51 protein-coding genes, 2 pseudogenes and 1 CRISPR repeat array (1 of these 54 running past the window's edge) are annotated in these 57,671 nt (G+C 48.2%); of the genes and pseudogenes, 26 read left to right on the top strand and 27 right to left on the bottom strand.

Going from position 1 to position 57,671, the window contains the following annotated elements:
• Both C7B65_RS29325 and C7B65_RS17540 read right to left on the bottom strand, forming a co-directional pair.
• Positions 1-354, bottom strand: partial view of a DUF4347 domain-containing protein gene (locus tag C7B65_RS29325; protein ID WP_106254081.1) — the start only. Its footprint begins 3,768 nt before the window's first position; the window shows 354 of its 4,122 coding nt (coding positions 1-354); it begins with the start codon at positions 352-354; its stop codon lies off the left edge, out of view.
• A 573-nt stretch (positions 355-927) separates the two neighbouring features.
• Positions 928-1,629, bottom strand: coding sequence for a response regulator transcription factor (locus tag C7B65_RS17540; protein WP_073073887.1), 702 nt, complete (start codon positions 1,627-1,629; stop codon positions 928-930).
• Between the two features lie 224 nt (positions 1,630-1,853).
• Here C7B65_RS17540 and C7B65_RS17535 point away from each other — a divergent pair, with 224 nt between their 5' ends.
• On the top strand, positions 1,854-2,471 hold the full coding sequence (locus tag C7B65_RS17535) for a CPP1-like family protein (RefSeq protein WP_073073869.1): 618 nt from the start codon (positions 1,854-1,856) through the stop codon (positions 2,469-2,471).
• Between the two features lie 90 nt (positions 2,472-2,561).
• Positions 2,562-3,170 (top strand): DUF4129 domain-containing protein, encoded by a 609-nt coding sequence (locus C7B65_RS17530; protein WP_073073867.1) that lies wholly within the window; start codon positions 2,562-2,564, stop codon positions 3,168-3,170.
• Between the two features lie 22 nt (positions 3,171-3,192).
• Here the strand turns inward: C7B65_RS17530 and C7B65_RS17525 are convergent, their stop codons facing one another.
• The gene (locus C7B65_RS17525; RefSeq protein WP_073073866.1) at positions 3,193-3,921 is read right to left on the bottom strand and encodes a F0F1 ATP synthase subunit B; all 729 of its coding nucleotides are present in this window, start codon (positions 3,919-3,921) and stop codon (positions 3,193-3,195) included.
• The gene (coaD, locus tag C7B65_RS17520; protein ID WP_073073886.1) at positions 3,822-4,382 is read right to left on the bottom strand and encodes a pantetheine-phosphate adenylyltransferase; all 561 of its coding nucleotides are present in this window, start codon (positions 4,380-4,382) and stop codon (positions 3,822-3,824) included. Before coaD ends, C7B65_RS17525 begins: the two co-directional genes overlap by 100 nt.
• Before the next feature lie 653 nt (positions 4,383-5,035).
• Here coaD and C7B65_RS17515 point away from each other — a divergent pair.
• Entirely contained in the window at positions 5,036-8,176 is a 3,141-nt protein-coding gene (locus C7B65_RS17515) for an ATP-binding protein (RefSeq protein ID WP_223257433.1), read from the top strand.
• A gap of 200 nt (positions 8,177-8,376) precedes the next feature.
• Here the strand turns inward: C7B65_RS17515 and C7B65_RS17510 are convergent, their stop codons facing one another.
• The 6 genes from C7B65_RS17510 to C7B65_RS17485 all read right to left on the bottom strand — a co-directional run bounded on the left by C7B65_RS17510 (position 8,377) and on the right by C7B65_RS17485 (position 11,667).
• Entirely contained in the window at positions 8,377-9,000 is a 624-nt protein-coding gene (locus tag C7B65_RS17510) for a glutathione S-transferase family protein (RefSeq protein WP_073073864.1), read from the bottom strand.
• A gap of 20 nt (positions 9,001-9,020) precedes the next feature.
• Positions 9,021-9,368, bottom strand: coding sequence for an urease subunit beta (locus C7B65_RS17505; protein WP_073073863.1), 348 nt, complete (start codon positions 9,366-9,368; stop codon positions 9,021-9,023).
• Positions 9,369-9,376: 8 nt separating this feature from the next.
• A complete protein-coding gene (ureA, locus tag C7B65_RS17500) occupies positions 9,377-9,679 on the bottom strand; it encodes an urease subunit gamma (protein WP_073073861.1) in 303 nt (100 codons plus the stop codon).
• Between the two features lie 60 nt (positions 9,680-9,739).
• Positions 9,740-10,048, bottom strand: coding sequence for a nucleotidyltransferase family protein (locus C7B65_RS17495; RefSeq protein WP_073073859.1), 309 nt, complete (start codon positions 10,046-10,048; stop codon positions 9,740-9,742).
• An 8-nt stretch (positions 10,049-10,056) separates the two neighbouring features.
• Positions 10,057-10,911: an urease accessory protein UreD gene (locus C7B65_RS17490; RefSeq protein ID WP_223257432.1), complete on the bottom strand. Its 855-nt coding sequence runs from the start codon at positions 10,909-10,911 to the stop codon at positions 10,057-10,059.
• 144 nt (positions 10,912-11,055) lie between these two features.
• Positions 11,056-11,667, bottom strand: coding sequence for a TetR/AcrR family transcriptional regulator (locus C7B65_RS17485; protein WP_073073858.1), 612 nt, complete (start codon positions 11,665-11,667; stop codon positions 11,056-11,058).
• Between the two features lie 292 nt (positions 11,668-11,959).
• On the opposite strand from C7B65_RS17485, the gene C7B65_RS17480 reads away from it, so the two are divergent.
• Both C7B65_RS17480 and cax read left to right on the top strand, forming a co-directional pair.
• Complete coding sequence (locus C7B65_RS17480; protein ID WP_073073856.1) at positions 11,960-12,592, top strand: carbonic anhydrase; 633 nt, start codon at positions 11,960-11,962, stop codon at positions 12,590-12,592.
• A gap of 87 nt (positions 12,593-12,679) precedes the next feature.
• A complete protein-coding gene (gene cax, locus C7B65_RS17475; RefSeq protein ID WP_244913227.1) occupies positions 12,680-13,780 on the top strand; it encodes a calcium/proton exchanger in 1,101 nt (366 codons plus the stop codon).
• A 37-nt stretch (positions 13,781-13,817) separates the two neighbouring features.
• A CRISPR array of direct repeats spans positions 13,818-17,050; the repeat unit is 37 nt; unit sequence GTTTCAATTCAAGCAGCAGCCCGAAAGCCGCCGCTAC.
• Between the two features lie 466 nt (positions 17,051-17,516).
• On the opposite strand, the gene C7B65_RS17465 is transcribed toward cax, so the two are convergent.
• The 7 genes from C7B65_RS17465 to C7B65_RS17435 form a co-directional block, all read right to left on the bottom strand.
• Positions 17,517-19,535 carry a CRISPR-associated helicase/endonuclease Cas3 gene (locus C7B65_RS17465; protein WP_073073851.1) on the bottom strand — a complete coding sequence of 673 codons (2,019 nt, stop codon included), beginning with the start codon at positions 19,533-19,535 and terminating at the stop codon, positions 17,517-17,519.
• Positions 19,532-20,356 (bottom strand): type I CRISPR-associated protein Cas7, encoded by an 825-nt coding sequence (locus C7B65_RS17460; RefSeq protein ID WP_073073849.1) that lies wholly within the window; start codon positions 20,354-20,356, stop codon positions 19,532-19,534. The genes C7B65_RS17465 and C7B65_RS17460 overlap by 4 nt, the downstream gene beginning before the upstream one ends.
• A gap of 64 nt (positions 20,357-20,420) precedes the next feature.
• On the bottom strand, positions 20,421-22,085 hold the full coding sequence (locus C7B65_RS17455; RefSeq protein WP_073073848.1) for a type I-C CRISPR-associated protein Cas8c/Csd1: 1,665 nt from the start codon (positions 22,083-22,085) through the stop codon (positions 20,421-20,423).
• 2 nt (positions 22,086-22,087) lie between these two features.
• Positions 22,088-22,738: a CRISPR-associated protein Cas5 gene (gene cas5 / locus C7B65_RS17450; protein WP_073073846.1), complete on the bottom strand. Its 651-nt coding sequence runs from the start codon at positions 22,736-22,738 to the stop codon at positions 22,088-22,090.
• 111 nt (positions 22,739-22,849) lie between these two features.
• Positions 22,850-24,025: a CheR family methyltransferase gene (locus tag C7B65_RS17445; RefSeq protein ID WP_073073844.1), complete on the bottom strand. Its 1,176-nt coding sequence runs from the start codon at positions 24,023-24,025 to the stop codon at positions 22,850-22,852.
• Entirely contained in the window at positions 24,006-24,512 is a 507-nt protein-coding gene (locus C7B65_RS17440; RefSeq protein ID WP_219898629.1) for a chemotaxis protein CheW, read from the bottom strand. The genes C7B65_RS17445 and C7B65_RS17440 overlap by 20 nt, the downstream gene beginning before the upstream one ends.
• A 235-nt stretch (positions 24,513-24,747) precedes the next feature.
• The gene (locus C7B65_RS17435) at positions 24,748-26,211 is read right to left on the bottom strand and encodes a mechanosensitive ion channel domain-containing protein (protein ID WP_073073841.1); all 1,464 of its coding nucleotides are present in this window, start codon (positions 26,209-26,211) and stop codon (positions 24,748-24,750) included.
• 177 nt (positions 26,212-26,388) lie between these two features.
• Between C7B65_RS17435 and C7B65_RS17430 the strand changes: the two genes are divergently transcribed.
• The 7 genes and pseudogenes from C7B65_RS17430 to rfbB all read left to right on the top strand — a co-directional run bounded on the left by C7B65_RS17430 (position 26,389) and on the right by rfbB (position 32,781).
• Entirely contained in the window at positions 26,389-28,602 is a 2,214-nt protein-coding gene (locus tag C7B65_RS17430) for a SulP family inorganic anion transporter (RefSeq protein ID WP_143162073.1), read from the top strand.
• A 660-nt stretch (positions 28,603-29,262) separates the two neighbouring features.
• Positions 29,263-29,493 carry a dTDP-4-dehydrorhamnose 3,5-epimerase family protein gene (locus C7B65_RS17425; protein WP_106254080.1) on the top strand — a complete coding sequence of 77 codons (231 nt, stop codon included), beginning with the start codon at positions 29,263-29,265 and terminating at the stop codon, positions 29,491-29,493.
• On the top strand, positions 29,490-29,804 hold the full coding sequence (locus C7B65_RS17420) for a sugar nucleotide-binding protein (protein ID WP_073073837.1): 315 nt from the start codon (positions 29,490-29,492) through the stop codon (positions 29,802-29,804). Before C7B65_RS17425 ends, C7B65_RS17420 begins: the two co-directional genes overlap by 4 nt.
• A gap of 152 nt (positions 29,805-29,956) precedes the next feature.
• Complete coding sequence (gene rfbD / locus C7B65_RS17415) at positions 29,957-30,601, top strand: dTDP-4-dehydrorhamnose reductase (RefSeq protein ID WP_083583066.1); 645 nt, start codon at positions 29,957-29,959, stop codon at positions 30,599-30,601.
• Complete coding sequence (locus C7B65_RS29320; RefSeq protein WP_262983551.1) at positions 30,598-31,155, top strand: sugar phosphate nucleotidyltransferase; 558 nt, start codon at positions 30,598-30,600, stop codon at positions 31,153-31,155. Before rfbD ends, C7B65_RS29320 begins: the two co-directional genes overlap by 4 nt.
• A pseudogene (locus tag C7B65_RS29315) lies at positions 31,103-31,675 on the top strand (sugar phosphate nucleotidyltransferase); the annotation flags it as partial. The gene C7B65_RS29320 and the pseudogene C7B65_RS29315, both read left to right, overlap by 53 nt.
• 5 nt (positions 31,676-31,680) lie before the next feature.
• Positions 31,681-32,781, top strand: a complete 1,101-nt coding sequence (gene rfbB, locus C7B65_RS17405) for a dTDP-glucose 4,6-dehydratase (protein WP_073073883.1) — start codon at positions 31,681-31,683, stop codon at positions 32,779-32,781.
• Positions 32,782-32,947: 166 nt separating this feature from the next.
• On the opposite strand, the gene C7B65_RS17400 is transcribed toward rfbB, so the two are convergent.
• Positions 32,948-33,319 carry a hypothetical protein gene (locus C7B65_RS17400; protein ID WP_073073834.1) on the bottom strand — a complete coding sequence of 124 codons (372 nt, stop codon included), beginning with the start codon at positions 33,317-33,319 and terminating at the stop codon, positions 32,948-32,950.
• 879 nt (positions 33,320-34,198) lie between these two features.
• Between C7B65_RS17400 and C7B65_RS17395 the strand changes: the two genes are divergently transcribed.
• From C7B65_RS17395 to C7B65_RS17355, 9 genes are all read left to right on the top strand, one after another.
• On the top strand, positions 34,199-34,426 hold the full coding sequence (locus tag C7B65_RS17395) for a hypothetical protein (RefSeq protein WP_219898628.1): 228 nt from the start codon (positions 34,199-34,201) through the stop codon (positions 34,424-34,426).
• A gap of 11 nt (positions 34,427-34,437) precedes the next feature.
• The gene (locus tag C7B65_RS17390) at positions 34,438-34,872 is read left to right on the top strand and encodes an Imm30 family immunity protein (RefSeq protein ID WP_073073832.1); all 435 of its coding nucleotides are present in this window, start codon (positions 34,438-34,440) and stop codon (positions 34,870-34,872) included.
• A gap of 30 nt (positions 34,873-34,902) precedes the next feature.
• Entirely contained in the window at positions 34,903-36,885 is a 1,983-nt protein-coding gene (locus C7B65_RS17385; protein WP_073073831.1) for a pentapeptide repeat-containing protein, read from the top strand.
• 330 nt (positions 36,886-37,215) lie between these two features.
• Entirely contained in the window at positions 37,216-37,413 is a 198-nt protein-coding gene (locus tag C7B65_RS17380; protein ID WP_219898627.1) for a hypothetical protein, read from the top strand.
• A 123-nt stretch (positions 37,414-37,536) separates the two neighbouring features.
• Entirely contained in the window at positions 37,537-38,028 is a 492-nt protein-coding gene (locus C7B65_RS17375; RefSeq protein WP_073073829.1) for a hypothetical protein, read from the top strand.
• Positions 38,029-38,109: 81 nt separating this feature from the next.
• A complete protein-coding gene (locus tag C7B65_RS17370) occupies positions 38,110-38,580 on the top strand; it encodes a DUF3574 domain-containing protein (RefSeq protein WP_073073828.1) in 471 nt (156 codons plus the stop codon).
• A gap of 437 nt (positions 38,581-39,017) precedes the next feature.
• On the top strand, positions 39,018-39,308 hold the full coding sequence (locus tag C7B65_RS17365; RefSeq protein WP_073073826.1) for a helix-turn-helix domain-containing protein: 291 nt from the start codon (positions 39,018-39,020) through the stop codon (positions 39,306-39,308).
• 76 nt (positions 39,309-39,384) lie between these two features.
• The gene (locus tag C7B65_RS17360; RefSeq protein WP_073073825.1) at positions 39,385-39,573 is read left to right on the top strand and encodes a response regulator; all 189 of its coding nucleotides are present in this window, start codon (positions 39,385-39,387) and stop codon (positions 39,571-39,573) included.
• Positions 39,566-43,510: an ATP-binding protein gene (locus C7B65_RS17355; protein ID WP_106254079.1), complete on the top strand. Its 3,945-nt coding sequence runs from the start codon at positions 39,566-39,568 to the stop codon at positions 43,508-43,510. The genes C7B65_RS17360 and C7B65_RS17355 overlap by 8 nt, the downstream gene beginning before the upstream one ends.
• Positions 43,511-43,679: 169 nt before the next feature.
• Here the strand turns inward: C7B65_RS17355 and psb29 are convergent, their stop codons facing one another.
• The 5 genes from psb29 to C7B65_RS17330 all read right to left on the bottom strand — a co-directional run bounded on the left by psb29 (position 43,680) and on the right by C7B65_RS17330 (position 47,560).
• Positions 43,680-44,414, bottom strand: coding sequence for a photosystem II biogenesis protein Psp29 (gene psb29 / locus C7B65_RS17350; protein WP_073073824.1), 735 nt, complete (start codon positions 44,412-44,414; stop codon positions 43,680-43,682).
• Positions 44,415-44,748: 334 nt separating this feature from the next.
• The gene (gene grxC, locus C7B65_RS17345; protein ID WP_073073823.1) at positions 44,749-45,060 is read right to left on the bottom strand and encodes a glutaredoxin 3; all 312 of its coding nucleotides are present in this window, start codon (positions 45,058-45,060) and stop codon (positions 44,749-44,751) included.
• Positions 45,061-45,076: 16 nt separating this feature from the next.
• Positions 45,077-45,547, bottom strand: coding sequence for a tetratricopeptide repeat protein (locus C7B65_RS17340; RefSeq protein WP_073073822.1), 471 nt, complete (start codon positions 45,545-45,547; stop codon positions 45,077-45,079).
• Positions 45,548-45,701: 154 nt separating this feature from the next.
• Complete coding sequence (locus C7B65_RS17335) at positions 45,702-46,544, bottom strand: ABC transporter permease (RefSeq protein ID WP_073073821.1); 843 nt, start codon at positions 46,542-46,544, stop codon at positions 45,702-45,704.
• 5 nt (positions 46,545-46,549) lie between these two features.
• Complete coding sequence (locus tag C7B65_RS17330; RefSeq protein ID WP_073073820.1) at positions 46,550-47,560, bottom strand: ABC transporter permease; 1,011 nt, start codon at positions 47,558-47,560, stop codon at positions 46,550-46,552.
• Positions 47,561-47,981: 421 nt separating this feature from the next.
• Between C7B65_RS17330 and C7B65_RS17325 the strand changes: the two genes are divergently transcribed.
• Positions 47,982-49,061 (top strand): ABC transporter ATP-binding protein, encoded by a 1,080-nt coding sequence (locus tag C7B65_RS17325; protein WP_073073819.1) that lies wholly within the window; start codon positions 47,982-47,984, stop codon positions 49,059-49,061.
• A 74-nt stretch (positions 49,062-49,135) separates the two neighbouring features.
• Here C7B65_RS17325 and ppsA read toward each other — a convergent pair whose 3' ends face one another.
• Positions 49,136-51,655, bottom strand: a complete 2,520-nt coding sequence (gene ppsA / locus C7B65_RS17320) for a phosphoenolpyruvate synthase (protein WP_073073818.1) — start codon at positions 51,653-51,655, stop codon at positions 49,136-49,138.
• A gap of 293 nt (positions 51,656-51,948) precedes the next feature.
• Here ppsA and C7B65_RS17315 point away from each other — a divergent pair, with 293 nt between their 5' ends.
• Positions 51,949-53,085, top strand: a complete 1,137-nt coding sequence (locus C7B65_RS17315; protein ID WP_223257431.1) for an HAD-IA family hydrolase — start codon at positions 51,949-51,951, stop codon at positions 53,083-53,085.
• A 155-nt stretch (positions 53,086-53,240) separates the two neighbouring features.
• On the opposite strand, the gene C7B65_RS17310 is transcribed toward C7B65_RS17315, so the two are convergent.
• Positions 53,241-54,359 carry a DNA cytosine methyltransferase gene (locus C7B65_RS17310; protein WP_073073817.1) on the bottom strand — a complete coding sequence of 373 codons (1,119 nt, stop codon included), beginning with the start codon at positions 54,357-54,359 and terminating at the stop codon, positions 53,241-53,243.
• Between the two features lie 46 nt (positions 54,360-54,405).
• On the opposite strand from C7B65_RS17310, the gene C7B65_RS17305 reads away from it, so the two are divergent.
• The 3 genes from C7B65_RS17305 to C7B65_RS17295 all read left to right on the top strand — a co-directional run bounded on the left by C7B65_RS17305 (position 54,406) and on the right by C7B65_RS17295 (position 56,905).
• Positions 54,406-54,666: a helix-turn-helix domain-containing protein gene (locus C7B65_RS17305; RefSeq protein ID WP_083583062.1), complete on the top strand. Its 261-nt coding sequence runs from the start codon at positions 54,406-54,408 to the stop codon at positions 54,664-54,666.
• A gap of 2 nt (positions 54,667-54,668) precedes the next feature.
• A complete protein-coding gene (locus tag C7B65_RS17300) occupies positions 54,669-55,811 on the top strand; it encodes a restriction endonuclease, SacI family (RefSeq protein WP_073073816.1) in 1,143 nt (380 codons plus the stop codon).
• 314 nt (positions 55,812-56,125) lie between these two features.
• On the top strand, positions 56,126-56,905 hold the full coding sequence (locus C7B65_RS17295; RefSeq protein ID WP_073073815.1) for a photosystem II electron transport protein, Sll1252 family: 780 nt from the start codon (positions 56,126-56,128) through the stop codon (positions 56,903-56,905).
• 150 nt (positions 56,906-57,055) lie between these two features.
• On the opposite strand, the gene C7B65_RS17285 is transcribed toward C7B65_RS17295, so the two are convergent.
• Both C7B65_RS17285 and C7B65_RS28815 read right to left on the bottom strand, forming a co-directional pair.
• On the bottom strand, positions 57,056-57,385 hold the full coding sequence (locus C7B65_RS17285; protein WP_317615829.1) for an efflux RND transporter permease subunit: 330 nt from the start codon (positions 57,383-57,385) through the stop codon (positions 57,056-57,058).
• A 32-nt stretch (positions 57,386-57,417) separates the two neighbouring features.
• Positions 57,418-57,671: pseudogene (locus C7B65_RS28815) on the bottom strand (hypothetical protein); the annotation flags it as partial.

Below are 57,671 nucleotides of genomic sequence, written 5' to 3'. Positions count from 1 at the left end.
CTGCGGCAGATCGGTCAGGTTCAGGGCGCTACTGCCAAAGTCCAGTCCACCGTCTTCCCCGTGGGAAACAATGTGCAAACTGCTGATGTTGTGCCGCCCCAGCAGCGTGTTGGTAATTTGGGTGACAGCATCCTGGCTGGAGTCGAGGATGTGGACTTCGGTGCCCGGTGCCACCCCAGACACCAACTGCTGATAGTCAGCCACCGATCGATCGACAAACAAAAGGGATTGATTAGCTCGTCCCAACCCCGTTAAAGAAGTAGTCAAACTGGCTTTGTCTAAGACAGGCGTAAGGTTAGCGGTAGACAGCACATCAGCAGAAGACGTAGCCGATCGAGGAAGCTCAAAAGACATTGGGTTTCTTTCCAGGGATAAAAAATGAAGCCAACATTCAGAGACGGATGTAGCTTTGTGGGCTGCGATCGCCAACCGTGCTTTACTACGGAGAGTTTCCGATACATCTAAATGTTTTATTCTTATTGAGAGTACCCCTATTTCAAGCAAACTATCGATGAAGCTTAAATCCCCTAAACTAGTCTCTGGTGAATCTTTCGCCCTGTTACTTATTCTCGGTAATTTCCCATAAGCAATTTGAAACCGAAACAGTTTTCTAAGTAATTTAACTGAATGTGAGTGCGATAGAAGTGGTTCACTCTGAACAGCTTTGCTGATCCGAAGGCACTATGAATTCAGGAGAACCCCCTAAATCCCCCAAAATTGGGGGACTTTGAACCAGAAATCTTGGCTTGAAGTCCCCCAAATGGGGGGATTTAGGGGGCTGAAGCCGCTGAGAACGAAGCGAAAAAACTCGTCGAACTCACGTTGGATTAAGGATCGTGGATAAATAATTTCGTTACTTGCAACGCTATTGGGCACGGCTGTGCCATGCCCGTACGCAGATTCCTGTAGTTATGTAGTTCACGATCCTTAGCCAGCAGCAGGCGGCGACTCAAACTTATAGCCAACTCCACGGACGGTTTGAATCAACGCGGGTTGACTCGTGTCAATCTCAATCTTTTTGCGAATCTGACCGATGTGGACATCCACCACACGCTGATCGCCTACGTATTCGTAGTCCCAGACTTCTTGAATCAATTCGGCTCGTCGCCACACCCGACCCGGATGACTCGCCAAGAAGTGAAGTAAGTCAAATTCCAGCGCGGTCAAGGGCACAAAGTCTTCGTTGAGCTTGACCTCACGGCGCACAGGGTCGATCGCCAGCTTGTCAAATATGAGACATTGCTGCTCGGCGGTGGTCACAATTCTCTGACGTTTTAGAATTGCGCCGACTCGAACGCCTAATTCACCCAGGCTAAACGGTTTAGTGATGTAGTCATCGGCACCTTGGCTAAACCCGCGAATCTTGTCTGCTTCATCAGTGCGGCTGGTTAACATCAGCACAAACACCCCCGTGCGGCTCTGCATCTCTTGACAGAGATTATAGCCATTGGCATCGGGAAGATTTACATCTAGAATGACGAGATCAGGGTTGAACTGCTCAAACATCGCCAAGGCAGTCTTACCGTCTTCAGCAGACTCCATTTGGTAGCTTTGCTGGGTGAGATAGCGATGGATCAACTTCCGAATTGCGGGATCATCGTCTACTACGAGAATCTTGGCTGGAGCCATGACCATAACCTTGCGTTGAGAGAGGGTAGTGGTGGAAACTAAGGGTAACTTGCAGAACTAGATAGAATGATATCTATATCTGTATTACACAGGATAAATTTGCCATCAGCACTAGTATGCCTCAGGTTTTGACTAGAATAGCTTGATAAGCTACGGTTTCCTCAAAAAAGCTTGTGACCCGTGTCGCGCTAAGTTACCTTGGAGAGAAGGTGGAGTAATAGCAGATGAGCGATCGAAATCCCTACGAAAAGCTTGGAGTCCCTGAAGGGGCAACCTTTGAGGAGATCCAAAGTGCCCGCAGTCGGCTGTTAGAAGCGTCTGCGGGTGATGAAAAGCAGCGACTGGAGATAGAAGCTGCCTATGATTCGGTGTTAATGGAACGCCTCAAAATGCGTCAGGAAGGGAAGATTCCCGTTCCCGATCGGATTCGTTTCCCTGAAAAATTGGCTCAGGCATCTCCTTCGGCAATGCCTGCACTGCCCAAGAGTTCTCCTGAGTGGTTGACAAACTTGGTCGATACCCCGGGCAAAGTCGATATTGCCTTGCCTGCCGGGGTGCAGTTTCTTTTAGGTGGGTTGGTAGTGCTTTCTCCGACCGATGCTGTGCTGCAACTGGCAATGGCGGTTAGTGTGGGGTCTACTTTGTATTTCCTTTATCGCAAAGAGCGAAAGTTGGGGAAGGCAGTTCTGCTGGGTTTGGGTGGGTTGCTGTTAGGGTTTGCGATCGGTGCAGTGCTAGAAAGCTTCCTAAAAGTCTATCTCCCAGTTCAGCTAGGGGCAGAGATCTTTGTCAGCCTGGTGACGTTTGTGGTTTTATGGCTAGTCAGCAGCTTCTTAAAGTAGACAGAATATAATAAAGTCTTCTCAGTGTGTGTGTCACTCAAGTGACGCACTTATTCTGGCGGAGACTTTTTCAACGTTAAGGAGCACCGAATGGCTGCGGATAGCTTTGACAAAAATAGTTTGGGCTGGCAGCTTCAGCAGTTGGCGCAGCGCGTTGGAGAATGGATTGAGGCGCGATTTCCTCAAAACTCCCCAAATCTGCCTCAGATTCCAAACTGGTCATTTCCAACCTGGCTTTTGGAGGCGATGTTTTGGGCGATCGTGCTTTCGGCAACGCTCTGGTTAAGTTGGCAACTCGTTCGGCTGCTTGCGCCTTATTGGGCGGGATCGTCCGCCCAAGATGCGAAATGGCAACTCCACAAGTCAGCCTCAAAAGAAGAGGAACGATCGGTTGCAGGCTGGATTCGTCAGATGCAAGAGTTTCAGCGTCAGGGCAACTATCGGGAGGCTTGTCGTGCGCTCTATATGGCGATGCTGCAACGATTGAATGATACGAAACTGGTGCCTCATCAATTCAGCCGGACGGATGGCGAATACTTGCAAGTCGTGCAACCGCTTCCTCAATCTCAGGCTTATCAAACGTTGATTCGCACCCACGAGCAACTGTGCTTTGGCGATGGGGTGATTTCAGCCGATGTGTTTAATCGCTGCCAACGTGCCTACCAAGAAATTGAGCGACTGAAGAGCGAAGAAGTCTGAATCTGCCAGTTCTAGTTTTTACTCAATTTTTTCGCTCTCCACCCTTTCCTGCTTGGTTGGCTCGTCCTACACTTTCTTTGGCGCGAGATGCTTGCACATCAGGCTGATTGATTTGTAGCTGTTGCCGACCATTGCGGACGATTCGCAGCATTTCTGCCATTTGCGCTTCCATATCACGAAGCACCCGATCGGCATAGCCATCGGCCCCGTTTTGGATGTCTTCACATTCTTCGATCGCCAATCGCCGCATTTCTTCAAGATCTTGCTGGGCCTGACGGCGAGTGCGTTCAATCTCAGCGATCGTTTGTTCTTGAACCGCTTCACACTCTTGCTGCAACTGAGCGCGAATCTGCTGCGCCTCTAGCTCGGCTTGATGAATGATCCCCGTTTCATTCATGATTTGAGCGGCGCGGCGTTCAGCCTCCTCGATCAACTCATGGGCATATTGCTCTGCCTGCATCAAGAGTTCGTCTTTTTGACGCACGATTTCTTCTGCTTCGTGAAAAGCTTCTGGCAGACTCAATCGCACCAAATCAAGCTGATCGAGAAATTGCTCCTCATCGATCAGGGTGCGCCGACTCCAAAGCACACGCGGGCTGTCGAGAATCATCTCCTCGATCCGATTGAGTTCTTGCTGAATGTCGGGTGTGCCTACTCGCGAATCTTCTCGGTAGGTGGGTCGATTTTGGGCGCTTCCATGACTGGGATGGAGTCCGTCGGGGTTGGTGCTAGTGGATTCTTGGCGTAGCATTTGTAGATATCCAAGGCGACGTGTTGTGGGACGAGGTGATCGATCGCACCGCCAAATTTGGCGACTTCTTTAACCACACTGCTGCTGAGAAAACTATATTCATTGGAGGTGGTGAGAAAAACCGTCTCGATCTGATCGAACAAGGTTTTGTTGATGTGTGCCATCTGCAACTCCATCTCAAAGTCAGAAATGGCGCGTAACCCCCGCAGCAGAGCGCTGGCACCCCGAAGTTTGGCATAAGTCACCGTTAGCCCCTCAAAGCTATCAACTTCTACATTAGCAAGCGGTTGAGTTGCCCGACGAATCTGCTGCATGCGGTCTTGAATGGTAAAAAGAGGGGTCTTGTTAGGGTTGCGAAGCACTGCCACGATCACCCGATCGAAGAGGTGACTGCCTCGCTTGATAATGTCGAGGTGCCCAAACGTAATCGGGTCGAAGCTTCCGGGGTAGATGGCAATCACACAAATGTAAATCGGTACGTTATGGATTTTAAAGGCAGAATCGAGGAGAAACTTACCTCTTTAGGAGGTTAGTGATCGGAGCGCGATCGCCCTACAAGCTTGCAAAGAAATTGCGGAGCTTGGTTGGGCACCACTTATCCCATCGGCAACCTTCTTGAATTTTACCCAAGAACCCGTTTTGATGCTTAAAAAGAATATTAAGTCATCCGAGGATTTTCTTACTTTACCAAGAATACTTCCGTCACGGATGATATATACGTAATTTATATCGACAAGGGGTAGCCGACTTAACGAACAGAGAAAAGAATTACCAGAAGTCGAAACTGCAAAAGAGTCTGCCTCTCTATGGATATCTTGTATGGGTCGCCACCCCGATCTCGCGCTTGGTTAAATTGTACCAGCTTCTGTTGACCGGAAATTGGTTACCTCCGTTCCTTCAGCAAGCGCTCAACCCTGTGGAGGGTTTCCCTCCGTTTGATAGAGTGGTCGATTCTACTAAGGGTCGATGGATTCTTTAATCAGGTATGTAAAGCTATAGAAAACAAATATTTACAGATGTCAAATTTTTGAAAGAAAAGAGAGTTGATAAACGATTCAAATCTACCTAAACAATCAAATATTTAGACAAATATTTAGACGTTGTGTGAAATGCTGTGATAGAAGACTCCCTCAAGATTCTTTTAGTTGACGATGATGCCGTAGCTCGAACGGCGCTGGGTCGATCGTTGCTGATTGCGGGTGTCAAAATTCGAGAGACGGTGGAGGTAGAAAACTGTGCATCGGCGATCGCCATCTTAGAGCAAGCCGTCTTTGATTGCGCCTTGATCAACTATCAGTTGCCAGATGGTGATGCGCTAAGTCTAGTGAGACAGATTCGTCATTGTGAATTTGCGATCGCGCTGATTGTGCTGACTGGGCAGGGCGACGAGCAGCTTGCCGTAGAACTCATGAAGGCAGGTGCAAATGATTATCTGTCTAACAAGCTGCTGCCAGAAAACTTATCTCGCAGCTTATGGAGCGCGGTGCGGGTGAATCGAGCCGAGCAAAGAACTGCCGCAGCAACCCAAAAACTCCGCGCGAGTGAAGAGCGATATCGACTGGTGTTAGAAGGCTCAAATGATGGCATTTGGGACTGGTCTATCTGTGACGACGAGGTGTTTTGTAACGATCGCATGTTAGAGATTGTGGGGCGATCGCGAGAAACCCTCGGAACGGCTCAAAGTGCTTTCTTTCAACTCATTCACCCAGACGATCAAAATCGGGTTTTACAAGCCATAAGGGCGCATTTACATCAGTCCGCCCCGTTTGATGTTGAGTTTAGGATGCAACACGGGTCTGGCAACTATATTGACTGCACCTCGCGAGGCAAAGCCCAATGTAATCAGGAAGGTCAGCTTTTTCGGATGTCGGGCATTGTGAGTGACATTACGCAACGCAAACAGGCACAAGAAAAGATCGTTCAACTAAATCGCGATCTAGAACATCGAGTTACAGAACTGCAAACGTTGTTGGATGTAATTCCAATCGGAATTGCCATCGCAGAAGATGCCGCTTGTCAATACATCAGAGTTAACGCTAGCATGAGCGCTCAGTTAGGAATCGCACTTGGAGAGAATGCCTCTAAAAGCCGTTCTGATGCCGAGCAACTTCCCTTCAAAATTTATCAAAACGGCAGAGAACTTGATGCAGCAGAGTTACCGATGCAGCGATCGGCGGAATTAGGCATTTCAATCTCCGGCGTTGAACTTGAGGTGATGCAGCAGAATGGCAGAAGCGTCACACTCTTGTCAGAGGTTGCCCCTCTATTTGATGAATCATTTAACTCACGGGGCTGTGTCGGTGCCTTTTTAGATATCACCGATCGTAAACGCGCCGAGGATTCTCAGCGCTTTCTAGCCAATGCCAGCACGTTACTGACCTCTTCTCTAGATGCTTCAACTATTTTAGAAAATCTCGCTCAACTCTCAGTGCCTTATCTAGCAGACTGGTGCATGATTCACACGCTGCAAGACGAGCAGACCCAGTTAGTTGCCCTGTTCCATTCAGATCCGCAGAAAGTCGCTGCCTTTGAAGATTATCGACAACGTTACCCGCTCGATCTCAATTCTTCTGACAGCATTGCAGTCGTGTTGAAAACTGGACAGTCACAGTTCTATCCCCAAGTCTCTGATCACCTGTTGGTCAACCAGACTCAAAATGCTGAACAATATGAACAATTAAAAGCCTTTAAATTTCGGTCTGCCATGATAGTGCCGCTACTGGCCAGAGAGCGAATTTTGGGGGTGATTACCTTTGCTTTAGTCGAGTCAAACCGACACTACACTTTAACAGATCTATCACTGGCAGAAGATCTTGCCCGTCGAGCCGCGCTTGCCGTTGACAATGCTCGTCTCTATCAAGCGACTCAAAGAGCCGAACAAAACCTCCGCAAAGCGATCGTCATTCTCGGCGAACAACAGCAACAGTTAAGAATATTGCAACGCCTAACCGACTTACTCAATCAGCGCTTGACCGATCTACCCGGATTGCTGCAAGCCATGATCGATGCGATTTGTGATGCGATTCCTAACGCTGAGTTTGGGTTGATTGTGCTTCAAAATCCCCAAACTCAACAGCTAGAGTTAACCGCAACAACTGGACTCGATTTGGACGAATTCCCGATCAATGAAGCGTTTTCGCCAGGAGAAGGACTGTTAGGACGCGTGTTTGTGACAGGGAAGACCCATTTAATTCAACCCAGTTCGCATCCGATCGCGCCCGATCATGACTCACTTCTGACCCCTCACGCTTCTCTTGATCACCTGCCTTCGTCTCTCTGTGCAGTGGCGATCGAGTCGGCTCAAGCAGGTCGTTTAGGCGTACTTGCGATCGGAAACTGGGAAGGCAACACCGCATTTGATGAAGATGACTCGCGAATGCTGGTCGCGTTTGGAGAGCAAGCAGCGATCGCGCTGAACAATGCTCAACTAATCAATGCTCTAGAAGAACGGGAAGAACGGCTAGAGATGCAAAATGCAATTCTGGCGCAGCAAAATCAGGCGTTAGAAAATCAGCGTCAGCAGATCCAATCACAAAACCTCAGACTTATCGAAGCGGCACAACTCAAGTCACAATTTTTAGCCACCATGTCTCACGAGTTGCGAACTCCGATGAACGCCATTATGGGGTTTTCTCAACTCTTGCTGCGGCAAAGTCAACTCCGCCCAGTCCACTTAGAAATGGTCGATCGCATTCTCAACAATGCCAAAAATTTGTTAGCTCTGATTAACGATATTCTTGACCTCTCAAAAATTGAAGCCGGACGGTTAGAACTAAAACTGGAACGATTTAATCTCTCTGATTTTTTGACCGCAACCACTTCAGAGTTACGATCGCTGGCAGATCAAAAGCAGTTGCTCTTAAGCGTGAACTCTCATCTTAAAGACCCTTGGGTAGTTAACGATAGTGCGCGTTTGCGCCAAGTATTGGTCAACTTGTTGTCAAACGCAATCAAGTTCACAGATGTTGGGACGATCGAGGTCGAAGTCTGGGGGTTGGCAAACGGTCGGCTGGTGATTTCAGTTCGTGATACTGGAATCGGCATCGCGCCTGATGACCTGGTTCGCATTTTTGAGGAGTTTCGTCAGCTTGACCAATCGAGCACTCGCCGTCACGGGGGCACTGGGCTAGGGCTGGCAATCACCAAATGGCTGGTGCAAATGATGGGCGGCACGATTGGCGTTGAAAGCCAGTTAGCAGCAGGGTCAACGTTTCGAGTAGAGTTGCCGAGGTGGGTAGAGAGACGGATGGATTAGAGCGATCCTAGCTATCGTGTATTCCTTTCCAGTTTGAGCGGTTAACTTTAACGTCAGTTCGATGAGGTTGTTCGCTTCGTTGTAGAGTGCTTGTGCCCCCTAAATCCCCCATGCTGGGGGACTTCAGACCCAGATTTTCAGTTCAAAGTCCCTCACTTGTGGGGGATTTAGGGGGCGTTCCAGAGGGTGTTTCTTAGAAGTTAACCTAACAAGGAGCGAGAATTTTGATCAATTCGGATGTGATTGGGCTGAGACTGAACCCGATCGCACCACTCTTGAATATTAGGAAACTTGCTCAAGTCATATCCGCCTTCATGGGCAACATGAGTATAGGAGTAAAGGGCAATGTCAGCGATCGTGTAGCGTTCTCCGACAAAAAACGAGTGTGTGGTTAAATGTTGTTCCATCACGCCTAGTCCAGCGTTGCCCAAGCGTTGGTGATAAGCAATCAGAGGCGCAAACTGCTCGGCTTGTTTAACAACTGTGATCCAAAACCGAGGACGAGATAAATTTGCGCCTAAACTAAACTGCTCAAAAAATAGCCATTTTAGAATTTGATTTCGCTCTAAGCGATCGCGGGAAAAGAAATCAGTTTCTTCAGCAAGATAGATCAAAATCGAATTCGATTCGGTCAGAAATACATCGGGTTCTATTTCGAGAACTGGCACCTTCCCATTCGGATTTTTTTGCAAAAACTCTGGTAGATAAGTTTCTTGATTGAGCAGATTGACCGAGACAAGTTCAAATGGAATTTGAAGCTGCGTTAAAAACAATCGCAACTTATAACAGTTACCTGAAGGAGGAAAGCTATAAAGTCGATACATAAAATTTGGTTCGCCTGAAACTATGAGTGTTTGGATTTTTTCTTCGCTTTTTTGGATTTTCCGTCTAGTGCGCCTTCAATTTTGGCATTGAATCCATACACTTCGCGGGTGCCAGCCAGCGGAACTAGCGTAATCTCTCGATCGTCTCCCGGTTCAAACCTGACTGCCGTTCCAGCCGGAATGTCTAACCGCATTCCTCGCGCTCGTTCTCGATCGAACTCCAATGCCGAATTCACCTCATAAAAGTGAAAGTGAGAGCCAATTTGAATCGGGCGATCGCCTTGATTAGCCACGTTGAGTTTAACGGTTTCGCGTCCTGCATTCAGTTCGATCTCGCCGTCATCAATAAACATTTCTCCAGGAATCATAAATCACCTCAACGAATGGGATTGTGAACCGTGACCAGCTTTGTTCCATCGGGAAACGTGGCTTCAACTTGCACATCGTGAATCATTTCAGAAATGCCATCCATCACATCATTTTGAGTTAGCAATGTGGTGCCATAACTCATCAGATCTGAAACCGTTCGACCCTCTCGTGCGCCTTCTAAAATTGCCGCAGAAATGTAAGCGATCGCTTCTGGATAGTTGAGCTTTAAGCCCCGATCTTTTCGTCGTTCTGCCAACAGCGCCGCCGTAAAAATCAACAGTTTGTCTTTTTCTTGGGGAGTTAATTGCATTTCTATTTTTGGGTATCGTTACTAACAATAGTCTCAAGTTCAGCTAACAAAACTGAATCGTCAATGAACATACTGTACCAAAGCTAGGTCAAGAACTTTTTGGCGAAAACGATGGCTCAAATCTTCAGGGGTTCTCAAATCGACTTTGCGGACTAAGATTTCTGTTAACGCTATTTCCATGCCCGCTAATCGAATTAATCCAGGAACATGATTCGGTTCAAACTCGACTAGAACATCTATATCACTATCAGGGTTGAAATCTTCTCGTAAGATAGAACCAAATAGAGATAACTTCAGAATGTGATATTGATCGCAAAAACTAGCAACTTTATCTGAAGGAATTTCAATCGGAAGTTTGCGGTTCATCATGTCCTCCGTTATTGTTGCCAAACTCTTGGAACGCAGATAGCACGATCGCAATACAACTCTCGCACCAGTCGCCAAACTTCAATAAACCACTGTCGCGCCTCCATTGTAGAATGACCTCGATAGCGACACAGTAGCCCAGACATCAAGCGAGTCACGCCGATTTCTCCGTTACCCGCCCAGACAGAACGCGCTTTTTCGATGATTTCTGGATCGATCGATCGCCCAATCCAGGCGAAACTGCCCACCACAGGACAGGTTGCCAACCCGTGAAGACTGGTGACTAACGCCTCGCTGCCCGGAAGCCACTGACGATCGACCCAAATCGGGCGATCGTGCTGCCAAACTTCAGTGTGCGATCGCCACTCGCCTTCGATAAACCGTTCGCCCCTAGCACTGCGACCAAATCGGGTAATTTCCCAACCAAGCCAAGTGGCATCAGGCGCGAGATTCACCCGCATTTCCTGCCGATAGACCGCTTGGTTGAAGACGATCGTTTCCTGCGGAAACCACTCCAAGCAGGCTCCGCTGGCTACGTCTACCTGAACGACTTGCCTGGCTTCTCTACCGTTGGTTTTGTAAATCTTGCTGGCGGCGGCCGTAGTGATCAGCGCGTGAGCTTTAGATTTGAGGCGAAAATCGAGGGACAGCCGATCGCCCCCCACGATTCCGCCTGCCGTGTGCATAATCACGCTATGACAAACCTCAGATCCCTCTGGATAAAAGGGGCGTTGTATCTTTAGAGGTGCTTTTGTCTGACTGTGAATGAGTTGAGTCGAACCTTGACGGTTTGCAAACTCCAGGCATAAGCTGCCATGCCAATCGGTAGGGGTTGTCTCAGTCAGAGCGGGGAGAGGTTGATTCACAGAACAAAGTGAGCTAACGGTCAACTGCAATTAGTTTGGTTTGACATACTCCCCAAGGAGAAGAGGAACCGCGACTCATGCTCCCTCTCCTTGGGGAGAGGGTTGGGGTGAGGGCAAATCCGGGTCTTATTTAATTCACGATCGCTAAGGTGCCAAGACCCCGTTTAAGAAAATATCGGCTAACCCTTCTGCCATTTCCTTCATTTCACCAGGGGAGCTATTGGGTTGCATGATAGTGTCTTGACTGAAGCCTGCGATCGCAAACATGCCCAAAAACACTCGCGCCACCAGTTTAGGATTCATCTGACGATAAACGCCTCGATCCATCGCAGTTTGAAAAAAAGCTTCTGCCACATCAGTCATTTTGTTAATCACTTCTGACTGAATATGTTCACGCAAATCGGGATGAAACTGCGCTTCCATAAAGCAAACTTTGAGCATGTCTGCGTTTTGGTGCAGGTGCAGCATCCGTCGCCGCATCACTTGCGCCACTGCCTGATAGCTGCCCATCTCGCTCAACTCGGTCAAGAGGTCAGTGAGAATCTCGATCCATCCCTGGGTGGCAATCTCGACCAAAATTGCTTTCTTATTGGCAAAATGACGAAACAGCGTGCCTTCGGCGACTCCAGCGTGTTCGGCTAAATCGCGGGTCGTGGTGCCATCATAACCATTACGGGCAAAGAGCTTTAGCGCAGATTTAAGAATGCGAGTTCGGGTTTCGGTTTCGGCTTGGGGGGGGCGATTGGTAATTGCCATAGATTCTTAATCAGGCGCATATTGCGGGGCAAGCTTCTTTCAGAATTGCACAAAAAAGCCGATCGGTCTATTTTGGAAGGTAACAAAAAACTGGGATATCTTTTGCGACGAAGCTCTTAGCAGTCTTTTTCTACAAAATAAGACGACTGAGAATAGTCAACCAAAGGCATCGGGTTCGTCTGGAGTCAGATACTATAGTAAAGACTCTATGCTGTGTCTCTAAAGCCGTGATCGGCTTGTAGTTCATGGTTTCGTTCAAAGTCTTCTTTACATTTATGACTGTCGACAAACGATGAATCATCGCCGCATTGAGGAGATCTTGCAGAATAACCGATCGTGGGCGGCTCAACAGCAGCAAATTGATCCCAACTACTTCAAGACTCTATCGGTCGGACAAACCCCGCGCTATCTCTATATTGGGTGTTCAGATAGCCGTTTACCCCTGACCCAGTTTATGCAAACCGAACCGGGTGAAGTTTTTGTCCACCGCAATATTGCCAATCAGGTTTGCCTAACCGATATTAATCTTTTGTCAATCTTGGAGTATGCGATCGACTACCTGCATGTTGAGCACATTCTGGTCTGTGGTCATTATTATTGCGGCGGGATTCAGGCTGCTTTTGAAGGAGTCACGGCAGTGCTTGTCGATAGCTGGGTCAACCCGATTCGAGAACTGTATCTGCAAAATCGAGAGGAAATTGACGAACTGTCTAGCCGCGAAAGCAAACTAAATCGCCTCGCTGAGTTGAATGTCAAAGCTCAAGTCAAGAATCTCTACCAAACCTCAATTATGCGGAATGCCTTGCGGGAAGATCGTGCGCCTCAAGTTCATGGTTGGGTGCTCGAATTGCAAACAGGTCTGATCAAAGATCTAGATATTTCAACCGAAGGCTGGCACCTCTACCCCAGTTGCCCCACGCCTTAGCCTTGGTGGCTACCAGAATTTTCAGAAGCTGAAGATCGCGCTCATTTCAGGTTCTTGATGAAGAGAAGTCTGCTATCGTTTACAACGATGCTAACTAAAGAATCCATTTTTACGGCCCTGTTGGTCTTTGTGCCAATCTCGATCGCTGCCCACTTTTTAGGGTGGGGAGAACTTGCTGTCTTCATCACTTCAGGTTTGGCGATCGTGCCCCTCGCTGGCTGGATGGGAACGGCGACTGAAGAACTTTCTGTCGTTTTGGGGGCGACGATCGGCGGTCTCTTGAATGCAACGTTTGGCAATGCTACTGAACTGATTATCGCCCTGATTGCACTTAAAGCCGGGTTAGTTGATGTCGTTCAAGCCACCATTACTGGCTCGATCATCGGCAATTTGTTGCTCGTGCTAGGTTTTTCGATGCTGCTTGGGGGGCTTCGCTACCCAGAACAAGTGTTTCATCAAACGGCGGCACGGGTTAATGCTTCTTCGCTGAATCTTGCGGTGATCGCCATTTTGCTCCCGACTGCGGCAAACCTGCTCGCAGGTGGCATTCCTGAACCTACGATGCAGCGTCTTTCTAGCGCAGTCGCGATCGTATTAATTTTAGTGTATGGGCTGATGCTGCTGTTTTCGATGCGGACGCATACTCATCTATATAACCTGGAGTTAGCTGCGATCGAGTCTTGCGAGAGCACAGAGGCGACACCCACATCGGCTTCTCACGATCAGCGCCATCTGTGGTTTTGGGTCGGGGTGCTGCTGGGAATTACAGTGCTGGTTGCGATCGAATCGGAACTGCTCGTGGGTGCCTTGGAAGCAGCTACCGCCCAGTTAGGTTTGACCCCTCTGTTTACCGGAGTGATTTTGCTGCCAATCATTGGTAACGCGGCAGAACACGCCACTGCCGTAACCGTCGCCATGAAAAACAAGATGGAGCTTTCAATGGCAGTTGCGGTTGGGTCGAGTTTACAAATTGCGCTGTTTGTGGCTCCGGTTTTAGTGTTAGCAGGTTTCGTTTTGGGTCAACCGATGGATTTGAGCTTCAACCCGTTTGAGTTGGTCGCGGTTGGTGTTGCTGTGTTACTCAGTAACTCAACGATCTCAGACGGAAAATCAAACTGGCTTGAAGGAGCCTTGCTCTTGGCAACCTATCTTGTTTTGGCAATTACTTTTTACTTCTATCCAGCTTAAGTTCCAATTCATTTCAATTCATTTCAATTCAAGCAGCGTTTCAATTCAAGCAGCAGCCCGAAAGCCGCCGCTACGTGGATTCTAAATAAGCCAAAGATTGCATGGCTTGTTTCAATTCAAGCAGCAGCCCGAAAGCCGCCGCTACCTGGGAGAATCGAGATTGTAACCCCCGCCGACCAATCACTGTTTCAATTCAAGCAGCAGCCCGAAAGCCGCCGCTACCCAATCAACCTCAATTCTCGATCTTTGTGTTGGAAGTTTCAATTCAAGCAGCAGCCCGAAAGCCGCCGCTACTCCCGATGCCTTACCCACTCTTCGACCGCTCCTTATATTGGTTTCAATTCAAGCAGCAGCCCGAAAGCCGCCGCTACTCACGCCGCTCGACTGCAAGCCGCCCACGATTTCGTTTCAATTCAAGCAGCAGCCCGAAAGCCGCCGCTACGCCATCGCCCAAGTTGCCCGCGTTCAAGATGTTAGTGTTTCAATTCAAGCAGCAGCCCGAAAGCCGCCGCTACTTGATTGCAGCCAGCCGCCGATTCACGGTCGCCTCTGCCAGTTTCAATTCAAGCAGCAGCCCGAAAGCCGCCGCTACGAGTTGGGCAATCGCAAAGGGAGCATAGAGAAAGTTTCAATTCAAGCAGCAGCCCGAAAGCCGCCGCTACTCGCTGGATTCCTCCTCTAACCGTGCATCTGCACGTTTCAATTCAAGCAGCAGCCCGAAAGCCGCCGCTACCAAGAGTCACCTCTTCTACCTCTAGAGTTAAGCTGTTTCAATTCAAGCAGCAGCCCGAAAGCCGCCGCTACGCATTAAAAGCAGTCTTCGCTTTGGCATTTCACTTGTTTCAATTCAAGCAGCAGCCCGAAAGCCGCCGCTACGCTACAAGAAAGTTCCGAAAATACTCTCACTCTTCCGTTTCAATTCAAGCAGCAGCCCGAAAGCCGCCGCTACCTGAAAGGAAACAGGATCTTTTAGTCAAACAAGAGGTTTCAATTCAAGCAGCAGCCCGAAAGCCGCCGCTACCTCAGAGACTTTCGCAGCGATCGAGTCTTGAGAAAGTTTCAATTCAAGCAGCAGCCCGAAAGCCGCCGCTACCGCTCGATCGACTCGTAAACGCCCTTGAGGTCGTGTTTCAATTCAAGCAGCAGCCCGAAAGCCGCCGCTACACGCTGAACAAGCCACCGCTTGTCTGTAAATTCCTAAGTTTCAATTCAAGCAGCAGCCCGAAAGCCGCCGCTACGAGTGCTGCAAACCTGAGTGGTGCAAAAGGTTTGCCGGTTTCAATTCAAGCAGCAGCCCGAAAGCCGCCGCTACGATGGTGGCAAAGACGGCAAAGACAAAGATGCTTTGTTTCAATTCAAGCAGCAGCCCGAAAGCCGCCGCTACTCCGTCTGCGCGGCTTTGAGGCTGAAATGGTCTCGTTTCAATTCAAGCAGCAGCCCGAAAGCCGCCGCTACTTGACTTCGGCAACATTCTGCAAATTTTTAGACAGTTTCAATTCAAGCAGCAGCCCGAAAGCCGCCGCTACGGTCTACAATCAGTTGCGTAAGTTTGTGTTGCGCGTTTCAATTCAAGCAGCAGCCCGAAAGCCGCCGCTACAGGGAATGCGGCGCGCGATCGGTTGCAAAAAGAACTGTTTCAATTCAAGCAGCAGCCCGAAAGCCGCCGCTACTTCCAAATTAACTGTACTTATGAAGGATTTGTATGTTTCAATTCAAGCAGCAGCCCGAAAGCCGCCGCTACGTTTATAAGCCTCGATGTATTTAGCCAGTGAGTCAAGTTTCAATTCAAGCAGCAGCCCGAAAGCCGCCGCTACGTGCTGGGGGGTGAAAGTGTTTCGCTCTGCGTTGCTGTTTCAATTCAAGCAGCAGCCCGAAAGCCGCCGCTACGGCGGGGATGAATGAGGTACACATTCCGCAAGTGGGGTTTCAATTCAAGCAGCAGCCCGAAAGCCGCCGCTACCGGGCGCACCTTCAAAAACGTTCGTCAAGAGTTGGGGCTGTTTCAATTCAAGCAGCAGCCCGAAAGCCGCCGCTACGAGATAACAACAGCTTTACGATCGCGCCTACTCTTGTTTCAATTCAAGCAGCAGCCCGAAAGCCGCCGCTACGCACACCGAAGCCACCGATCGCCTGATCGAGCTTCATGTTTCAATTCAAGCAGCAGCCCGAAAGCCGCCGCTACCCGCACAGATTCTCGATCGCTCTCTTCCCTCCATTCGTTTCAATTCAAGCAGCAGCCCGAAAGCCGCCGCTACGTCGGATTAACCGACGTGAATCCATCCTGTCCCTGTTTCAATTCAAGCAGCAGCCCGAAAGCCGCCGCTACGTTAAAACCGCTTGCTGTTTGTTCCTCCCAGGTCTGAAGTTTCAATTCAAGCAGCAGCCCGAAAGCCGCCGCTACGTCTATGCGGTGGGGTAGTTTATCTTGTCTAGTTTCGCGAGTTTCAATTCAAGCAGCAGCCCGAAAGCCGCCGCTACTTCTTGCCAGGGTCAATCCCGATGACAATATCCTGGTTTCAATTCAAGCAGCAGCCCGAAAGCCGCCGCTACCTGCGTCCTCGTCTACCACGTCGGATTAACCGTTTCAATTCAAGCAGCAGCCCGAAAGCCGCCGCTACGCTTTGAAGTGCGAACCCCTATCGATGATATTAGAGTTTCAATTCAAGCAGCAGCCCGAAAGCCGCCGCTACCTAATCGTGGGGCGAGTGTTGCGCTGAATGCGAGGAGTTTCAATTCAAGCAGCAGCCCGAAAGCCGCCGCTACCACTTAAAGCCAGAGCGATCGCCGAAACATTTCCAGTTTCAATTCAAGCAGCAGCCCGAAAGCCGCCGCTACGACTTGATTCTCTGTTCCCTGGCTTTGTTGGTTCAGTTTCAATTCAAGCAGCAGCCCGAAAGCCGCCGCTACCTTAAAATTCCCCTCTCGAATTTCCGTGAAGCTTTGCTTGTTTCAATTCAAGCAGCAGCCCGAAAGCCGCCGCTACCTTCAGGAGGATGTGCTTCCCAGTCAGTATGTGGTGTTTCAATTCAAGCAGCAGCCCGAAAGCCGCCGCTACTTCCGGGGAAAGATCGACGCACCGAAACAGGTTGTTTCAATTCAAGCAGCAGCCCGAAAGCCGCCGCTACCTGACTTCTGCTTCTCATTGAGAGCAGGTAATCCGTTTCAATTCAAGCAGCAGCCCGAAAGCCGCCGCTACGGGATCGACACAGAAATAAACCCACGAGGGAAGACAGGTTTCAATTCAAGCAGCAGCCCGAAAGCCGCCGCTACAGTGGGAGCTAGAAATCCCGTCCTACTAATAGTTTCAGAGGTCGATCGTGCGAACCCCGAAACAAGTTGTCATCCTCAAACAAGATTACATAATTAAACTCCATTACTTTCCAGTTAATTAATCGGAGCGCGGAACACCTATCGTCAAAATAGGCTCAAACCATTGCCTAGTAACGCATTCAGCTAACTAAATTAAAACCTCATCACAAACACCTACCCATCCGCGCTCTCGTCGATAAATTCGTCCCAATATTTTAAGATCAACCGCCTTACTCTGCTCCCCCGCCCTTTTAACTTCTTTGCGATCGCAGCTTTATCGATCGGCAATGTGCATGAAAAAGTAACTGGAACCGTAACCTTTTTCCCCACAAATTGAGTACGCTTCGACCCCTCACTACGACCAGTTCCGATGCCCTTAGCCTCGCGTTTAGCCATCGCCACCTGTTAAATAGTTGGATGGCACACCTCAAAGCGCCATATCAGCACCCCAATCATAACCACCGCACCACACATAGAAACCCTCTACATCTTTGATGTTGGCAATATTTTTATCAAATCGTGACTTAGAAACCCCGATCGTGAAACCTTGCAAAGCTCTAAAATCACGACTTGTTAGAGCGCTATCAAATTTAATCTCATGATGGGGCACCCGAACCAACACGCTGATCTGCTCATCTATCAGCTTAAAAGCTTTTGCAACACTCTCAATCTCAACTCGATCGAGCTTTGAAATGATTTCCAATTCATCAGTGTCAGAATCCGAATAAAGCCTTTTTGAATAAGCCTTGATACAGTTTGGCGATTGTAAGTCGTCGCCCACATCTAAACGTTGCTTGGTGATCCGAATGCGCTGCTGATATTCAGGCATAGTTGGATAATCAATCTCTGAATAAAAGATTCGCAACACGCCTTCCGGGTTCTTACCTTCTCGATTAACGCGACCTGCTGCCTGAATAATTGAATCAAGCCCCGCCATCATGCGGTATCCGATCGGAAAATCGAGATCTACTCCAGCTTCTACTAGCTGAGTCGCACATAGGACGATCGGATCATCATCTTCAAGCTTTTGCCGGACATCAGCAATAATTTCGCGTCTGTGAATCGGGGGGCAAAGAGCAGTGAGTAAGACAGATCCTTTATGCGCTCGATAGGCATCACGGGCAGCCGCGATCGTGTTGCACACAATCAACGCTTGATGATGATGATGAGCGGCAATTTCGAGCCAACTCACTTTTCCCATTACCTCATACCGCACCCGTTTGAACTCCTTGAAGTAGTAATCGGGGTTAGCAATCACTGGGGTAATGTTGGCGCAAAATGGTGAATAATCGGGCTGTGATGCACTCGATAAAATAACCACACAACCCCAGTGCGCTGCCAAAATCTTTAATGACTCCATCACTGGTTTCAGAACATTAGTCGGAATCGTATGAGTTTCATCGAGAAAGATCACCGAGTTAACAATACTGGGCAGCTTCCGGCAACGTCGAGCAGAGTTCTCAAACAAACTTTCAAGAAACTGAACAGCCGTAGTCGCTACGATCGGGTGTAACCATCGCTCTCCCGCTATTTTGTGTTCATAGGCTTCAGACTTGGGATCGAAATTAGAGTGATGTTCTAAGACATTTTCACGTCCTAATACCTTCGCTAAAACTGAAGCATTTTGTTCCAAAATAGAGATGAACGGAGCGACGTAAATCACCCGATCTTTATGCAGCCGACTCGCAATATCAAGGGCAAGTTGAGCGCCTGAAAGCGTTTTTCCGCAGCCGCAAGGTGCAGTTAAGTCAAAAATGCCCCCACCATTATGCAGTGATACTTTCTGTGCAAATTGACGACACTCATCATAGAAACGCTTTCGAGCTAAGTTCACGGGTGAAGTCCCAGAGAATTCAGCAACGTGAGTCGCTAAGTTGTCCTGTAGAGTTGCGATTTTTGCAAACTGCGTAGCGGGTAAAGTGCCCTCAAGTTGAGCCACATCTGTACGATCGCCATCGATCAACGCTCCGAACAAAATGCGAACCAGCATCGAGAGTTGAGGGCCACTTTCGCCATAAGCGGTCTCCAATTGCTCTCTAGTGATATCCAGTGCTGAAGGGAGAAACTCAGAGGGAGTTTGAGCGATCGCCGCCTCGATCTGACTGTCATAGGCTTTTAGAACCCCGTCGAGTTGATCAAGGTCATACAACCCACGATGATGTCCTGCAACACACAGCGCAACTATGTTCCCCAACACCCCTAGCTGCTTAGTTGCCCAAGATGCACCTGCCTGAGCATGACTCGGATGGTTAGTCGGAGAGGCTCCAACGGCGATCGCATTAATCCACGCCTGCCATTGAGGATTGTATTTGCCAATGTCATGCAATAACCCAGCAACTTGTCCAAGCTCAGATAGAGTGATGGGAAGCCTCGCGATCGTCTTCTCGCTCACGCCGTGCAAGTGAGAAGACAACAGTTGTCCTGGACGCGCGATGGGTTGAGTCATACTAAAACATCTCGCAGCCGAGTCATCGTCACCCCTTTGGGAGTTTCAGCGATCGTGATGGTATAGTCCTCGATCGAACGAGGAGACTCAACATCCGTCTTGATACTCAATGCAGCTTGTAAATCTTCTGTACGAGCACTGCCAAACTTGCTTTCGTGGGTATATACAAGGACATCTCGCAAAATCATTCGTCCTCGCATCGTGGAAGGCGTGAGTTCAAGGTGAAGCGCCAGCGCTTTCCAAAACTTCTCCAAATCTTCAGCACTGATAGGGTTCCCCTGGGCTTTAGCGAGAGCAGCACTGTAAGTACCCATTGTGGTGTAAAGCCCATAGGGTACGCGGAACTGAGCGCCCATATTTTGATTGAGTCCATCTTTTTCGGTTGCCCCAGCGCAACGAGTGATACCATCCCGGCGAATCTCGATCGGAGTCACAGATCGGGCGGTGTCAATCTGAATCGCACCGGTCACTTGTCCGCCATTCCCAATCTTTGTAATTTGAGTAAGCACCGCACCAAACAATCGGACATCGATAAAACGCTCGAAAATTAGTTGACGCGCTGACTTAGCAACTGCACTTTTATCTTTACCATTTGCTTTCTCAGCATCAGCAATTGCAGCAAGTTGAGGCGCGTCAAGTGCGGTGCCACTGGCAATATAAAGCGACTCGTTAAACATGCCCCGCATATCGATCGGGTCTTGCCGAGGTTCACCGCCGTTGTCTGGATCGCCGTTGGGATTACCATCCGTCACATCAAAAACCATCACAAAGTCGTGACGAACATCGGGATTAGAAATAGCTGAGAGAGATTGAGTTTCCATTGTTGATGTTTAACAGATAGGGTTGTCGATCGGATTACAGAAGCGTTTCGATTACCAAGAGAATTCAACTTTTGGATTGTGCGATCGCGACTCGAACTGCGTGAGATTCGGCTTGATAGCCAGCCAGAAATAGCTGTTTTTCTGTAACAGTGAAGGTTTTGGGCAGGGTAAACAGCGCATCGTCTTCCAGCTTATAGAGTTCAGAAATCCGCTGAATTTGAAAGTCGTAATTTTTGGCAACCTTTGAGTAGCTAGGAATGAGCGCCATTGCTCGTGTGAGTGCGATCGCGGGCATCGACAAAAAGGTGTTGTATAACCTGTCGATATTCGTTTTTCCCTCATACCACCCGTCGGTTCGATTGTGAGATAGACGCTCAAGCGTGTTGTAGAGTTGTCCGGCACGATAGGCGCGTGTTTCTGATAGTGAGAGCGTACTGAGATTCATCGTTTTTGTGTAGATCAATAAGTTGAGTAGCGCAAAATGCACTCGCTTTGGAGGTGACAGCATCACCCTTTGCAGTAGCCGAGCGCTGAAAGAAGTTGGTAGAGATGTGCCATCGATCGCATGGCATACCAGAGCATCCACATCCGCACTCAGAGCATCTTTCGCCCCTTTTGGCTGCAAACACTTTGCCAACATCCACACTCCGTAAGCTTTCCCCCCTTGAGCGAGTTGGCACTCGATAAACTGCGTCGTGTTGCTCATTACACTGCCAACTGTGCGCTCGGTGATTGCATCGAGAAAGGGTCGCCCTTTACTAGGTCTAGCCCTAATCAGGTAGAACGCAGTCGTGTTCATCTGCTGAGGGGATAGCTTAGTTCTAAAAATATTCGCCAAGTAAGCTTTCACGTCAGCAGGTTGAGCAGGAGCATCTTCAGCACCCAACAATTTGGACAACATGACCGATCGGGCTGGAACCCCCTCGCACCAGTAGAGATAGTTAGACTCATCACAGCGAAAGCAGTTGTCTGGTGAGGCTAGAAGTGCCGACAGCATTGTGTTTGCAGCACTGTAAGCTTTGACAGAAAGATTTGCATAAGAGATATCGCTCTTACCATCCAGCTTGCCACTATAGCTGCGCGTAGACTTGTGTTGGGCGGATGTGATCGGAAGCGCTTTGCTACCCGAAAACTTAATGCCTCGAAAGTTTGCGGTCAAGATTTCGTCTGCATCCGTGATGGCACATCGTCCGGGTTTAGTGCTTGGAGATGCTCCATAAATTCCCCAAAACTCCTGGATATTGGGGTAGTCGTGAACATAGGTGGGATTAGATTCGTACAAAAAGACTGCGCGTAATTTGGCTGGAATTGAAGATGAGCCAGATTTCTCTGTACAGAGCCATCTAGCCATCTCAGGCTGATCAGTAATAAAAGCGTCTGAGCCAGCTTCGGAAAACTTAAGAATGGCAGCGATCGCAGGTTCAGCAGTTTGATCAAATGCCGCCTGATGTAGCTCGACAAAAGCTTTCTGACATTTTTCACCATTAGTTCCTAGCCCAAATAGATATTCGGCATTTTCAGACGCAATTAAGCTATTGCCAAGGAAGTTGCGTTTGGAATAGTCTGGCACTGCTAACTTGCTCGATTTCTTGTCTAGAATCTCGACAGAAAGAGCTTTTCCATCCGCGCTCAATGTAATGACATAATATATCCTTAATGTGTTGTAACCTTCTGGCTTCAACGTCAAACCATGATTCGATTTTGATAAGTTATACAGTTCTCTCAGCATTGTTAAAATGTCTCATATTCATAGGCTGGAACAGTAATCACACTGTCTTTAGCGATCGCTCTAAATTGATTGAAGTGGGGATTAATTCCGACTAATTGACCCTTCTGCGTAGGTGACACAGCCGTATATTGAGACTTAAGGTTAAGCTGCGGTTGGAAGTACCAGGGCATATACCCAAAGTCTTTGTTAATCAGCACTTCTGGTTCCCGTCCATCGTCCCATTGAACCGTTGCGAAGTGTTCACAAGTCCCCATCACAGGCTGCTTGAAAAACTTTCCTCGATCGAGCCGCTCTCTAAAGACTCCTAGATGTTTATTAGGGTTGCCATCCAGTGCGACGATCTCCGCACTGATTCGATAACATACGTCTCGCAGTTCTGTGCATCGACGCTGCATTCTCACGTTTTTGATGTCTCGAATATCAACACTTTTATCACTAGAACTCTGAATATGGTTATAAGTAATTGGAACAATCTTAATCGGAGACAGAATGGTGATTGCTCGAATTCGCCACCAAAACTCAGGCTTCCAGTAGATTGCACTGAGAATACCCACTGCTGCGGTGGGCGTGATCACTGGATAGGTTTGGGGGTCAGCTTTCAACTCAGGTCGGGTAAATCGGGCACCCTTGCCGATGATTAGAATTTCTCGCATATCTCAGATTAAAGGGGCTTTCTCAAACTGCCATGAAGCTTGTGATGTCAAGGTGCCCAAATCTTTAAGTAAATCGACAAATTACTAAGCACAGGCAAAGCTTTCTACTTTTTAATGTTGAGTGTCGAGCAATCGTTGAATGCGCTGTTTTAAGATAGCTGACCCTGCCCGATCGCCCCTTTGTTCTTTTAACAATGCCAAATGAGTCATCGCTTCATAAGCCTTGGGATTAAGATAAATAGCTTTTTGAAACGCCTGTTCTGCTTGCTCAGACTGATTAAGTCCCTGATGGATTTCACCTAACAGCAAATAAGCTTGATCATCGGTTGAATGAATTGTTAAATAAGATTTGCATACCGCGATCGCTGCTTTAAGCTGTCCCCGATCGGCAAGTTGTTGAGCCGTTTCAAGTTTAGGAATCGGTTCAGAATAAACAGGTTTAGGAACGGGAGCCGGGATCGCTGAGGGAACGATCGTGGACAGTGGGCGATCATTTTGACGATTTTCTTTGCGATAGCCAAACGCAAACGGATGACGGATTGGCGTAAAGTGTTTGGCAGTGATTTGCGCCGTTTCTGACGCTCCCAAAAATAATAAACCTGATGGCGCTAAAGCTTGATCTAGCTGCTCAATCACTTGATTGCGAGACGCACGATCGAGATAAATCAAAAGATTGCGGCAGAAAATTGCGTGATAGGTTTCTCCAGATAAAAAAACAGGATTGAGCAAATTTCCCTGCATGAAGTTGACGGTGTTGCGGACAAACGGGCGAATTTCGTGTCCGCTCTCGACGGGTTCAAAATAGCGCAATTGATCCGCCACGCCACCGCCTCGAAAGGACGGTTTTCCATAAATCCCTCGCTTTGCTTTCAGCAGTGCTCGTTGACTAATATCAACTGCATCAACCTTGAACTGAGCAGGAGTCAACCCAGATTTTAATAGCGTCATGGCGATCGAGTAAGGCTCTTCTCCAGTCGAGCAGGGCGCACTGAGAACCCGAAACACGCCAGCAGGATGTGCGGATCGCCACTCAATCACAAACTGGCATAGATAGACAAACGGTTCACGATCGCGAAAAAACCAGGTTTCTGGCACCACCACCGCTTCGATCAGGTTCTCCAACTCTTGAGGCGATGATTGTAGGTGCGAGAGATAAGCGGCGCGATCGAGCAACCCACAGCTTAATCTGCGTCGATCGACCATACGAGCGATCGTGTTAGACCCAATGCTGTTAGCATCTAAGCCAATTTTCTGCCTTAGCAGCGTCTCAATTGCGTCCTGTACCATTCACCCGATCGCTTCCTCCGATAAACAACGGTGCAGATTGGTCACCTGACACTAAATGCTGCCAGTGAATCTGTTGAATCATGCCTTTCTCATCCATGAATAGGTCTCCTAGATAAGGCACGTCACCCACCTGAGACGCTTTTTTTGAATCGAGGTCAGGTCTACTGAGCGTTTCAGTCACCCGTTCTGCCATTAGCCCTAATGGATGATCTTTGCCATCATTTGCAGGGTAGTGAACCATAATGACGCGAGTGCTAAATCGCGGGCGACAATCGGTGCCGTGAAGCAAGCGACACAAATCGATAATCGGAACTAAACCGCCTCGATAATTAAAGATACCTGCAACATAATTGGGAACGTGATCAACTTTTCGTGGCACAACCATCGGAATAATTTCTATCACATGAGCGCTATCGAGAGCATAAAGATTATCGCCAGCATAAAACAACAGCATCAGCATAAAGTCATACCAAATTGATTTGTGCATGCAACAAAATCCGCATGAGAATATGCCATGCCCCGTCCATTACCATGCCCCATCGGATTGAACGATCGGTCACAATTGCCTCCAAAATTGGTATTAGGCGATCGCTATCTTGCACTGTTTTATCTGTAATCCGTCTTACAATATCACCCTGGAATCCTGCCCTAGTGTAGGTTGTTTGACATCCCCCCAGGGCTAGAAAGATGAGGACGTATTCGATCGCTCAATATCCCTTTTGTTAAATTCCGAAAATAGATTGAATTCTTCTACGAATTTGATCAAAGGAGGTTCCTTCTTTTGTAGTGGTATCGATCGTAATGCCTAAACTTTTTAACACTTCTTGGCGATCAGATAATTCTTCTGCAATCTTGTCTGCTAACCCTTGGTTATTTTTTAACAGGTTTTGCAAATTACCGTGATCAACAACAAACAAAATGGTTTCTTCTAATGTTCGCAAAGTAGCAGTGCGCGGCGTACCCATGAGCAGCGACATTTCACCAATAAACTCGCCTGCCCTGCGAACAGCAACTTGTTTGTCGATCGATTCGATAAACACCTCCACCGAACCTGACAGAATAATATAAAATGAATCACCTGGATCGCCCTCTCGACAGATCGTTTCGCCGATCGGCAGTTTTTTACGATAGCCCTTCTCAATCACCTGCCGTAGCTCGATCTCACCGCACTGTTGAAAATAGCTAACTTTTCGCAACAGATCGCGCAACATCCAGCCCCCGATCGGCATTTCAGCCATCTCTGAGTCACCCGCTTTTACCGCAAACTCGTTTGTTGGAGAGGATCTCAGCAGGGCTGCCAGCGAGGGCAGATTCTCGATCGTCAGCTTAGTGGCTATGTTCTGATCAATGGCGCGATCGCGAAATTCTGCCTCGATCAAAAATCGGAGGGCACTCTTAATCGCATCCATCTCGATCGGGTCACGAATCCACACCATCAGGTCAAAGGTGAGCGCGTCCTCTGCAATTCCCTTAAAGTAAACCTCTGGCGATGGAGACGGCAAAACTCTTGGCTCCTGACGAGCCGCCGTTAGCAGCGCTTCTAACACGGTTAGCGAGTCGCTCTCTTCGGCAACCCGCACCGGAATCTCAATCCGACATTTAGGATCGCGATAGCTCCAATTCACCACATTGTTGTCGAGAAAGCGGCTGTTAGGCACAATCACAAATACACCGTTAACTGTGCGAATTGTGGTCGATCGAATGGCAATTGTTTCGACCGTTCCTGCAAGTTTATCGACTTCAATATAATCGCCTACTTTAATCGGTTGCTCAAATAGCAGCGTTAGACCACTGATAAAATTGCTGGACAAGTTCTGCAACCCAATGCCAACCCCAATGCCGATCGCGCCCGCAAACACCGCTAGAGAACTGAAATTAATACCAGCCGTCTCTAGCACGATGAGAAAGCCAATTGCTGTAATGATGTAGCTAGTGATCGTTGAAAGTGATTCTCGTGTACCAATTTCTAGTTTAAAGCCGGGCAAAATTCGTTCCTTTAGTAGTCGCTTAACTATATTTGCCAGCACTAAAACAATGATTACTTGAGTGATTAATCCCGCGACCAACCCCAGAGAAAATTTCTCTCCTGCAAACGTGAACAAGCTGCTATTAAAAGCATTTAACAAGTCTTGAAAAAACTGCTTAATTTGAATGTCTGCCCAGTAAAAGGCTGATTGCAGTTCCATCTTCAAATACTCCTAGCGATCGCTTTTGTAGTATGTAATCTATCACTTATGGATCTCAAAATTCTATCCTCAGATGGATGCCAGCCCTATTTAGAAATTTTGATTCTAAAACACTTGTAGTATTAATAAGTTCTGCAAAAACGCTATCACGTCCTAATAATCTCACATTTATAAAAAGTGACTACTAAACCGCATTCTAGACCCGCCGCCCATCCTCTAGTCTTAAACCTCACCACAGGCGGCACGATGGGGCTTTTGACCGTGATCACAGTCGTCTCATTTGCCTCAGTGATCTTCTCTGGAGACTTCTCAAATGCGCTGCCGTTTGGCGCTGGGTTGATGCTGTTTAGTGCAACCATGGTGAGTCTGATTGTGACGACATTTAGCGCTTATCCTGCCATTGTGGGAACGGTTTCAGAGCCGAGCATTCCAGTGTTAAGTCTGGTTGCTCGACAAATTCTCGATCAGATGCCCAACGCCTCACCCGAAGATAAATTATTAACGCTCACGGCGACGATCGTGCTGTATGCCGTTGCAGGTGGCATTATCTTTACCTTGCTGGGTCGGTTCAAACTCGGTGGCTTTGTCCGATTTATTCCTTATCCGATCGTCGGCGGCTTTCTTGCAGGTACAGGAGTGCTGCTGATTGAAGGAGCGATGCACTCGATCGGAGGGCTTGATTTTCATCACTTAACTCTTTCAGCGTTCTTTCAACCCGACGTGCTGCTTCAGTGGGTGCCTGCTCTGATCTTTGCAGTGGCAATGTTTGCAATTCCTCAACTGATCGATCACTTTTTAGTTATCCCCGGCATTATCGCGATCGCGTTCATTCTGTTTTACGTTGCTTTGGCGATGACGGGCACCTCGATCGAGCAAGCTACCGATCGCAGTTTGCTTTTAGGAACGCTTCCCCCTGGCAGCCTTTACCGCTTTACAACGATTCCGGCGCTGACTCAGGCAAATTGGGGCGTTGTTTTGAAGCAGTTGCCGAGTCTAGCCGCACTCTGGCTCATAGAGTCAATGGCGCTGTTGCTCAACGCCAATGGCATCGAGCTGGCTGCCTCTCGCGATCTTGACCTTAATCATGAGCTAAAAGTGGCGGGGGCTGCCTCGATCGCCTCTGGTTTGGGGGGCGGCATTGGTGGATTTGCCAGTTCGGGAGAAAACACGCTGGCTCGTCATTTAGGCGGCACCCGGCGCATCGTGGGCTGGACGATTACCGGAATCTGTTTAGCCATGCTGTTAGGAGGTGCGTCACTGCTTTCGCTCGTTCCTAAATTTGTTTTGGTGGGCATTCCGCTGCTGCTCGGATTGGAATTCTTCTATGAATGGCTCTATCAAGCTTGGTTCAAACTCTCGCGATCGGACTATGCGATTATTGTGCTGATTGTGGTGGTGACGGGCACCCTTGGCTACCTGCAAGGCATCGGCATCGGACTGATCGCCGCGATCGTGCTATTTGTGGTCAACTACAGTCAGTTATCCGTCACAAAACGAGTGGGTTCAGGTGCATTCCAGCACAGCAATGTGATGCGAATCTCTGAAGAACTAGACGTTTTAGATGCTGAAGGCGAACAGATTTATCTTCTAGAACTGCAAGGGCTGATCTTTTTTGGCACCGCCAACAAACTGTTGACCCAGATTCGCGATCGCATCGATCACCCGACCGCGATCGCCGTTCGATTTGTGATTTTAGACTTTCGGCTGGTGAGTGGATTGGATGCCTCCGCCGTGCTCAGTTTTGCCAAACTTAAGCAAGTCGCCACCTCAAAACAGGTACATTTGCTGTTTACCGATCTGTCTCATGAAGCCATGCAGCGACTTAAGCAAGGCGACTGTCTCGAAGCCGATGACCCGTTTTCTCACGTTTTTGCAGATTTAGATCGCGGGCTTGAGTGGTGTGAGCAGCAGGTTCTCGCCGCCAGCAACCTGAGTGAGCTAGAAGCCCGATCGCTCTCTGAACACCTCAAAGCAGATTTTTCAGATCCGATTCAGGTCGATCGCTTGATGAGTCGGCTTGAAGATCGGCTCTTTGCAGAAGGAGACTATCTATTTCACCAGGGCGACCCGTTTGATGGCTTATATTTTGTTGGGTCAGGTCAAGTAAGCGTGGTGCTCGACTTGGGCGAGGGGCAAACCAAACGGATTCGCACCTACACAGTGGGCAACACGATCGGAGAAATGGGTCTCTATCGCAAGACGCTGCGGATGGCCTCTGTCGTGGCTGATAAACCCAGCACAGTCTACTTTCTATCGACTGAGGCGTTTGAGCAGATTGAAGCCTCTGATCCGCTTTTAGCTTCAAATGTTCATCGGTTTGTGGTCAATCTGTTAGCCGAACGCCTCCAACACCGTGAGCAAGAATTAAAAAATCTGTTGCAGTCGTCCTGACCATAAAATCTAAGGTTGATGAAGATTTGACACTCTCTACCCGTTGAACAAGCGCGTTCAAAAAATGCTGAGTAGAGACTACTCCTCAGTATTTTCACTGTTAAACCAAGATAAAAAGAAAATAGCAATAGGAGACTTTTTGCCTTTTCTAAGTCTTTACAAATCCATGCCACAAAAAGCTGCGACTATCTCTGCAACTCAACCTCCCTATAAGGAAAGGGCAAAAGCTAAAATTATTTGTTGGTGAAGATTATATGAAGTAGCTAATTTTAGCTGTAATTTCTTCGATACTTAGAATTACGCACTTGCGAGAACAATCAGGTTTACGAAAGCAAGCCTACGTTCTCGACTCGTGAATTCACTGTTTCAGTGATCCAGTCCCCTGTCGATCGGTTGTTTTGAAGATCAGAAACTAGGTGTTCGCTTTTAGGGAAGATACCAACGGGCTGCAATACTATCTCCTATTAGGAAAAATCAAATCCTATTAGGAAAAATCAAAGATGTCTAGTAGTGAGCTTTCGCACCAGTGAAGTTGGGCTGTGGCTCATGGATGGGACTCAAATTGCAAACGCTACAATCCCTCTCAGCCCCCAAGACTTAGACTGGCAGATCGCCATTAACCCTTTTAATTAACCACGAACCGAACTATTCTCAAGGCTGATGATAAACGTTCTACCGATCTCTATTCCTGATGTCTTGATCCTTCCTCGTGTCTTCCAAGACGATCGCGGCTGCTTTTTTGAAAGCTACAACGAAAAAACGCTCTCTGAGAAAGCGGGAATCACGGCTCATTTCGTTCAAGACAATCACTCTCGCTCTACGCGGAATGTTTTGCGTGGACTGAAAGATCAAGCAGGTCAACCCTTCAAAGCAGCCGAACTCTTTGTATGAGACGCATCTTACTCACGGGCAACGATGGACAAGTGGGACAGGAACTTCAGAAAACACTTGGATCGTTAGGGGTGGTGATTGGGGTGGGGCGGAACACTATGGACTTAGCCCAGCCTGCTACCATTCAGCAAATCATTCATCAAGTCAAGCCTGATTTGATTGTGAATGCGGCTGCTTACACGGCCGTCGATCGCGCCGAAACCGACTCTGCCGCCGCAGCAGCCATTAATGCGATCGCCCCCGCAGTCATGGCGAAATCTGCTCAACAACTGGGTGCGGATGGGTGCGACCTCTACCTGATACTAAAGTGACTCAAGCCTCCTGCTGATAAGGTTTTTGAACGATTTCACAGTAGTCTTTTTGATTATTCATTGATCAATTTTACAGGCACTCAAAACCCTTATGGAGCAAAAGGTAATCGGTTTTTTCCAATGTATCGGATGGAGGTCGCACCCGTGCGGATCTGATTCATATTTCGACGGACTATGTGTTTGATGGCCAGAAAAACACGCCCTACACCGAGCAAGATTCTACTAACCCAATTAGTGTTTATGGACACTCTAAATTAGGCGGAGAGCAAGCTCTTCAGCAAGCGTGGCTGCATCGCCCTGCCAATCAAACAAACAGTTACATCATTTTGAGAACTGCCTGGGTTTATGGTGCTTATGGGAAAAGTAATTTTGTGAAAACCATGCTGAAGCTAGGATCTGAACGCGAACAAATTCGCGTCGTCTCTGACCAAATCGGCACCCCGACTTGGAGCAACCATCTCGCGCACGCGATCGCGCAACTGATTCCTAAACTCAACCCGGAGACTTCGGGAACTTACCACTTCACCAATAGTGGAGCGGCAAGTTGGTACGATTTTGCGATCGCGACTTTTGAGGAAGCTGAACAACTAGGGTTTCCCTTAAAAGTTCAGTCTGTGATTCCCATTACAACGGCTGAATATCCCACCCCAGCCCAGCGTCCTGCTTATTCGATTCTCGGTTGTGCAAAAATCTCTACCCTGCTAGAAACCCATCCGCCTCACTGGAGAACAGCGCTCAGACAGATGCTGATTGAGCTTCGAGCCAACAATGCCACTCTTTTACAAACAAAACGATGAAAGCACTCATTCTCTCAGGCGGCAAGGGCACACGCTTGCGACCGCTGACTTACACAGGCGCAAAGCAGCTCGTTCCGGTAGCCAATAAACCCATTCTCTGGTACGGCATTGAAGGCATTGTTGCCGCTGGGATCACGGAGATCGGCATTGTCATTAGCCCTGAAACGGGCGAAGAAGTGCAAGCCAAGACCGGAAATGGCGATCGCTTCGGGGCCAATATTACCTACATTCTGCAAGAACAGCCTGCGGGTTTGGCGCATGCCGTTAAGGTGGCTCAACCCTTTTTAGGAGATGCCCCGTTCATTATGTACTTGGGCGATAACCTGATCCAGGGAGGGTTAGCGGAGTTTTTGGATCGCTTTAAAGCTCAAACGCTGGATGCCCTGATTCCCTTGAGAGCCGTTGCCAACCCTAGCGCGTTTGGGGTCGCCCAGCTAGCTAGACGAGCAGGGGCGAGTCCTTCAGCTAGTCGAGAAGCCAAAGGTTCCTTCCTCAAACTTAGCGCTGGTCGGAATTTACTTCTTTTCGAGCGCGATTCACCACGCGATCACTGAGATTCAGCCTTCCCTGCGCGGTGAACTCGAAATTACCGATGCGATTCAATTTTTGATTGATCAGCAAAAGCGAGTCGAAGCTTCTGAGCTAGAAGGCTGGTGGTTAGACACGGGGAAAAAAGATGATCTGCTGGCAGCCAATCAAATCATTCTCGATAGCTGCCTCACCTCTGCTGTGGTGGGAAGGGTCGATGCTCAAAGCCAGATTATTGGCAGAGTTGAGATTGGGGCAGGATCACAAATCGTCAACTGTACCATTCGCGGCCCTGTGGCGATCGGCAACGATTGCTACATCGAAAATTGCTTTATTGGCCCTTATAGCAGTGTTGCCGATCAAGTCACCCTGATTGATGTTGATCTCGAACACAGTGTGATTCTGCAAGGGGCAAAAATCAACGGGGTGCATCACCGCATTGTCGATAGCGTAATTGGGCAACGCGCTCATCTCACGGTTGCGCCGCAACGACCCAAAGCCTTGCGCTTTCTGATTGGGGATGACTGTCAAATTGAATTAGTGTGATCATCATGCACAACAATCTCGATAATACTGCTAGAACGCCTCGGAAAGTATTGATTACAGGTGGAGCCGGATTTATTGGCTCAAACTTCGTCCATCACTGGTGCGCTGCTTATCCACAAGACCGCGTTGTCGTCCTTGATGCCCTTACCTATGCAGGCAATCGGCGAAACTTGGCAGGCTTAGAAACTTCAGTGAACAAGCTGCGATTTGTTCAGGGAGATATTTGCGATCGTCTCTTAGTTGACGCACTTCTGCAAGCAGGAGCTATTGATACGATCGTCCATTTTGCGGCTGAGTCGCACGTCGATCGCTCGATTCTAGAACCCGATGCGTTCATTCGCACGAATATTGTCGGCACCTTCACGCTTTTAGAAGCGTTCCACCAGTACTGGAAAGCCAACCAGAAACCGATCGACTATCGATTTCTGCACATCTCTACCGATGAGGTTTATGGCAGCCTAGAACCCAATGATCCTGCTTTTACAGAGACTACTCCTTTTGCGCCAAACAGTCCTTACTCTGCCTCTAAAGCAGGTAGCGATCATTTAGTGCGTGCCTACTACCATACTTACGGCTTACCCACGCTGATTACAAATTGCTCGAACAACTACGGCCCTTACCATTTTCCAGAGAAGCTAATCCCTTTGATCTGCATCAACATCTTGATGGGTAAGCCTTTACCCGTTTATGGAGATGGGCAAAATATTCGAGACTGGCTTTTTGTAGCCGATCATTGTCGGGCGCTTGATGCAGTCATTCATCAAGGTAAACTTGGCGAAACCTATAACATTGGAGGCAACAACGAAGTCAAAAATATTGACCTAGTTCACATGCTTTGCGATTTGATGGAAGAACTTGCACCTGAGCTACCTGTGCGCCCTTGTCGTCGTCTAATTACCTTTGTCAAAGACCGACCGGGACACGATCGCCGCTACGCCATTGATGCCACCAAGATCACAACCGAGTTGGGCTGGACTCCTCGTGAAACGATCGCGAGTGGGTTGCGACAAACCGTTCAGTGGTATCTCGCTCACCCTGACTGGTGGCAACCTCTACTCTCCTCGCAGTATCAAACCTACTATCAACGGGTTTACACCAGTGTTTAGGGCATGGTTCATTAATTAAACTCAGTGGGATTGTCTCTAACAACACAATTGCCTTTCCATTTCTCTTCTCGTTTCAGTAGACTTAGGAAATTTAGAGAGCCGCGTGTATGTGAAGAAAAGAACTTTGACCCGACACACGATTAACGACTCCCTAATCTGCAACGTTCTACAGTTGAATCGTAGTTTTGTTGTGCAATTCCTCCAGGTAAATCAGTGAACTGTTGCCCAAGACAATGTTGAACTTCACGAGAGAACGTTCTACTTGATATCCCGGCAACACTCGCACAATTTGATATTCTGTCGTCAAGTCACTAGTGCCATCCCACTTGAACGCTGCTAGTTGATTTGAGGCGATCGTACTCAGTTGTGAAACAAATTCCTCAATAGAATCGATCACATTAGGAAGAATGCCAGACGACAGAAAGATCAAACGCTCTTGCAAATCCAAAGTAACGGTGACTCGATAGCGTTTCATCGTCGAGAACTGTAACTCAACAGTGAACGCGATCGAGCCAGGAAAGATATTCCTGGCTCCCATGTTGTTTGTCCTCTCTGTTAAGTCAAAGAGGATGAGAATGCTGAAGTCTCAGACATTCTGCACGGGTATAAAAGACTTGCTGGATCTTGATTCCACCCTTCCAAGATCCCATCGCAAAGCTGACGGTGTACAATCATGAACGCCTCCTGAGTTATGAACGCTAACTTAGGATGGAAGTCCTCGGAGTTCTGATAGCCACATCAGACTTCGGGGCACGACTCCATCACTGCGGTGTATTCTACAGGAGTTTTTGCTTTTTTGGAATGCTGAATTTTTGAGGGGCGCGATTACCTCAATGGGAAGGTGCAGGCGACACCTCTTTGGGGAACTGCGAAGCACCGTTTCTCTAGGATCTCTGATGAAAAGTGAGGGGAGATACACGGAAAGTTTCCGTATAATCAATCGTTAGATCGGCAACGCCATTTAGTTCGCTTGCACTATGTACTAAAATCTTCGTGACGCTACGATCTAACTAGCGTTGGAACCGACAACCGAATCCACATTCTTTGTCAGTGAGCAGAACCGCTTGCGGTTGCGGCTCAACTAGGTTATCCAGCCTTGAGTTATCGGTGAGGGCGTGGTTGGAAGATTGTCTGTGAATTTTTGTAATCCAATCGACCTGGAACGCTTATAACTTTTCAATATAGAAAAATTAAAGCCTATCCCCTGGTGTAAATTTATAGATGTCTGAAAATCAGTGGCGTATTGGAGGAAGGCAGTATTTCTGGGCTATTGGCAGGTGAAGGAGCGGTAGGGCGTTATGGAGATTTACTGAAACTTGGGCGCAGAGGCGATAATCTGACTCCACATCATGTCCCATCTAATGCATACATGGTGGCTAGAGCTTCGGGTTATACGCGAAATCTGGGGATAGCTATTATGATGGAACATCCTATACCGGGTGCTGGAGGTCGCCATAGGCAAACCCTATCCTACGGGCAATCTCCAGACTTGAGTCTTCAACCCAGACAGGTGCTGGCTAGAGAAGTTCAAGATTTACGATCGCTCTATCAGCGTCAAGGCGTTTACACTGAAGGGATGAAGCGTAGTTTACAATCGCTGGTGCGTCTGAACAAATCAGCCTGGGTTGGTGTTTTTGAAAAGTAGGAGCGTGTTGTATGAGTCCGAATCCGCTAATTGATGTGCTAAAAGCGAATCGGTTGCTGCGATCGCCCGATGAAGTCACCCTGTTTGAACACGCTTTAGAAAAGCTGGCCCAAAATCCTGACCCTGCGAATTTGCCCAGCCTACACCTAATTCTAGATGATGCCTGCGAACAACCGGAAGTGATGTTTAGTCTGGTTCATCTTCTGGAGTCCTTTGATGTGCAAGAACAGGTGCAAGCGTTTATTCAAGTGATGCCTGATTTGGTTAAACGGGCAACGGAATGGACAGCGATTCTGCATTCTCGGATTATGAATGATGCGATCGCGCGATCTGCCTTTGAAGAGAAGGTGCGATCGATGAATACTCAAAAACAAAGTGAGATTCACCATTTGCTTTCGTTAGTTTCAATTAAGACTTCTTCAGGGCAGGTAACAAAAGTAGCTTGATCTAGATTATTGCAAATGAGCCTGTGATTGATGAAAGCCAAAGAGCTACTACGACGCTATGCGGCTGGAGAGCGTAACTTTCAGCGTGCTAACTTGTGTGGACAAGACCTAAAAGGTAAAGACCTTTCTGGAAGTGACTTTAGCTATGCCAATATCCGAGGGGCTAACTTCAGTCATACCATTTTGAAAGATACAGATTTGACTGGAGTGAAAGCAGGATTGCGCGGTGGTTGGTTTATCGCTACTGGTTTATTGGTAGTACTAGTTATTCTAGCTATACTTTCAAACTCTGCTGTTATTGTTGCTATTGCATCTATCACCGTGATTGGTACTTCAGCCTTTGCAGCATCAAGTTCTTATTGTGGTTCTTATTATGGTTTTTATTATAGAACTTTAGCTCTTGCTTTGACTGCAAGCATAGCTGTAGGAGTAGTTGGAGGAACATCTTTAGTATTATCTCTGGCCATCTCTAGATTTGCGACAGGGAGTATATCGCCTTTTATTATCGCTGTAGGCTGTATCCCCGTAGGCTTATCCTTAATCGGATGTATTGTTCTAGCTGGAGTTGGAACGAAATCTGGAACAGTATCCGCTGTTGTAGATGCTAGAGGCAGTAGAATTTTCGGTGCATTTACAACTGTATTGATTGGTATAACAGATGAATTGATGAAGTTCTCGATCATTAGTACCGGAGGTACAAGTTTTCTTGGCGCAGATTTGACAGGTGCAAATTTTACTCAAGCCAATCTTGGCCACACCACCTTTAGAGAAGCTATTCTCGATTCTGTTTGTTGGTTTCAGGCAAGGGGACTAGAGAGATGCCAAATTAGGTTGAGGCATCTGAATAATCAATATCTTAGACAACTCATTACAACTCTTAATGGGCAAGATCAAAACTTTGATTTTTCTAACCTGCAAAAAGTCAATCTGCAAGGGGCTAACCTACAAGATGCTAGATTCATGGGGGCTAACCTCAATCACTCCAATCTGCGAAATGCAAATTTTTCGAGAGCAATTCTGAAGCAAACGCAACTGGAAGGAGCTGATCTGACCGGAGCAATTCTCACCGGAGTTTATATCGAGGATTGGGGCATTACCAGCACAACCAACCTGGAAAAGGTGCAGTGTGATTATGTTTACATGCGAGTTCCAACCAAGGCAAACCCAAATCCTTTACGGAAGCCGGATAATCTACGGGAAACCTTTGCAGAAGGCGAGTTTGCTGATTTCATTCAGCCGTTCTTTGATACCCTGGATTTGTACCATAGCCAGGATGTTGACCCTCGTGCTGTTTCGATCGCCCTCAAAAAATTGTCCCAGAATCATCCAGAAGCCAATTTGGAGATCGTGGCAATGGAGAAACGGGGACAAAATAGCCTCAATCTAAAGGTGCGGACAGCGCCGACAGTCGATAAATCAGAACTAAGTTCAGAATACTTTGGTGATTACAATCAACTCAGAGCATTATCTGAGACGCGATTGCTCTTGCTGACGGAAAAGGACGATCGCATTCGCAGCTTAGAGCAGATGATTCAAACCGCACTTCATCAGCCAACCTTTAATGTTGAAACTGTTCAAGGAGATTTTATGCCGGAACACAGAGGAATTAACATCAATGCAGGCGATAATGCCAATATCAGCGGGGTGAGCAGTGGCGATGGTGTGGTCAATCTTGGCGAGATTAGCGGTAATGTTACGAACACGATTAATCAACTACCTGAGTCGTCTGAACCAGAACAGTTAAGCATCAAAACACTTCTAACTCAGTTACAACAGGCGATTGAATCTGATGCAGATCTTTCCACTCCAGATAAATCAGACTTGTTAGAACAGGTGAAATCTCTGGCTGAAGCAAAAAAAGCTGAGGAACCTGAAAAACGGGAAGGAATCGTGCGAAAAGCGATGAAGATGTTTGACGCGACCTTGAAAAGTCTGCCTGACACGGCCAAGATCGTGGAAGCTTGTAGTAAATTATTGCCATTGATTCTAAAAGCTTTAGGATTTCCCGCATAATCTGCAACCGCGACGGCAAGATAACAAATCGTTGCAGCGGCGAAATAGATATAGTCGGTGGTGAGGCTAAGTTTAATCGCCGCCGCTGAACTCAATCGTTAGACCTCAAGTTCTCAGTTGAGGTGGATTTGACAAGTCATTGGTGGGATGCGATCGCCAAGTAACCGCAAGGTTTAGGTGCATTTTGAGGATATCAGCGGAGCAATCAAACCTGTTCTACAATGCGAAAATAAGGTTATTTGGATAGGGGCAGTCAAAATGGATTTTTACACCGTTGTTCTGCGCCAAAGTAGGGGTTATTAGGTCGCCTTATGTTTAGAGAATGGCATTGTGGGACAGGGCGACACGCAGGATAGCGCAATCACAAAACTGAAGCAGGCAATTGAGTCGTTTCAAGAGGTTTACGAATCTCAATCTGATATTTATAGCGCTCCCATTCCCATTAAGGAATTGCATGAGTTTTTGATGGTGGAGTCGAAGGAGCCAGCCTCAGAAATTTACGAGATTAACTTGCATAACCACAACTGACTGAGCGTGAAAAGCAACAATGTCGATCGATTGAATAGCCAAGTTCTCTACTTGGGCGTTTGCAACCCTAGTAGCAATGGCAGACAACTTGACAACTTTGACTTCAAATTTAGGAGTTTTACAATGATTCATCATGTTTCGATCGCGGCAAATCAGCCGCTCCAGGTTGCTAAAGTTCTAGCTGAAATGTGCCAGGGACAAGCGGTGCCATTTCCGCATCATGAAGGCAGCTATATTGCGCTGACTCTTGACCCACACGGAACCATGATCGAGGTGCTTCCACGCGGCACTGAGATTACGCCAGGGGTGGGAACTGAAAGCACTTTCGAGAACCCAACTTCCCAGGCTCAGACCTATAACGCTTTTCATGCGGCGATCTCAGTGCCGACCTCCGAGGCGCAAATTCACGAGATTGCTAATCGTGCAGGCTGGCGGGTCGCGTCGTGCAATCGCCTGGACTATTTCAGCGTGATCGAAGTGTGGGTTGAAAATCAACAATTGTTGGAGTTCTTACCACCCACCTTCGCGGCTCAATATCTTGCCTCTTCGCAACCAGAAGTGCTGAAGCAGTTGATCTCAGCGAGGGCTGATGGCTTAAACCCCTTTAATGAGTAAATTGGGACGATCGTCAGTATAGGGTATGGCAATGCTGTGCCCTTACATCAACATTTGTCCATTTAGCTCAACGTTGATTATATGAAATTCAAACTGCGTGGCACCACACTCGGAATCTTTTTGGGCACTGGGTTAGCCGCAAGTTCTATAGTCGTTGTTCTGACTGCCTTTGCTAAACAGGCACCCGTCGAACAGTTGAACATACAAGAGAGTTGTCAGCAGCTTACTGGAAAAACTTTTGCCAGAACTGAGCTATTGTTTGGTTTGTCAAAACCCGATCGCTCAGTCATAACCGAGGCAGAGTTTCAGCGCTTTGTTGATCGCCAAGTCACGCCCCTATTTCCAGATGGCTTGACGGTGTTGAGTGCAACAGGTCAATTTAAAGCACCCAATCGAGCGGTTGTTAAAGAGAAGTCAAAGCTTTTGCTGTTGGTCTATCCACTCAACAACAAACATCACAACAGTATCGAACAAATTCGGACAGTATATAAGCAGATGTTTCGACAACAATCGGTGCTGCGAGTTGATGATTTGTCGTGTGTTTCTTTTTGATATCCATTTGATCTACGCGACAGATCTGCATGAGTGTGAGATCGTTGCCACCTTCGGAATCGACCATTCCAAAATCAGTTCGACGAGGTTTTTCGCTTCGTTGTCAGCGCCTTCTGCCCCCTAAATCCCCATTCTGGGGACTTTGAACCGGAAATTGTGGCTTGAAGTCCCCCAAATTGGGGGATTTAGGGGGCTTCTCGAATTCACAACCGGAGCAACCCACTTCTGTCGGACTGACGTTATCTTAAATTTCTTCCGCCTCTACGCGTTGTTTTAATCTACGTAGGGGCGGTTTTCATTCGAGAATCTAGCAGTTTTATTAGCATTGCACTGCCCGAAATCTACCTCAAGCGATAGATGCTTTTCAAACATCCTATGCCTTTTGATCAATAATGCATCATCTAATGTGTTATTGATCAGAGCGTGTAGGTAAATCTATGGCAACTACGTCTAGTCCCCTAGCCAAGCCTCAAAGCGAAATTGGCATTGTTATCCGTCAGTTGCGTCAACTGTTAGGGCTAACCCAAGCGCAGTTTGCTCGAAAGTTAGGGGTGACTCTCCCCACGATTAATCGGTGGGAAAACAATCGATCGCAGCCTTCGTCGCTGGCGCTGATGCAGCTAAAAGCGATGCTGCATGAACTCAAAAATTCACCGATCAAATTTCATCAAGTCTGCGCTCAAACGCTTCTCGAAGATTACTTTGACGAACAAACCGAGCAACCTTAAGCTCATCTAGTCTCAAACGGTCAACAACATCTTTAAACATGGAACAGACAGAAAATGATTTTAATCATGGCTGAGAGTGACGATCGAGCACGATATCGTCAGACTTTATAGCGATCCAGCCATTGCCCCGATCGCCTACGCGGGCGAGTATGATCAACAGCAGGCACTCAACGCGGGCTTTCAAAAACACCTGACTAAACCTGACGATCTAGAAGCATTAGTCAAAATAATTGTGACGTTAGTAGAAAGGACTGGAAATGACTGAACGATTTGCTTCACAAAACTCAGAAGGATCGCCGCAAGGAAAAATCGAGAACGTTCTCGCGGGTGGAGGTGCGACGGGTGCGTTGATGCGAGCAATAGACTGGTCAGAAACGTCACTGGGTTCGCCAGCGCAGTGGTCGCAAAGCCTCAAAACTGCCGTCCGCATTATGCTGACCTCTCGACAACCGATGTTTGTTTGGTGGGGTGATGACCTGATTAACCTTTACAACGATGCCTATCGAGCGATCGTAGGAGGCAAACACCCAACAGCACTAGGGCAACCCGCTTCTGTGGTTTGGCGAGAAATCTGGGATCAGGTGGGGCCGCGCGCCGAGTCTGCAATGCTCAAAAACGAGGGCACTTACGACGAAGCGCTGTTGCTGATTATGGAGCGTAACGGCTATTCAGAAGAAACTTATTACACATTTTCCTATAGTCCGGTGCCAGATGATAATGGCGAAACTGGCGGCATCATTTGTGCTAACACCGATGACACACAGCGCATCATTGGAGAGCGGCAATTGACCCTGCTCAGAGAACTGGCAGCCAAAACCGCAGATGCCCGCACCTTTGATGAAGCCTGTACGCGGAGTATGAGTTGTTTAGAAACGAATCCCTACGATCTGCCGTTTGCGATGATTTATCTGATCGATTCTGATCAGCAGTCTGTTTTTCTGGCTGGAACCTGCGGCATTGATGACTCTTCTGGGGAACTACAAAATAGCCGTCACGTCGCGGCTTCTAAAAGTTTTGATCTCGATGCCGATTCGATTTGGCAGTTTGCAGAAGTCTTCAAAACTCAAAAGGGTCGTCTAATTTCAGATTTAGAAACGATATTTGACCATTTGCCGATGGGGGCTTGGCAACGATCGCCCCACCAAGCCATCGTTGCACCGATCGGGGTCTTACGTAACTCTGAAGGCATGCCATCTAGTCAAACCGGAAGGGTAGGATTCTTGGTGGCTGGGCTAAACCCATTCCGGCTGTTTGACGACAACTATCAGCGATTTATTGATCTAGTGACAGCGCAAATTTCAGCCAGCCTCGCTAACGCCAATGCTTATGAAGAAGAACGCAAACGATCGGAAGCGTTGGCAGAAGTCGATCGTGCCAAAACCGTGTTTTTTAGCAATGTCTCTCACGAATTCCGCACCCCGCTCACGCTGATGCTGAGTCCGCTCGAAGAGTTGTCAACCACGCTAGACAACCGCTTGCAGCCTGATGAACGGGAACAATTAAACCTGGTGCAGCGCAATGGTTTGCGACTCCAAAAGTTAGTGAATATGCTGCTTGATTTCTCGCGCATTGAAGCGGGGCGAGTGCAGGCAGTCTATGAACCTGTCGATTTAGCCCTTTATACGGCAGACCTTGCAAGCGCCTTTCGATCGCTGATAGAACAGGCGGGACTGTCATTAATAGTGGACACTCCACCATTGCCCGAAGCGATTTATGTCGATTGCGAAATGTGGGAGAAAATCGTTCTCAATCTTTTATCAAATGCATTTAAGTTCACGTTATCTGGATCGATTACGGTGCGATTACAGTGGCTAACCTCTCACGTTGAATTATCGGTTGCTGATACAGGTGTCGGGATTCCATCTGATGAATTGCCGCATTTATTTGAGCGCTTCCACCGCGTTCAAAACTCTCAAGGGCGAAGCTTTGAAGGATCTGGTATTGGGCTATCGCTAGTGCAAGAACTCGTTAAGTTACAGGGTGGTACGATCGCAGTAACCAGCACCTTTGGGCAAGGGAGTTGCTTTACGGTTTCAATTCCGACCGGAACCGCGCATTTATCGATCGAGCGGATTCGAGCAAGCCGCACCGTAGCATCTACTGCATTAGGGGCGATACCTTATGTCGAAGAAGCACAACGATGGCTACCCCAAAGCATGGATTTGTCGATCGCATCTGAACTCGCCGATCATCCTGACCGATTCACGCCTGAATCTGACAAGCAATCGGCTTTATCGAACCTTGAAACCTCAAAATCTAAAATCTTATTGGCAGACGACAACGCTGATATGCGTGATTATATTCGACGGCTCTTGAGTAGTTCTTATACCGTTCAGACCGTTGCCGATGGCGTTGCTGCTTTGACAGCGATTCAAAATAATCCACCCGATCTAGTGTTAACCGATGTGATGATGCCGGGGATGGATGGGTTTGAGTTGTTGCGTTTGCTTCGCAAGCCTCCGGAGGGGTCGCCGCTGCGGTCTAATTCCGCTACTCAAGACATTCCAGTCATTCTGTTATCAGCCCGCGCAGGCGAAGAAGCTCGGATTGAAGGACTCGCAGCCGGGGCCGACGACTATCTAACTAAACCGTTCTCAGTGCGTGAACTGTTGGCAAGGGTAGAAGCAAGTTTGAAGCTGGCACAGCTACGGCAAGAAGCCACTCAGCGAGAGCGAACGATTCTGGGTCGCGTTACCGATGCGTTTATGGCATTAGATCGCGACTTTCGCTTTACTTACGCCAACAAAGCCGCCGAGCGAGTGACGCAAACTCCTTTAGAAGCAATGCTGGGCAAAACGATATGGGAATCGTTCCCAGACATAATCGAAACCCAGTTTGAATTCCAATATCGACGATCGCTGAGCGAACAGGTCGTGGTGCAATTTGAGGAATATTATCCCCCGCTTGATTTGTGGCTTGAGGTTCACGTTTATCCTTCACCGACTGGGTTGTCTCTTTTCTTTCGGGATACCAACGAGCGCAAACGAGCCGAAGTTGTTCGCGTGCGCCTTGCCGAAGAACGCGAACAACTCCTCCAGCGCGAACAAGCCGCTCGCGAACAAGCAGAAACAGCAAACCGCATCAAAGACGAGTTTTTAGCGGTGCTCTCCCACGAGTTACGCACCCCGATGAACCCGATTTTAGGCTGGTCAAAACTGCTGCAAACTGGAAAGCTGAATGCAGAAAAAATGACCGAGGCGATCGCCACGATCGAGCGCAACGCTAAACTCCAGGTGCAGCTAATCGACGATTTGCTCGACATCTCCCGAATTTTGCGCGGCAAGTTGCCCTTAGCTCCGACACTGATTGACTTGAGAATGGTAATCTCAGCCGCATTAGAAACCGTTCGCCTCGCCGCAGAAGCAAAATCGCTCTCCATTCAGACCTTAATTTCCCCCTCAGTCGGTTTAGTCAATGGCGATGCTGGACGATTGCAGCAAGTCGTGTGGAATTTGTTATCGAATGCCGTCAAATTCACCCCAGCCAACGGACAAATCACGGTTGAGTTATCTCAAGTCGAAACCAACCTCCAAATTCGAGTCAAAGACACCGGGAAAGGCATCAGTCCTGACTTTCTGCCCTACGTCTTTGAGCATTTTCGTCAAGAAGATGGAGCGACAACCCGCAAATTTGGAGGGTTAGGCTTGGGGTTAGCGATCGCACGTCAAATCGTCGAACTCCACGGCGGTAGAATTTGGGCAGAGAGCCTGGGTGAAGGACAAGGAGCCACGTTTATCGTTGAGCTTCCCCTGTCACAAACCGTTAATTCCATCTCAACTGAACCTGATGATCGAGTCGCTCCTGCTGCAACCTTTTTACCCCTCGCAGGTCTTCGCGTACTCGTGGTTGATGATGAACCCGATTCACGCGACGTTGTGACGTTTGTGATTGAACAAGCTGGAGCCGACGTGATTGCGGTTGACTCTGCGATCGCGGCTTTGCAAACGCTCTCAACGATGCAGCCTGACATCCTCTTGAGTGATATTGGTATGCCAGAAATGGACGGCTATGAGCTGATTCGTCAAATTCTGGTTGACTTGGGTAGGCAACTTCCGGCAATTGCCCTGACTGCTTACGCGAGTGAGCATGATCAACGGCAAGCCCTCAACGCGGGCTTTCAAAAACACCTGGCTAAACCTGTCGATCCAGAAGCGCTGGTCGAAACGATCGTGACGTTAATACAAAAGAATGGGAATGCCTAAACAATTTGCGGCATTGCCGAATAGAGATGGTTTGGGTAGGGGGAATCCCCCCGTCTTTGCCCTCCGCCAAGAGCAATCCCCCGTCTTTGCCCAACATCAGGGTAGGCACGGGGGCGCTACCCCTACGCCATTTCATTTCCTCATTTTGCAACACCGAATTTTTGGGCGATCAAGAGCTAGAAGTTGCCTCATCTTTGGGCGGCTCAGACACTGCCGCATCGTTAGCCGCCGCTTTTGCCTGGGCGCGTTCTTCCCGCTTTTTGCGATCGGCTTTGATCAAATCTTCCATCACGATCTGCGCCTGGATCATTTTTTCTAAGTTGCTGCTATAAAGCTCTAAGTCTTTTTGCAGCTTCTCTTGCGGCAAGTTTAACCGTGAGCAAACTTGCTTCAAAGCTTCGGTACGTTTGACTTCATCTTTGATCAGCGTCGGGTCAGCAGTTTGCAAGATTGTAAACAGCCCGATCGCAAACAGCCGACTATATTTGAATTTAGGATTATTGACGATCGCTTGCAAATGCTGGCGCAGATCATGGGCTTCTGGGATCTCAGACGATTGACCTGGCAGTGACAGCAATTCATCCCAAGAATGCTGTGATGCGAGTAGAAGCAGGTGTTCGGCATCGCCTCGATAGTTAGGAGTGTGATCGCCCAACGACTGACAAATGGCGTTAAAAATTGAAGCCTTATCTTCTTCGGGGCGATAGCCCTGCATAAAGCGATCGAAAGACGTAACCACACCTAGCGCGTAGATTGGGTCATAGCGGAAGTCTATATTGACGGTGAGCAAGTGCATCTCCACCATCAATTCTTCGACCACTCGACGGTAGATCGAGTTTACCGGGCGCGTGTGGGTGTTGTAGAAAGCACGCTTGGTATCAGAAACGGTGCGGACGTTGTTCACAATACAGACCTAGTGGGTTACAACTCTCCATTCTCTCGCTTGACAGGACGTTTGCCAAGGTTAGAAAAAAGATTGGGGATCAGAGACATCGAAAAAAAATCAAGCCGATTGAGTTAGGAACGTGGATTTATTAAGGTGTAACTTCTCGCCATCTCCCTAAGGAGTTACGGTGTACACCAATCTTTGTCGCTGCGTTTGGGTCGGCTTTTGCCCCCTAAATCCCCCATTCTGGGGAACTTTGAGCTAAGACTCTGGTTTCAAAGTCCCTCACTCGTGGGGGATTTAGGGGGCAAAAGCCTCGGCGATGACAAATCAGAGGACTTTTACGGGTTATTTAATCCACGATCCTTAGCAAGGCGTTGAGTTGCCCTTGACGATCGAGGGCGTAGAGATCGTCACATCCGCCAATATGTTGGGCGTTAATAAAAATTTGGGGAACGCTGCGGCGACCGTCGGCGCGTTCTGCCATCAGCGATCGGGCGGCTTCGTCACCATCAATCTTATGTTCGGTGAAATCAACGCCTTTCCACCACAATAACAGCTTGGCACGAATGCAAAACGGACAGGTTTGCCAGGTATAAATTTCTACGTTGGCTTTGACCTGTTCGGGGTGACGACCTAAAAGCGAATTCAATGTGTTCATCATCAAAAATGTCTAAGCACTAGCTTAGTTTGGCAGTGCATTCTAATATTAATCGCTGATTTTGAATCGCGAACGGCTGAATTTTTAGCGCCTCTCGAAATGCCTGAATCGCTTTGTGATGATCACCGATCGCGGCATAACATAGCCCTAATCCGTGGTGCGCTCCAAAGTGGATGGGGTTAAGACGAATCACAGCTTGACAATCCGCGATCGCTTTTTGATAATCTCCAATCAAAAAATACAGTACGGCGCGACGGTTTAAGGCTTCTGCAAAGTCGGGCATTGCCTCAATCAGGTCTGTCAAAATGGTTTCTGCTGGAGTGGTTTCCCCGGCTTGCAGCAGCCCCTGAACCCGTTGCAGCATTTGAAAACCTGCCACTCCTTTTTGAGTAAACCAGATGCGCCAGAGTTCTTCAGTTGCCTGGTCACGAACTGCTTCATCAGAGTTTTTTAAGTCTTGTAGCAGCAAATTAATCGAGGTTTCATTCATAGTCAATTTACGATCGAGAATAGGTCTAACAAGAACAGTAGGTATCTTCTATACTGTAATCAAATTTAACAACTTCAAGTTGATGAGACCGGGGAAGTTTGACTTACGTTGTAACCACGATCGGCTCTCGCGGAGACATCTACAAATAAGAATCTTAAGATCGGGTGTCTAGCGCATCTCGCAGCCCGTCGCCCAAAAGATTAAACGCCAGCACCATTAGCGTAATCACCAAACCTGGAAAAACTGTCGTCCAGGGTGCAGAGAGCGCATAACCTCCCTTGAAAGCATCTGCCAGCATGGTTCCTAGCTCTGGGGTGGGTGGTTGTGCCCCTAAGCCCAAAAATCCTAATCCGGCGGCTTCTAGCGTTGCTGTGCCCGTCGAAAGTGTGGCTTGAACCACTAACGGCGAGAGACTCGCAGGTAAAATATGCCGCAGAATAATCCAGAGTGAAGTCGCGCCCAAGGCTCTGGCAGCTTGCACAAACTCCTGTTCTCGAAGGGAAAACACGACGCTGCGAGTGAGTCGGATGTAAATCGGAATTTGCACAATTCCAACCGCAATGATCACACTTTGCACACTCGGACTTGTCACGGTCACAATCACGATCGCCAACAAAATCGACGGAAACGCCAGCAAAATATCGGTGAACCAGCCGACGATCGTGTCTAGCCAGCCGCGAAAATATCCAGCCACTAATCCTAAAACCAAACCAATGATGGCCCCAAAACCAACCGATGCCAGACTGATCAGCAACGATGTCCGAATGCCATACCAAACTAGAGTCAAGAGATCGCGCCCTAACCCATCAGTGCCAAACCAATGATCTCGACTGGGAGCCATTAACCGAGTCACATAGCTCTGGTCAGCCGCGAGATTATAGGGTCGCAGGAGAGGAGCCAGCAGCGCCAGGAGGATTAGGGCGATCGTCAAACATAACCCAATTTTGCCAAAGCGTGATTTTCTAAATCGTTGAATTGCTGGGTGTGATAAGTCCATTTCAATTAGCGATATTGAATTCTTGGATCAACCCAGGCGTAAGACAGGTCTACCAGCAGATTGATCACCACAAACACCACCGCAATAAACACGACTCCACCTTGCACAACCGGGTAGTCTCGCGCCAGAATGCCGTCATAGATCCAGGAGCCAATGCCTGACCACGAAAAGATAGTTTCGGTGAGAATTGCGCCACCTAACAGAGTGCCAAATTGCAGCCCGATCGTCGTATTAATCGGCAACAAAGCATTCTTCAGCGCGTGACGAAAAATCACGAGTCGATCGGGCACTCCTTTGGCTTTGGCGGTGCGAATATAGTCTTGCGTCAATACATCGAGCATGGCGCTGCGAGTGATGCGGGCCACGATCGCCAACGGAATCGTACTCAACGTCAGCGCGGGCAAGACTAAATGAGACACGACATCTCCTAAAACAGGCAAATTTAATCTCAGCAAAGCATCCAGCACATAAAACCCGGTAATGGGCTGAAAGTTGAGTCCGCTCTCGATACCAATACGTCCGCTTGGAGGCAGCCAGTTGAGAGTGACTGCAAACAGATAGACCAGCAGCAACCCTAACCAATAGACCGGAATCGAGACACCCAGCAGCGAACCCGCCATCAGCACCTGGTCGAGCCAGCGATTTTTGCGAACAGCCGCCATCACACCCGCCGGAATGCCGAATAGGATGGCAATCAACATCGCGGCGATCGTCAACTCAAAGGTCGCCGTCCAGCGAGTCTTGATTTCATCGATAACGGGAATGCCACTAATTAAGCTGTTGCCTAGATTTAACTGCAACAAATTTCCTAAAAAAGCAAAATATTGAATCAACAAAGGTTTGTTTAATCCGAGTTGTTCTCTCAGTGCGGCGATTTGGTCTGGGGTTGCCCGTTCACCCGCTAGGACGATCGCCGGGTCGCCAGGAATGAACCGCAGCAGTAAAAACACCGCCAGGGTGATGCCGAGCAGCACGGGCACTAAACCGAGAAGCCGCTTGAGAATGTATTGCCACATCGAGTCGATTCGCCAACAGAGCAACGTTTCTGCAACTCTACCACTGACGTTCTGTTAACGTGAATTCAACGACTTCGCTACCAGTCCATTGCGCCCCCTGAATCCCCCAGATTTGGGGAATTTCAAGCCAAAAATTTCGGTTCAAAGTCCCCCAGAATGGGGGATTTAAGGGGCAGAAGCCGCTGACAACGCAGCGAAAAACCTCGTCGAACTGATGTCATTTCTGCAACTCTACCACTGACGTTCTGTTAACTCAGCAATTGCGTGATCGCAGTCACTAGCGCTTGTGATTTAAACGGTTATAAACAAACAACTTACCTTGACATGGCTGCAAAGGTATCATTTCGATTGATTGGATTGGCTGATTGATTCCTGATAGCGAATCGTCTACTGTCTAGGTGAAATCGATGGGCTAGTTTTTATGGCAAGGGTTGAGCTAGACGGCATCACGCGACGGTTTGAGCAGTCGGTGGCGATCGCAGATATCACCTTTGAGGTGCCTGATGGTGAGTTTTGGGTGCTGGTCGGCCCGTCTGGCTGCGGTAAGTCTACGATTTTGAGAACGATCGCGGGGCTAGAATCAGCGACTTCTGGCAATCTCTACATTGGCGATCGGCTGGTTAATCAGGTTCCGGCTCGGCAGCGCGATGTGGCGATGGTGTTTCAAAACTACGCGCTCTATCCGCACATGACGGTTGCCGAGAATATCGCCTTTGGGCTGAAAATGCGGAACGCGGATGCAAAAACGCAGCGAGAACGGGTGGAAACGATGGCACGAATTTTGGATATCAGCCATCTGCTAGATCGTAAACCGCGTCAATTGTCAGGAGGACAGCAGCAGCGAGTGGCGTTAGGGCGAGCGATCGCGCGTCAGCCCCAGGTGTTTCTGCTCGACGAGCCGCTTTCTAATCTAGATGCTCAACTGCGCGATGGCACCCGTTCTGAGCTTAAACAACTGCATCAGCAAATGGGCATCACGACGATTTATGTGACGCACGATCAGGTTGAAGCGATGACTCTCGCGGATCAAATTGTGATTTTAGAGCGGGGCAAGATTCAGCAAATTGGCGACCCCCAAAGCATTTATGCCCAACCCGCAAACCGCATGGTTGCAACCTTTTTGGGCAATCCGCCGACGAATATTTTGCCAGTCACTTACCGGGGAGAGGCGTTTCACATTCAAGGACAGAGGATTCCCTGTCCGTTAACGCTGCGATCTCTGCACGATGGACAGCAGTTTGATTTGGGCATCCGTCCAGAACAGATGCGAGTCAGTGAGGATGCTCATCTGATCACCCAAGTCAGCCTAGTCGAACCGTTGGGGCGAGAAATCTTGGTTCGAGTCGAGTTGTTGGGTGAGCGATCGCAACCAACTACGCTGAATGTGCAAGTTAGTCCAAATGTGCGGTTGGCTCCGGGCGATCGATTGCCTCTGGCGCTGGATCTCAATCAACTGTTTCTGTTTGACCCAATGACTGGGCAAAGAGTTCATCCAAACTGAGTCACGCGGATTAAATAAAGCCCGGATTTGCCCTCACCCCAACCCTCTCCCAAGTTTGGGAGAGGGAGCAAGAGTTACCTTAGAATTGCCGCTTCGGTTTTGGCGATCGCCAGCCGCGTTTTCAATACCGAATCGGGGTTTAAACTAATCGAGTCGATGCCCAACTCGACCAAAAATTCCGCAAACTCAGGATAGTCACTGGGGGCTTGTCCGCAGATGCCAATCTTGCGATCGAACTCCTTGGCCGTTGCAATGACGCGGCGTAATTTGCGTTTAACCGCTTCGTCGCGCTCGTCGAATAGGTGAGATACCAGGGCAGAATCGCGATCGAGTCCTAATGTCAATTGCGTTAAATCGTTGGAGCCGATCGAGAAGCCGTCAAAAATCTCACTGAAGCGATCGGCGAGTTCGATATTGCTAGGCAACTCACACATGACGTAGACCTGCAACCCGTTTTCTCCACGAATCAGCCCGTGTTTTGCCATCTCTGCCAAAACTTTTCGCCCTTCTTCAGGCGTGCGGCAAAACGGAATCATCGGAATCATGTTCGTCAATCCCATCTCGTCACGGACTCGTTTAAAGGCTTTGCACTCTAGCCCAAATGCATCCCGATATTTGGGGTCATAGTAGCGAGATGCACCGCGCCAGCCCATCATTGGGTTTTCTTCGTGTGGCTCAAATTCGCGACCGCCAATCAAATTTGCATATTCGTTGCTCTTGAGATCCGACATCCGCGCAATCACTGGCTTGGGGTAAAACGCGGCTGCTAAAATGCCGATTCCTGACGCGAGTTTGTCTACAAAATATTCTGAGAGATCTCGATATTGAGAAGTCAATTGACTGATTTCCCATTTCGCCCCATTGTCTTTGAGCGTCTCGAAGTTGAGTAGCGCTAATGGATGCACCTTGATGTGATTGGCGATGATGAATTCGGTACGCGCAAGCCCGACCCCATCATTGGGAGTCAGCGAGAGTCTAAACGCTTCGCGGGGGTTGCCCACATTCATCATAATTTTGGTGCGAGTGGCAGGCAGCGCATCGAGTTCGAGGTGTTCGATCGCAAAAGGCAACAGCCCATCATACACATGTCCGTCTTCGCCTTCAGCACACGAGACGGTGACTTCTTGCCCATCGCTGAGAATCTCTGTAGCGCTGTCACAGCCGACGATCGCCGGAATGCCCAATTCTCTCGCAATGATCGCTGCATGACAGGTGCGTCCACCTTGATTTGTAATCACAGCACTGGCTTTTTTCATGATCGGTTCCCAATCGGGATCAGTGCGCGTCGTGACTAACACATCTCCTACTTGGAATTCGTCAAGTTTGCGGAGATCTACGATCGTTCTGACTTTTCCCTGTCCGATCATTTCACCAACAGCCCGACCGATCAAAAGCGGTTTAGCTGATGGCTTTCTGTTTAGTTTATAAGTCTTAAGAACGTTGCCGATTTTTTGAGAATGAATGGTTTCAGGACGAGCTTGCACAATAAATAAATCACCACTCTCACCATCTTTCGCCCATTCAATATCCATTGGGCTATCCATTCCTCGAACTTTGGCGTAGTGATCTTCGATCATACACGCCCACTTTGCCAGTTTGAGAATCTCTTCATCTTGAAGGACATATTTTGCCTGTTGTAACTTGGGCACCGAGACATTTGTAGTCGATTTGCCGCCGCCGATATCGTAGATCATTTTGATCTCTTTGCTGCCCAGCCGTTTTTCTAAAAGCGGACGGAAACCTTGTTTAAGCGTGGGTTTAAATACGACGTACTCATCGGGATTGACGACTCCTTGCACCACAGATTCACCTAAACCATAAGCAGCCGTGATCAAAGCTGTGTCTCTAAACCCGGTTTCGGTGTCGATCGAAAACATCACGCCCGATGCTGCCAGATCCGATCGCACCATTTTTTGCACACCGACTGATAAGTCAATCTCAAAGTGATCAAAGCCTTTAGTCGTGCGATAAGAAATGGCGCGATCGGTAAACAGCGATGCAAAGCACAGATGACAAGCTTTGAGAACGCGATCAATTCCGTTGATATTCAAATAAGTTTCTTGCTGTCCCGCAAAGCTTGCGTCGGGCAGATCTTCAGCCGTGGCGCTCGATCGCACTGCCACATCAACCCCGCTATAGCGACTGAGACAGGCTTCTAGCTCGTTGTCGGTGAGTTGATCGCACCGCTCGACCTCAACGCCATAGCGCTCAGACAATTGCACATAGCTGCGGGTGATGGCGGCTTCTAGTTCCGCAGGAAATGGATTGTCTAAAATCAGAGTTCGCGCCTGTCTGCCTCGCTCTCGGAGGCGATTAACATCTGAAATATCTAAGTCTGCAAGCAGCTTTTGTAACCGGGTTTTTAGCCCTGCTTTTTCAATGAAATAACGAAACGCATAAGCAGTCGTCGCAAACCCAGTAGGAACATTCACACCTTTAGGAGTTAGCTGCTGAATCATCTCTCCCAATGAAGCGTTTTTGCCGCCAACAAACGGCACGTCTGCAATTCCTACTTGCTCAAACCACAGCACAAACGCCTTTTCTTTAAGTTCTGGGTTTGTTGTAGAGCTATCTAATTTTTTAGCAGTAAACATGATGGGTTCTCCCGATCGTTAAATTCTAAATGTTTGCAGCATTAATGGAGCGAAGTAGAGCTACAAACTATTTTGATGAATAGAGTTTCACAAGCCAAATCCTCAAAGAATTAGTCGCTTAACTAACACTCTAATATCTGCGAGTCTAACGCAGTTTTTACTGAGATAAGGAATGAAAAGCAGGAACTTTAGCTTAGTTGCAACAAGATCGCTCTTAAAGTAGACATCGTGCCTCATCAAGATTTCTAGAATAAGGCATTCTTAAATGAGATAGTGGGCAGCGAGAGGGCAGTATGAGCAACGAAACTGACACATTAACCGATTCCATCAACACAACGGCAGATTCTGCGATTAAAGAAGTGAAAACTCCGTCAGTTCACCCAGCGGCGGGAGTAGTCGGAGTCAGCACGATCGGGGGATTTTTAGGCGCGATCGTCGCCGGCCCGATCGGGGCAATTTTGGGCGGAGCAGTGGGCGCACTAGGAGCCTCGATCGAAAACACAAAATCTGGAAAGTCGGGTTATTACATTAACCGAAATAGACCTCGTTCACCGCGATCGAATCAACCTCTCGGCGTGATTTCAAACGAAATGACGCAGGCTAGAAAAGAAATCGCTCAAGACATTGACGAGGCTGCCGGAGAGATTCAACAAGGGGCATCTGATCTCGCGTCTAATGCTCAGGCAACGGCAGAGAAACTAGGCAATACGCTGTCAGACTTTACCGGATCAAATCATTCAACTTTAAAAGGCATTTTGCTCGACATCGACGGAACACTAGTACTCAGTAACGATGCTCACGCTCATGCCTGGGTTGAGGCCTTTGCCGCCTTTGGTTATGACATCAAATTTGAGCAGGTGCGTCCGTTTATTGGCATGGGTGGCGATCAGGTAGTGCCACGACTGGTTCCAGAGCTTTCGGGCGAGGAAGGCGTAGGCAAACAAATTGCTGATCGTCGCAAAGAGCTAATCATCAACAAATTCGGCGCTGACTTGTCGCCTGCACCAGGGTCGCGAGACTTAATTTTGAGACTCAAGCAAGAAGGCTTTAAGCTAGTGGTGGCAAGCTCGGCAACCAGTGAAGAGCTTTCTGTTTTGCTCAAAGCTGCTCAGGTCGATGATCTATTAACAGAGGAGCCGAAGACCACCTCAGACGATGCTGACCAATCAAAGCCTGCTCCTGATTTGGTGCAATCGGCTCTCAAGAAGGGGAAATTAGAACCGGGTCAAGCGATCATGTTAGGCGATACGCCCTATGACATTCAGGCGGCAAATGCAGCAGGTGTGAACGTGATTGCGTTTCGGTGTGGCGATTTTGACGATTCTCAACTGTCGGGCGCAGTGGCGATTTATGACAATCCCGCCGATTTGCTAGCACAGTTTGCCCGATCGCCACTTACAGATTCTGAGGTAGTTGCGATCAAACCATAAATAACAGTTTGAATGCGATCGCTAACAGCCGACTAAATCTGGAAACGTGCGGAAAAGTTCTGCCGATCCATCTAAACGAGCGTAGTATGCAGAAAGTTTCTGCCGATCCACCTAAATTTGGCGTGATATGCGGAAACTTTCTCTCTAAAAAGAAGTTAGATGGCTAGTCGTAACTGCTTGGCTTCACGCTCCATTAAGGGCAGCGGCGTAATTAATTCAGGAGTGCTGAGGAAATCTCGCACAACTTCTGCAACGACTTGTGCCAGGTCGCAGGGAACTGCGTTACCTATTTGCCTATAGATCGAGCTTTGTCCGCCGATAAACTGGTAGTCATGTGGAAAAGTTTGTATCCTAAGTGCCTCGTCAATTGTTAATCGTCTAAGTCTCTTAGGTGCGGCATCTAAGGATAATGGTTCTCCTCCTGCCATCAGATAGGAGTGATACCATTCGACCCAGCTATCTTGACCAAAATAGCAATGCTCTTCATCAATAATTGGTGTTTTATTCCCACCCATAGAAGCGTGGAGAGCGCATGAATATCCAGTAGGGTTTAAGGGTCTTCCCTGACCATTGAACATCATTCCTGCATAGGGCGATCGACGCATTACAGGCTTTGCAGCGATGGTAACTTTCGCATTGCATACTCGCTGATTGTTCTCGGAACCCGCCACACCCAGAGGTAAAACAATATCTCTAACTGTCGGAGCCTGCTTCTTATACCGCTCGAATTGTGCCTCTAAGTCATTAATGTCTTCAATATCTCGAAACCCGATCAAAAACATTCGCTCTCGGGATTGTGGTACGCCGAAAGCAGTTGAATTGAGTACTACTAACTTGTACTTATATCCCAATTGACGGGCAAAACGAAAAAGTTGCTGGCGAACCTCAGACCACTTATCAAGAACTGCTAGTGCCTTGACATTCTCACAAATAAAAGCCCGAGGCTTTGTGAACTCCACAGCCTTCATGAATACCCATAACAATTTGCTACGCGGATCATCAGGGTTCATCTTTCCAGCTACAGAAAATCCTTGGCAGGGCGGACCACCAAAGACGATATCGATCCCCTCAAATCGGCGTATGTCAGTCAAGTTTTGATTAATGTCGCCGCATTTGATAATCCCTCCTGGGTGGTTTGCCTCATATGTGAGGCAAGCATCTCTGTCAATGTCATTGGCGCTAACAATCTCAACTCCTGCTCGGATGAATCCAACATCCATACCGCCTGCGCCGGAGAAAAGTGATAGCCCTGATAAAGGTGTTTTATTTTTCATATATGCGATTTTGGCATATTTGCCTCTCTAAATCAAGATCTCAATTATGGAAAGTCAAAAGCAGTCTATCTCAAGTATCCATGATCCGGATTACCACAGGATCATTGATGCGCTTGTTTCCCTACGAGAAAAAGCAAAACTCTCTCAGAAAGCGATCGCCCATGAGATTGGGTTGACGCAGCCTGACGTTTCCAAGATAGAACGTCGGGAACGCCGAATCGATATTTTAGAAGCATTACGATGGGTGTGGGCTACAGATGCTGATCCTGCTGAGTTTTTCACGCAGTTTACTAATTCAGGGAAATGAGCATGAGCCTTGCCAAACCAACCGTCGATCAAAGAGCTGCCGAGCAACTTCTCCGGGAAGCGATCTCAATCGCACAAGATGATTCTAGAGAAATTCCAGCGACAGAATGGGATATCGAGATCAGAACAATCATTCAAGGAAAACATCTGACTTTCAGATACATTCTCGTGACTGCTCTTTTAGGAAAAGCCACTAACCCGAATATCAATGCCCTTTCGCTTCAAGCGGGTGCTGATGTTAAGGGTGCTTACGATGCCCGGAGCTTATGTCATGGGGTTGTTGTGCCGCTTGAGCGTCAATTGCTGAGTAGTTCGCTGGGAGGTTCAAATGAGCCTTTTCTCAATAAGCCTGCCCGTTTTCCAATGATATCTCCATCAAATGCAGTGAGAGCTGGTAGGGATAGAGAGCTTTTGCTTATCCTACATAAGGTGCTGTCTGAAGGGGAAACGTCTGAGCAAGCTTTTAATAGTCTCTGTACTGCTATGCGATATGCGATCGCAAGACAAACAGCTCGAACTGAGCTGTTTCCTCAACTTTCAGAATCGGCAGACTCCCACTTAAAAATTATTGAATTTGTTGATGCATTTGTCACAAGATCGATTGAGGGACAAGTTGCTGCAATCGTATCAGGAACTATCCTGTCCACATATTTTGACCAATTTGAAGGCTTTGAGGTCACTGTCCATCCGGTTAATCAAAGTGGTGCTTCCTCCAATGAAGTGGCAGATGTAGACATCAAGAAGAACGGTAAAATTTTTGTGGCAGTTGAGGTTAAGGATAAGCAGTTCAGTGAACAGGATGTTGATCATGCTGCTTTCAAAGCAAGTCAATACGGCTTAAAGTCAATTACGTTCGTCATTGGAGTAAATGGAACGTGTATCGGTTCATCTCTTGAGCAGGTTGCAAAAACCGTCTTGATTACGAGAAGTGTCAATGTTATTTTTGTTGATCTTGTCTCCTTCGTGAGATCAGTAATTGCATTATGTCCAGAGTTCCCTTTTGCTACATTTTTTGCAAAGCTTCAGTACTATGCGATCAGTGCTCGGGTTAGGGATGAGATGTTTGAGCATATTGAGCGTGTTTTCCAATCTGTACAAGTTCCGCCAAACCCGCCATCTAACACGACGTTGGAGCGGACGGAATAGAGATGGTTAGTGAGGATGCAAAGGATACTAGCCGCCGCTCAACTATACCGTTAGGTAGTCAGACCCAAAAGCCAAAGTTAAGTTCTAGCTGCGATTGCCCTGAAGTCAACCGCAACGATTCTCACGTCTTTTGAGTGAAATGAGCGAGTGAAAGAGCTATCGTCATCAGGACAAAGGTGAACGCACTGATCGCATTAGTGAGTAGCTTAATCAGTAAGCGTCGAATGAAATAGCCCTGCTCCCAAGTTATGGAAGCTATTTAATTCACGAGCCTTAACGACTAGAATAAAGATTTCTAAGAACGATTCGTCTGTATGTTGCCAAAGGAAGACCTGTTAAAAGGTGTCGAAAATCGAGATAGCGTGATCAGAGTCATTGACCAGGCAGATCAAGCGATCAAAACCTGGGAAGTGGTCATGACCGACTTCTATTCACCGCCAGAAATTGCTGAAATTCAGCGATCGTTTGCGCGATTGACCGATGTGCAGATGGTGGCTTGGGGCGGCTACCCGCAGGCAGAACGGCAACGACTGGCGATCGCTCGCTCAGAACTGCCCCTTGATATCGATCAAGTCGAGGTCGTCGCGCTTAACATTGCCGGAAACTTTCTCTTTGACCCCGCCAATCATCGCGACTTTTTAGGCGCAATCTTAGGGACGGGAATTGTGCGCGAGAAAGTAGGTGACATCATCGTATTGGGCGAACGCGGTGCCCAAGCGATCGTCGTGACTGATTTAGTCGAGTTTTTTCAAGCAAGTTTGACTCAAGTGCGATCGGTGCCCGTTAAAGTGCAGCCCATCCCGCTGAGCGAACTCAAGATTCGAGAGCCAAAGAAAAAAGAATTAACCACCGTCGAAGCGTCGATGCGGTTAGATGCGATCGCGTCTGCTGGGTTTGGCATGTCGCGCAGCAAGATGGCAGATCTGATCTCGTCAGGCGATGTGCGAGTCAACTGGAAAGACATTAATTCCACAAGCTACACGGTCAAGCCTGGTGACTTGATTGCGATTCGAGGCAAGGGGCGAGTCGAAGTCGGCGAAATGATGGTGACTAAGAAAGATCGCTACCGGGTTCAGCTCACTCGTTTTGTGTGAGTCTTTGAACACTACAGGTTGAAGAGATTCACGTTCCGCTTCATTGGCGCAGCGTGATTGTAAATGGTCGAGTTGATCGCCTCACCAAGCAACCAGACATCGATCGGGCAATGCAATTCAGCAAAGAGCGCAATCCAGTGCTGTCACCTGCTATAAATCGCATCTGGACTGATGCTCAAGGGCGTTCAGAAGTGATTGCAATCTACCGCTTCCGGTAAACACACTTTGCGCTCGCCCAAGCCGTTCTGTGACGAGCTGTCGCGCCCGATAAACATCGGTATCCCAACTGAAAACCGCTTTGATAGAAGAGATACCCACGGCAGATGCCGATCGCAAGGAAACGAGTCCCGGTGTTCCATTAATCGCACTCTCGATCGGGCGCGTCACTAATGATTCGACTTCTTCGGGTGCGAGTCCGGCAGCATCAGTTTGAATTTCGACCTGGGGAGGTGCAAATGCCGGAAATACATCCAACGGCATTTGAGTAATGACTTGCAGCCCCCACAGCGAAATCAGAATCGATTTTGAACAAAGATCATTTTCTTTTTATCGTTGGTTTCGACGATCGCAGATTTCGGAGCTACTAAAATTGAAGCCGAGGTGCGGTCAGTCAACCCCTCAATCTCGGCAAACATTCCAGGTTTCAATGCACCATCCGCGTTATCTAATTCTGCTTTTACCGGAACGGAGGGTTCCCGCGCCGCTGTTAGGCGGCAGAGTCCGACACTTCTAGAAATCTTCACAAAATCATCCCCCTTTTTGTCGT

It is taken from the genome of Phormidesmis priestleyi ULC007 (genome assembly GCF_003003695.1).
Lineage (GTDB): Bacteria > Cyanobacteriota > Cyanobacteriia > Leptolyngbyales > Leptolyngbyaceae > Phormidesmis_A > Phormidesmis_A priestleyi_A.
Note: the sequence above shows the minus strand (reverse complement) of the source record. Positions and strands in the feature narration are given on the sequence as shown.

What these genes read in the sequence shown, in the direction of transcription:
- C7B65_RS17440 (WP_219898629.1), bottom strand. Translation starts at nt 24,512, where the DNA reads ATGCACAAATCAATTTGGTATGACTTTATGCTGATGCTGTTGTTTTAT.
- C7B65_RS17530 (WP_073073867.1), top strand. Translation starts at nt 2,562, where the DNA reads ATGGCTGCGGATAGCTTTGACAAAAATAGTTTGGGCTGGCAGCTTCAG.
- C7B65_RS17365 (WP_073073826.1), top strand. Translation starts at nt 39,018, where the DNA reads ATGGCAACTACGTCTAGTCCCCTAGCCAAGCCTCAAAGCGAAATTGGC.
- C7B65_RS17310 (WP_073073817.1), bottom strand. Translation starts at nt 54,359, where the DNA reads ATGAAAAATAAAACACCTTTATCAGGGCTATCACTTTTCTCCGGCGCA.
- ppsA (WP_073073818.1), bottom strand. Translation starts at nt 51,655, where the DNA reads ATGTTTACTGCTAAAAAATTAGATAGCTCTACAACAAACCCAGAACTT.
- C7B65_RS17390 (WP_073073832.1), top strand. Translation starts at nt 34,438, where the DNA reads ATGAGTCCGAATCCGCTAATTGATGTGCTAAAAGCGAATCGGTTGCTG.
- C7B65_RS17510 (WP_073073864.1), bottom strand. Translation starts at nt 9,000, where the DNA reads ATGTATCGACTTTATAGCTTTCCTCCTTCAGGTAACTGTTATAAGTTG.
- C7B65_RS17455 (WP_073073848.1), bottom strand. Translation starts at nt 22,085, where the DNA reads ATGCTGAGAGAACTGTATAACTTATCAAAATCGAATCATGGTTTGACG.
- C7B65_RS17495 (WP_073073859.1), bottom strand. Translation starts at nt 10,048, where the DNA reads ATGATGAACCGCAAACTTCCGATTGAAATTCCTTCAGATAAAGTTGCT.
- C7B65_RS17340 (WP_073073822.1), bottom strand. Translation starts at nt 45,547, where the DNA reads ATGAATGAAACCTCGATTAATTTGCTGCTACAAGACTTAAAAAACTCT.
- C7B65_RS17325 (WP_073073819.1), top strand. Translation starts at nt 47,982, where the DNA reads ATGGCAAGGGTTGAGCTAGACGGCATCACGCGACGGTTTGAGCAGTCG.
- C7B65_RS17355 (WP_106254079.1), top strand. Translation starts at nt 39,566, where the DNA reads ATGACTGAACGATTTGCTTCACAAAACTCAGAAGGATCGCCGCAAGGA.
- C7B65_RS17370 (WP_073073828.1), top strand. Translation starts at nt 38,110, where the DNA reads ATGAAATTCAAACTGCGTGGCACCACACTCGGAATCTTTTTGGGCACT.
- C7B65_RS17525 (WP_073073866.1), bottom strand. Translation starts at nt 3,921, where the DNA reads ATGCTACGCCAAGAATCCACTAGCACCAACCCCGACGGACTCCATCCC.
- C7B65_RS17335 (WP_073073821.1), bottom strand. Translation starts at nt 46,544, where the DNA reads ATGGACTTATCACACCCAGCAATTCAACGATTTAGAAAATCACGCTTT.
- C7B65_RS17420 (WP_073073837.1), top strand. Translation starts at nt 29,490, where the DNA reads ATGAGACGCATCTTACTCACGGGCAACGATGGACAAGTGGGACAGGAA.
- C7B65_RS17330 (WP_073073820.1), bottom strand. Translation starts at nt 47,560, where the DNA reads ATGTGGCAATACATTCTCAAGCGGCTTCTCGGTTTAGTGCCCGTGCTG.
- C7B65_RS17460 (WP_073073849.1), bottom strand. Translation starts at nt 20,356, where the DNA reads ATGGAAACTCAATCTCTCTCAGCTATTTCTAATCCCGATGTTCGTCAC.
- C7B65_RS17305 (WP_083583062.1), top strand. Translation starts at nt 54,406, where the DNA reads ATGGAAAGTCAAAAGCAGTCTATCTCAAGTATCCATGATCCGGATTAC.
- C7B65_RS17395 (WP_219898628.1), top strand. Translation starts at nt 34,199, where the DNA reads ATGATGGAACATCCTATACCGGGTGCTGGAGGTCGCCATAGGCAAACC.
- ureA (WP_073073861.1), bottom strand. Translation starts at nt 9,679, where the DNA reads ATGCAATTAACTCCCCAAGAAAAAGACAAACTGTTGATTTTTACGGCG.
- C7B65_RS17505 (WP_073073863.1), bottom strand. Translation starts at nt 9,368, where the DNA reads ATGATTCCTGGAGAAATGTTTATTGATGACGGCGAGATCGAACTGAAT.
- C7B65_RS17485 (WP_073073858.1), bottom strand. Translation starts at nt 11,667, where the DNA reads ATGGCAATTACCAATCGCCCCCCCCAAGCCGAAACCGAAACCCGAACT.
- C7B65_RS17295 (WP_073073815.1), top strand. Translation starts at nt 56,126, where the DNA reads ATGTTGCCAAAGGAAGACCTGTTAAAAGGTGTCGAAAATCGAGATAGC.
- C7B65_RS17375 (WP_073073829.1), top strand. Translation starts at nt 37,537, where the DNA reads ATGATTCATCATGTTTCGATCGCGGCAAATCAGCCGCTCCAGGTTGCT.
- C7B65_RS17425 (WP_106254080.1), top strand. Translation starts at nt 29,263, where the DNA reads ATGATAAACGTTCTACCGATCTCTATTCCTGATGTCTTGATCCTTCCT.
- grxC (WP_073073823.1), bottom strand. Translation starts at nt 45,060, where the DNA reads ATGATGAACACATTGAATTCGCTTTTAGGTCGTCACCCCGAACAGGTC.
- C7B65_RS17535 (WP_073073869.1), top strand. Translation starts at nt 1,854, where the DNA reads ATGAGCGATCGAAATCCCTACGAAAAGCTTGGAGTCCCTGAAGGGGCA.
- C7B65_RS17540 (WP_073073887.1), bottom strand. Translation starts at nt 1,629, where the DNA reads ATGGCTCCAGCCAAGATTCTCGTAGTAGACGATGATCCCGCAATTCGG.
- C7B65_RS17400 (WP_073073834.1), bottom strand. Translation starts at nt 33,319, where the DNA reads ATGGGAGCCAGGAATATCTTTCCTGGCTCGATCGCGTTCACTGTTGAG.
- C7B65_RS29320 (WP_262983551.1), top strand. Translation starts at nt 30,598, where the DNA reads ATGAAAGCACTCATTCTCTCAGGCGGCAAGGGCACACGCTTGCGACCG.
- C7B65_RS17435 (WP_073073841.1), bottom strand. Translation starts at nt 26,211, where the DNA reads ATGGAACTGCAATCAGCCTTTTACTGGGCAGACATTCAAATTAAGCAG.
- C7B65_RS17285 (WP_317615829.1), bottom strand. Translation starts at nt 57,385, where the DNA reads ATGCCGTTGGATGTATTTCCGGCATTTGCACCTCCCCAGGTCGAAATT.
- C7B65_RS17385 (WP_073073831.1), top strand. Translation starts at nt 34,903, where the DNA reads ATGAAAGCCAAAGAGCTACTACGACGCTATGCGGCTGGAGAGCGTAAC.
- C7B65_RS17465 (WP_073073851.1), bottom strand. Translation starts at nt 19,535, where the DNA reads ATGACTCAACCCATCGCGCGTCCAGGACAACTGTTGTCTTCTCACTTG.
- C7B65_RS17300 (WP_073073816.1), top strand. Translation starts at nt 54,669, where the DNA reads ATGAGCCTTGCCAAACCAACCGTCGATCAAAGAGCTGCCGAGCAACTT.
- C7B65_RS17480 (WP_073073856.1), top strand. Translation starts at nt 11,960, where the DNA reads ATGAATCATCGCCGCATTGAGGAGATCTTGCAGAATAACCGATCGTGG.
- cas5 (WP_073073846.1), bottom strand. Translation starts at nt 22,738, where the DNA reads ATGCGAGAAATTCTAATCATCGGCAAGGGTGCCCGATTTACCCGACCT.
- C7B65_RS17445 (WP_073073844.1), bottom strand. Translation starts at nt 24,025, where the DNA reads ATGGTACAGGACGCAATTGAGACGCTGCTAAGGCAGAAAATTGGCTTA.
- rfbB (WP_073073883.1), top strand. Translation starts at nt 31,681, where the DNA reads ATGCACAACAATCTCGATAATACTGCTAGAACGCCTCGGAAAGTATTG.
- cax (WP_244913227.1), top strand. Translation starts at nt 12,680, where the DNA reads ATGCTAACTAAAGAATCCATTTTTACGGCCCTGTTGGTCTTTGTGCCA.
- C7B65_RS17315 (WP_223257431.1), top strand. Translation starts at nt 51,949, where the DNA reads ATGAGCAACGAAACTGACACATTAACCGATTCCATCAACACAACGGCA.